The sequence below is a fragment of the Pseudonocardia hydrocarbonoxydans genome (assembly GCF_006539565.1).
GTDB lineage: Bacteria > Actinomycetota > Actinomycetes > Mycobacteriales > Pseudonocardiaceae > Pseudonocardia > Pseudonocardia hydrocarbonoxydans.
Window position 1 is genome coordinate 57,404 of sequence record NZ_BJNG01000034.1, and the last position, 56,231, is coordinate 113,634.

The window sequence follows — 56,231 nt, forward strand, 5'->3', positions numbered from 1 at the left end:
GGTGCAGCGGCCGGGTCTCGTCCACGAGGGCGCTGTCGTCGGTGTCGCGCCACACGACCGCGTAGAACGCCATCAGCGGGCCTCGGTGAGGAACTCGAGCACCATGGCGTTGAACGTCTCGGCCTGCTCCCACTGCGGCCAGTGCCCAGCGTCCTTGATCACCTCGAACCGGGCGTCGGGCATCCTCTCGGCCATCGCCAGCCCGGCCGCGGCCGGCCCGGACGGATCGTCACTGGTCCAGATGACCAGCGCAGGCCCGGTGACCGCCGCGAGCTCCGCGTCGGTGAGCAGGTTGCGCCTGCGGATCTCCGCGTCCTGCAGGCACAGCAGGGCCCGCATGGACGCCGCGAACCCTGGCCGGGCGTAGATCGTGCGCCGGATGTCGACGAGCTCGTCGGTGACCGAGGCGGGGTCGGCCATCAGCCACTCCAGCCGGGTCCGGATCCGCTCCGGGCTCGGGTCGTCGGCCGCGGCCTGGCTCAGGGTGCGGATCCGCTCCATCACCTCGGGGGTGGCCATCGTGCCGCCGGGCGTGTTCAGCACGAGCCGGCCGGTCCGCTCGGGGTACTCCGCGGCGAACTTCACCGCGACCCAGCCGCCGAGGGACTCCCCCGACAGGTGCGCCCGGTCGACGCCCAGGGCGTCGAGCAGCCCGCGCAGGTGCGCCACGTAGTCGGGCAGCTCGAGGTCGGCCTCGGCCAGTGTGGTGTAGCCGTGGCCCGGGTAGTCGTAGGCGATCACGCGGAAGTGTCCGGCCAGCGCCGCGATGTTGCGGGCGTAGGCCTCCAGGTGCCCGATGGTACCCGCCATCAGAACCCCCCAGCCGGCGCGACAGGTACCCGGGCCGGCGCGCGGAGCGGAGATCGTGGCGCTGCTGCACGAGGTGACGCGCGAGTCCGGCGCCACCCTGCTGGCGAGCCTGCACGACGTGGCGCTGGCCCGGCGCGGCTTCGACCGCATCCTCGGCGTCCGCGCGGGGCGGCTGCGGTTCGACACGACACCCGAGCGGCTGACCTCGACGATGACCGACGCGCTCTACGAGCTGGACCCGCACCCCGAACGGCCGATCCCGCCGCCCCCGCAGCAGCCGACCGGTCACCGGTGCTGATCGAACCCGTCCTGCGCGAGGCGGGCCCCCGACCCGGCGGGGGCTCCCGCACCCGGCGGTGGTGGACGTTCGTCGCCGCGCTGGTCGTGCTCGGTTCCGTCGGCGCCGCCGTCGTGGGCACCCTCGCCCGCGGGGAACCCCTGGCCCGGGCGTCCGGGCTGCGGCAGGTCGGCGAGTTCTTCGCCGCCGCCGCGCGCCCCGAGCTGGGCCTCGACTTCCTCGACCTCACCGCGCGGGCCGCGGCCACGACCCTGTGCTTCGCCGGGCTCGGTACGGCCCTGAGCCTGGTGCTGGGTGTCGGTGGCGGGGTGCTGGCGTCGCAGACCTGGTGGCGGTTGGGCGCGCGCCGCGGCGGCCTGACCCGTCGCGGCCGGTGGTCCTGGGTCGGCGCCCGCGGCGCGCTGGTGCTGCCCCGGGGGATCCACGAGGTGGTCTGGGGGTTGTTCCTGCTCAGCGTGCTGGGCATCGAACCCGTGGTGGCGGTGCTCGCCATCGCGATCCCGTTCGGCGCGATCACCGCCAAGGTCTTCTCCGAGATCCTCGACGACGTCGACCGCCGTCCCGCCGACGCCCTGATCGCCGCCGGTGCGGGCCGGACCGCCGCGTTCGCCTACGGCGTGCTGCCCGCCGCGACCGGCGAGCTGACGTCCTACGCGTTCTACCGGCTGGACTGCGCGATCCGCAGCGCCACCGTCCTCGGCCTGATCGGCGCGGGTGGGCTGGGGTTCCAGCTGCAGCTCAGCTTCAGCGCCCTGCGCTACTCCGAGATCTGGACCCTGATCTACGCGCTGATCCTGCTCAGCCTGCTCGCCGACACCTGGGGCGCGGCCGTGCGGGACCGGATGGCGACCAGGGCGGGCCGGGACCGGTTCGTCGTCGGGTCGGTGGTCCTCGCCCTCGCGGCGCTGCCGGCGGCCGCCTGGTGGGTCGAGCTGGACCTCGCCCCCCTCGTCGACGCCCGGTCCTGGGCGCTGGCCGGGGAGCTGCTGGCGGCCTCCCTGCCGCCGACGCTCGGTTCCGGGACGGCGGGCGCGGGCGGGTCCGGCGCGGGCGGGGTGCTCGGCCTGGTCGGGCTGTCGCTGGAGACGCTGGCGATGTCGGTGCTCGCGATCGTGCTCGCGTTCCTCGGCGGGCTGCTGCTGGCCGGGCCCGCCGCGCGGCCGCCGGGCCGGGCCCCGGCCCGCTCGGTCGTCGCCGCGGTGGTGCGGCTGGCGCTCGTGGTGCTCCGGGCGATCCCGCCGCCGGTGTGGGCGCTGGTGGCGCTGTTCGTGTTCGTGCCCGGCATCCTCCCCGGCGCCGTCGCGCTCGGGATCTACACGGCGGGCGTGCTGGGCCGGCTGATGGCCGAGACGATCGAGAACCTCGACCGGCGCCCGGCCGGCGCGCTGCGGGCGCTGGGCGCGTCCGGCCCGCAGGTGTTCGCCTACGCCGTGCTCCCGGCCGCCGCCCCGCGGTTCGCCGGCTACGGGATCTACCGCTGGGAGGTCACCATCCGCGAGACGGTGATCGTCGGCGTGGTCGGCGGCGGTGGGCTGGGCATGCTGCTGCAGACCCAGCTCGCGCTGTTCGACTACGGCGGCGCGGTCACCACGATCGCGTCGCTGCTGGCGCTGACGGTGCTCGTCGACGTCACCGGGGCCGGGCTGCGCCGCGCCGTGCGCTGATCACCGGGGCGCTGAGTCTGCGGGCTCTGGTCACCGGGCCCGCAGGGCCAGCCAGGTGAACGGCTGCACCGCGTCCCACGGCGTGCGGTGCTCCTCCCGGCGCTGCGCGACGACCTCGAACCCGGCCCCGAACTCGGCGGCCAGGGCCGCGGCCGAGTAGCGGGCCGTCGGCAGCCCCGAGCACGACTCCGGGCCGTCGGCGGCGAACGTCCCGACCACCACCACCGCGCCCGGGTCGAGTGCGGCGGCGAGCAGGTCGCGGTAGCGCCGACGGTCGGCCGGCTCGGTGAGGAAGTGGAAGACCGCCCGGTCGTGCCACAGGCCGAAGCGGCGGTCCGGGGCCCAGTCCAGGACGTCGGAGACGACGCAGCGCAGCCGGGCCGCGTCGGCCCCGAGCCGGGCCCGGGTGTGGGCGAGTCCGTCGTCGGCGACGTCGAGCACCGTGACGTCGACGAAGCCGCGCGCCAGCAGGGCGTCGGCCAGCCGGGAGGCGCCCGCGCCGACGTCGACGGCCGGGAGCGCCGGGTCCGCGCCGCCGGCGTCGATCATCTCCAGCGAGTACGCCGGGTCGGCGGAGAACCAGCTGACCCGGGTGTCGCCGCCCCGGCTGTAGGTGTCGTGCCAGTGCGCCGCCCGCCCGGTGCCCGCCGTGTTCTGCACAGAGGTGATCCTACGATGCTCCAACGATCACTGGAGGACGCGGCGCGGGCGGTGTAATCCCGGTCGCGGGCCTTGACCTTCGAGTCGGGTACCGGGTCTAGCGTCCGGGGCATGGACGATTCGAGCGGCGCGGGGCTGGTGGCGTGGTGGGAGCGCCACCAGATAGCGGTCTACCTGGGCGGGCTGGCCACGGGTGCGGTCGTCGGGGTGCTGCTGCCCGCGCCCGCGGCGTCCTCGGTCGAGGTCGCGATCTACCCGGTGCTCGGGCTGCTGCTCTACGCCACGTTCCTGCAGGTGCCCTTCGCCGCCATCGGCCGGTCGCTGCGCGACGTGCGGTTCGTCACCGCCGCGCTGGTGCTCAGCTTCGTCGTCGTCCCGGCGCTGGTGGCCGCGGTGGTCCTGCCGCTGGGCCTGGAGCAGGCGGCGTTGCTGGGGGTGCTGCTGGTCCTGCTCACCCCGTGCATCGACTACGTCATCGTGTTCTGCGGCCTGGCCGGCGGCGACGCCCGCCGGCTGCTGGCGATCTCCCCGCTGCTGATGGTCGCCCAGATCATCGCGCTGCCCCTGTTCGTGCTCGTCGCGGTGGGCCCGCAGCTCGTCGGCGTGATCGAGCCCGGCCCGTTCCTCGAGGCGTTCGGGCTGCTCATCGTCGCGCCGCTGGCCCTGGCGTGGGCGACCGGGCGGCTCCGTGAGCGTTCCCGCGTCGCCGCCGCGTTCGAGCGCGTCGCCGCAGCGGCGATGGTGCCGCTGATGACCCTGACCCTCGCCGTCGTGGTCATCAGCCAGGTACCCACCCTGTCCGGGCAGCTCGGCGCGGTCCTGCCGGTGCTGCCGATCTACGCGGGGTTCCTGGTGGTCATGGTCCCGGCCGGGATCGCGGTCGCCCGGGTGTTCCGCCTCGACGTCCCGGCCACCCGCGCGCTGGTGTTCAGCGGCGCCACCCGCAACTCGCTGGTCGTGCTCCCCCTCGCGCTGGCCCTGCCGCCGATGTTCGCGGTCACCCCCGCGGTCGTGATCGCCCAGACCCTCGTCGAGCTCGTCGGCATGGTCGTCTACGTCCGGTTCCTGCCCCTCCTGACGCCCCGACGCGACCCGGTCGCCGCCCCCGATCCGGGCCCGGCGGGCGGCGGCGAGGAGTCCCCGTGACCTACGTGATCGCCGAACCCCGGTGGCGGGGCCCGCCTCGGCGCCACCGGCACCGACCATCCCGCCGTCGCCGCCCTCCCCCCGGCCCGCCCCGGTTGCGCCGGGCGTCAGCCGGGTTGCGCGGCCCGGACGATCCCGGCGAGGGCCCGGCGGATGCGCTCGCCCGCGGTGTCGGGGTCGGGCCGGCCCGCGTCGAGCCAGGCGGTGATCGCCGCGACGGTGGTGGCCGGGGCGAGGTGCGCGGCCCAGCCGAGCCAGCCGGGGTCGTCGATCATCGGGGCGAGCTGCTCACGGGCGGTGGCGACCATCTCCGCCCGGAACCGGTCGGCCTCGGCCCGGAACTCCGGCTCGCGGGCGGCGTGGGAGAACAGCAGCCGGAACCCGGCCGGGTCGCGGGCGGCCCCGGCCAGCAGCGCGTCGATGATCTGCTCGGTGTAGTCGGGCGGGCCGACGGCGGCGCCGAGGTTGGCCCGGGCCCGGGCGAGCACCGCGCGGTAGAGGTCGGCCTTGGAGTCGAAGTGCCGGTACAGGATCACGCGGGTCACCCCGGCCTCGACGGCGACGTCCTCCAGGCCGGTCCCGGCGAACCCGCCGCGGGCGAACGCCTCGGTCGCCGCGGCCAGGATCTGCTCGCGGCGCTCCTCCCGTGGCATCCGTGTCCCGTTCACGTTGCGCACTGTAGCCGCGAGCGTGTATACGATAAAGTAAACAAGGGAGGTGGGCCATGCCGACCGAGGTGCAGCGTCAACGGTGGGCGCGGTACTGGGAGCGGGCCGCTCCCCGGACCGACGCGTCGATGCGGTTCATGGACCGGGTGCTGTTCCGCGACAGCCGGGCCTGGGTCTGCGGCCGCGCGGTCGGCGAGGTGCTGGAGATCGCCGTCGGCACCGGGCTGAACCTGCCCCACTACCCGGCCGGCGTCACGGTGCGGGGCATCGACCTCAGCCCGGCGATGGTCGAGCTCACCCGCGCGCGGGCCGCGGAGCTCGGGTGCGACGTCGACCTGCGCGTCGGGGACGCCGAGCACCTCGACCTGCCCGACGGCGCGGTCGACACGGTGGTCTGCACGTTCTCGCTGTGCGGGATCCCCGACCACCGCCGCGCGGTCGGCGAGATGGTCCGGGTGCTGCGCCCGGGCGGGCTCCTGCTGCTGGCCGACCACGTCGCGGCCACCGCCGCGCCGCTGCGGGCCGTGCAGCGCCTCGCCGAGCTGGGCTCGGTGCCGCTGGTGGGCGAGCACTTCCGGCGCCGTCCCGCCGACGAGGTCCGCGCCCGGGGCCTGGAGGTGCTGGAGAGCGAGCGGTTCGCGGGCGGGGTCGTGGAGCGGCTGGTCGCGCGGCGGCCGTCGTGACGGTCACCGTGGACGCGGTCGTCGTCGGCGGCGGCCAGGCCGGGCTCGCGGTCGGCCGCGAGCTCCAGCGGCGCGGCCGGTCGTTCGTCGTCCTGGACCGGGAGACCGAGGTCGGGGCGGTGTGGCGGCGGCGCTGGGACTCGCTGCGGCTGTTCACCCCGGCCGGGTTCACCCACCTGCCGGGCCTGGAGCTGGACGCCCCGCCGGACTCCTCCCCCACCAAGGACGAGATGGCCGATCACCTCGTCGCCTATGTCCGGCGGTTCGCCCTGCCCGTCGAGTCGGCCACGACCGTCGCCGCCGTCGACCGGGACGGCGAGCGGCTCCGGGTCACCGCCGTCGACGGCCGCGGGTGGCGGGCCCGCGACGTCGTGCTCGCGACCGGCTCCCACGGCCGCCCGGACGTGCCCGGGTTCGCCGCCGACCTCGACCCCGCGATCGCCCGGCTGCACTCGCGCGACTACCGCCGCCCCGCGCAGCTGCCCGACGGCGCGGTGCTGGTGGTGGGCGCGGGCAACTCCGGCGCCGAGATCGCCGTCGACCTGGCCCGCGCCGGGCGGGAGGTGTGGCTGTCCGGGCGCGACGTCGGGCACATGCCCCGGCTGGGCAGCCGGACCTACCCGATCCTGCGGGCGCTCGGGCGGCCCGGCGCGGTGCTGGCCCGGCGCCGGCTGCGCGGCGGCGGCGATCCGCTGGGCCGGATCCGGCCCGGGGACCTGGAGTCCGCGGGCGTCCGGCGGGTGCCGCGGACGCTCGGCGCGCGCGACGGCCTCCCGGTGTTCGACGGCGGGTCCACGGCCCGCGTGGCCGCCGTCGTGTGGTGCACCGGCCTGCGGCCCGACCACGGCTTCGTCGCGCTCCCCGTGCACGGGGCCGACGGCCGGCTGCTCCACCGCCGCGGGATCACGACCGTGCCCGGCCTGTACGCCGTCGGCCAGCCCTACCAGTCCTCGATCACCTCGCACCTCGTCGGCGGGGTGGGCACGGACGCCCGCCACGTCGTCGACCACCTGGTGCGCCGCGACATCCGGTGACGGCTACCGTGATCCACGGATCTGTGGAGGATGACGTGGGCGATCGCGCGGCGAAGACCGACCTGCTCGACGAGCTGGCCCGGGTGGGCAAGGCACTGGGCAGCGGCACCCGCCTGGAGCTGCTGGACCTGCTCGCGCAGGGGCCGCGCTCGGTCGCCGACCTCGCCGCGACCGCCGGGCTGGGCCTGACCACCGCGTCGGCCCACCTGCAGGCCCTGCGCCGCGGCGGGCTGGTCACCGGCGACCGGGACGGCACCACCATCCGGTACCGGCTCGCCGGCCCGGACGTCGCCGCCCTGCTCGACCGGCTGCGCGCCGTGGCGACCGCCCACCTGCCCGACGTCGTCGCCGCCCGCGACCGCTACCTCGGCGCGCCGGGCACCGGCGAGGAGGTCGGCCGCGACGAGCTGCTGCGCCGGGCCCGCGCCGGCGAGATCGTCGTGCTCGACGTCCGGCCCGCGCCGGAGTACCGGGCCGGTCACATCCCCGGCGCGGTCTCCATCCCGGTCGACGAGCTCGCCGACCGGCTCGACGAGCTCCCCGCCGGCGTCGACGTGGTCGCCTACTGCCGGGGCGCCTGGTGCCTGTTCGCCCATGACGCCGTGCGGCTGCTCACCGCACGCGGTCGCCGCGGACGCCGGCTCGTCGACGGGATGCTGGAGTGGCGACTCGACGGCAGGCCGGTCGAGGTGTCCGCGGCGTGAGCTCGGACCTCCCCCTGCTGCGGGCCAAGGACCACCGGGCCCCGTCGCTGTTCGAACCGGCCAACCTGCTGCGCGAGGCGCGGCGCCAGAAGGGTCTCCCCGACGTCGACGTGCCGGCGGTGGCCCTGCTCGACCCGGACGGCGACATCGTCCGGCACCTGGTCGCCACCGGCCGCGGACGCCGCCACCCCGGCTGGGCCTGCTACCACACCGACATGTGGACCGTGGACGTCGACGGCATCGAGATCGGTGTCGTCGGGATGGCCGTGGGCGCCCCGTTCGCCGTGCTCGTCGCCGAACAGCTCGCCGTGTCCGGCGCCGAGCTCGTCATCAGCATCACCTCCGCGGGGCAGATCTCCCCGCTCGCCGCCCTGCCCTGCTTCGTGCTCATCGACCGCGCCCTGCGCGACGAGGGCACCAGCGCCCACTACCTGCCACCGGACCGGTGGAGCCGCCTCGACGAGACGCTCGCCGCGAAACTCGACGGCGCCTTCACCGCCCTGCCCGAGCCGGTGCTGACCGGGTCGTCGTGGACCACCGACGCCCCCTACCGCGAGACCGCCACCGCGATCGCCGCCGCCGAGGCCGCCGGGATCGCCTGCGTGGAGATGGAGGCGGCCGCGCTCTACGCCTACGCCACCGCCCGGCAGCGCTCCGTCGTGTGCCTGGCCCACATCACCAACACCATGGCCACCGACGGCGACGACTTCGAGAAGGGCGCCGACAACGGCGCCCACGACGCGCTCGCCGTCGCCGCGGCGGTCGCCACCGCCCTGCGCTGAGCGTCGGTCCCGGCCCTCCGGAGGTCTCACCGGTCCGACGCGCACGCGGCGGGGGCGACCGCGCGCAGGTCGGCGCTCCCGACCGTGACCGTGAGCAGCTGCCCGCGCCGCAGCCCGACCGCGCCGCCCGCCGGGACGAGACAGGCCAGTGGGCTGCCGCCGGACCCGGGGTCGACATCGACGCGGGTGCCGCCACCGAGCGGCACGATGCGGCGGACGGTCCCCCGCGCGCAGACGTCGTCGGGTGGCGCGGGGTCGTCGGGGCGCAGCGGGCGGCAGTGCTCCGGGCGGGCCACGAGCAGCTCGGCCCGTCCCGTGACGGCGGGCGGGAACAGGTTGGTGTAGCCGACCAGCCGGGCGCAGTCGGCGTCGGCGGGATGGTCGAGCACCTGCGCGGTCGGGCCGAGCTGGCGGATCCCGCCGTCGACGAGCAGGGCGGTCCGGTCGGCCAGGGCGAGGGCCTCGTGACGGTCGTGGGTGACGAGCACCACCGCGGTGTCGAGATCGTCGAGCACCGCGCGCAGGTCGGCGAGCAGATCGGTGCGGGTGGTGGCGTCGAGGCCGGAGAAGGGCTCGTCGAGCAGCAGGATCCGGGGGGCCACGGCGAGCGCCCGCGCGAGCGCGACCCGCTGGGCCTCCCCGCCGGACAGGGTGCGGGCGTCCCGGCCGGCCAGGTGCCCGATCCCCAGCGCGTCGAGCCAGGGCGCGGCCCGGTGGGGCGGCGGCGGAGCGGCCGACGCCGCGCAGCCGCAGGCCGGAGGCCGCGTTGGCCGCGACCGTGCCCCGGCGCAGGATGGGGCGCTGCAGCACCGCGGCGACCGCCGTTCGCGTCGCCCGGACGTCGGCGGGGTGCCCGTCGAGCAGCACCTGCCCGCCGGCGCGGGGCCGGCCGATCCGGGCGAGCGCGCGGAGCAGGGTGGACTTCCCGGCGCCGTTGGGCCCGAGCACGGCCAGCGTCGCACCCGCGTCGACGTCGAGGTGCGCCACGTGCAGCAGCTCGCGGCCGCGGACCCTGACCCGCAGGTCGCGGCATCCGATCCGGGGGCTCACGACCGGGCGGGTTCGTACTGCTGGGCGAGGGTCAGCACGAGGTTCACGGCGAACGCGATGAGCAGCAGGATCAACCCGAACGCGATGGCGAGGGAGAACTGGCCGCGGCTGGTGGCGAGGACCGCGGCCGTGGTGAGCACGCGGGTCTCCCCGGCCAGGTTGCCGCCGACCATCTGCGCCGCGCCCACCTCGCTGACCACGGCCCCGAACGCGGCCATCGCGGCGGCGAGCAGCGGGAGCCGGGCCTCACCGAGCAGCGCGAGGAGCGCCCGCGTGCGGGTCGCGCCCAGGCCGTGGCACTGCACGAGGAAGTCCGGGTCCACCTGCTGCAGCGCCGCCGCGGCCAGCGCGACGACGATGGGGGTCGCGATCGCGGTCTGCGCGACGATCATCGCGGTGGGTGTGTAGAGCAGCCCGAACGCCCCGAGCGGGCCGCTGCGCCACAGCAGCACCGTGACGAACAGCCCGATCACCACCGGCGGCAGCCCGAGCCCGGTGTTGGCGGCGGCGAGCACCACCCGACGACCGCGGAAGCGGCCCAGCGCGACCATCGTGCCCAGCGGCACGCCGAGGAGCAACGCGAGCCCGGTGGCGGTCAGCGAGACCCGCAGCGTCAGCCCGGTGATCTCCCAGGTGTCGGCGTCGCCGCCGGCCAGCAGCCGCAGCGCCTCGACGAGCCCGTCGAGCAGGACGTCCATCAGCCGCCGGCCGGGTCCGGCTTGCCGGCGTCGGGCACGAACAGCGGCTGTCCGAACTCCGCGCGTCCGAACTCGCCGATCATCGCCTGGGCGGGGGCACCGAGGATCCAGTCGGCGAAGGCCGCGGCGCCGTCGGGCTGCACCCGGTCGCCGGCGCGGGTCGTCATCTCGATCACGTGGTAGACGTTCAGCAGCCCGGGATCGCCCTCGCCCAGCACCACCAGCGAACCGGGCTGGCTGAGCCAGGTCGCCCGGTCGGACAGGGTGTAGCCGCCGTTCTCGTCGGCGACCCGGAGCGTGGCCCCCATCCCCTGGCCCGTCTCCTGGTACCACGGCCCGCCCGGGGTGATCCCGGACGCCGCCCAGAGCTGGTCCTCGCGGGCGTTGGTGCCGGAGTCGTCGCCGCGGGAGACGAACACCGCACCCGACCCCGCGATGCGCGCCATCGCCTCCGCCGCGCCTGCCCCCCGGACGCCTGCGGGATCGGACTCCGGCCCGACCAGCACGAAGTCGTTGTGCATCACCAGCCGGCGCTGCCCGGCGGTGCCTTCGGCGACGAACTCCTCCTCCGCCGCCGGTGAGTGCACGAGCAGCACGTCGGCCTCGCCGCGGCGGCCCAGCTCGATGGCCTGCCCGCTGCCCACCGCCACCGTCTTCACCTGCCAGCCGGTGTCCGCGGTGAACGCCGGCAGCAGCTCGTCGAGCAGCCCGGAGTCCTGGGTGCTGGTCGTGGTGGCCAGGATCAGCGACCGCTCCGCCGACGGGCCGGCCGCCGGCCCGCCGCACCCCACGAGCAGCAGGAGGACGGCGAGGCCCGTGAGGACTGATCTGTTCTGACCTATCACAGAACGGGAGAATAGGCTGCGCAGCTGTGACGCGATACCGGGAGATCTGCACCGACCTGGCCGGACGGATCGGCACCGGAGAGCTCGCCCCCGGCGCCGAGCTGCCCGCCGTGCGGGAGCTGGCGCACCGGTTCGACACCACGGCGAGCACGGTCGGGCGGGCCCAGCGGGAGCTGGCCGACGCCGGGGTGATCGTCACCGCCGACCGGCGCCGGGCCCGGGTGGCCACCCGGGGGCAGGTGGCGGCCCGCCGGTACCTGCACCCCGACCTGGTGTTCTGCCTCGCGGGCAGCGACGACCCCGCCCTCGACCTCGTCACCCGCACCCTCGGCCGGGCCGTCCGCACCGTCGGCGCCACCGGCAGCTTCGACGGGCTGCGCGCGGTCCGCCAGGGCCGGGCCGACGGCGCCGCGGTGCACCTGCTGCACCACACCGGCGTCTACAACGCCCCCTTCGCGCGCGGCCTCCTGCGCGGCCGGGGCCCCCACCTGATCCACCTGTGGCGGCGCGAGCAGGGCCTCATCGTGCCCCCGGGCAATCCCCGCGGCCTCACCACCGCGGCCGATCTCGCCCCGTTGCGGATCGCGAGACGCCACCACGGCACCGGGACCCGGATCCTGCTCGACCGGCTCCTGCTCGCCGCCGGCCACGACCCCGACACCCTGCGCGGACCGGAGATCGGTTCGCACCTGGAGGTGGCGCTGTCGGTGGCCTCCGGAGCCGTCGACGCGGGCTTCGGCGTCCGGTCGGCGGCCCATGACCTGGACCTGGACTTCGTCCCGCTGGCCACCGAGGACTACGAGATCGTCCTCGGGTCAGCCGCGATCGACGCCGCCGCGCCCCTGATCGCCGCGCTCCACGAGCCGGCCCTGCGGTCCGCCGTCGCCGAGCTCGGCGGCTACGACCTCACCCGCGGCGGAGCGGTCACCGACCTCGACGCCGCCACCTGACGAGCCCCCGGCTCACCGCCGCGCCGGGTCGTTCCCGCCGAACGCGGGCACGCCCCTCCAGACGAGCAGCGCCGCCAGCGCGGCCCCGCAGACGATCGCCACGTCGGCGAGGTTGAACGCGGCGAACCACGAGACGTCGATGTAGTCGACGACCGCTCCGCGCGCGAACCCGGGTGGCCGGAACAACCGGTCGACGAGGTTCCCGGCGGCACCACCGCCGACCAGCCCCGCGACCACCCCCCAGGTCCGGCCCACGATCCGGCGCGCGGACGCGACGATCCACAGCACCACGACCGACGCCACCAGGGTGATCAGCGGGGTCAGACCGGTGCCCATGCTGAAGGCGGCCCCGGTGTTGAACGACAGCTCCAACGTCACCCCCGGCAGGACCGGGATCGGGTCGACGAGTGCCGTCAGCGCCAGGACCTTGCCCGCCTGGTCGACCAGCACGACGGCGGCCGCGGTGGCGGCCAGCACGGGCCAGCCGGGGACCGGGGCGGTCATCGCACCGCCTACCTTTCGGAGTTGTCCCGATCTGGCCAAGATGGGGACGTGCTGGTGGGGCGAGGATGGCTTTCATCCGTACTGCCATTAATGGCTCGAGCGGCCTGGCCCCTCGCCCCACCGTCTCGTTCTGACCGCTGATTAGGAACTGCGAACAATCGCTGCGTAGGGTTATGACGGCGGAGCGGGGCAGCACTCGACAGTCATCCACGAAAAGGAGACCGGAGTGAGCCTGGCCGTAGGAATCGACGTCGCCAAACTGATCCACTGGGTAGCCGCCGTCGACGACGACGGCCATCAAATCCTCAGCCGCCGCTGCGACAACACCCCCGACGACATCACGGCACTGATCGGTGACCTCAAGCATCTGGCCGCCGAGCACGGCCCGGTCACGGTCGCGGTCGACATCCTGGGAGGCATCGCCTCGATGCTGATCACGATGCTGCTCGACGCCGGCCTGGACCTGGTCCACACACCCGGGCTGCTGGTCAACCGCTCGCGGCGCGCGACCCGCGGCGGAGAACGCAAATCCGACCCCGCTGACGCCAAGGTCATCGCCGACCAGGTACGCCTGCGCGCCGCGAACGGGGAGCTGCGTCGCCTCGCCCCGGTCACCGAACCCGACGCCGCACTGCGCCTGCTGGTGTCGCGTCGCGGAGACCTCGTCGTCGACCGGACCCGCCGCCAGGCCCGCCTGCACGACCTGCTGGCCTCGGTAAACCCCGGTCTCGAACGCATTGTCGACCCTACGACCAAGACCGGCCTGTGGCTGCTGACCCGCTTCGTCACCGCCTCCGAGATCCGCGCTGCCGGCCTCGACGGGCTCACCGAGCACATGCGAGAACTGCCCCGACTGCCCCGTCGCACCGTGACCAAGCTGCTCGGCGCAGCCCTGGCCGCTGCAGACGCCCAGCGGGCCCGGGTCGCCGGCGAAACCATCGCGGCCGACATCCTCCGCTAGCTCGCAGGAGAGATCATGACCATCGGCACCCGACTCACCGAGGTCGAAAACCAGATCGCGCAGGCCATCGACGCGCACCCAGACGGGGCGATCGTCCGCAGCCTGCCCGGCATGGGCACCACGCTCGCCGCGGAGTTCCTCGCCGCCGCAGGAGGCCTGGAACGCTTCCCCACGCCGGGCGCGCTGGCCTCCGCCGCCGGCCTGGCACCGGTCCTGCAACAGTCCGGGAAAATGAACTACCAGCGCCGGTCCTACGCCGGCAACCGCGCCCTCAAACGAGTCTTCTATCAATCCTCGTTCTGCGCGCTCCAACACGACGAACTGTCCCGCACCTTCTACGACCGCAAACGGAAAGAAGGGAAACGGCACCACCAAGCGCTCATCGCGCTCGCCCGCCGTCGCATCAACGTCCTGCACGCAATGCTGCGCACCCGAACCGAGTTCCACCGACCCACAACAGGAGCCGCCGCCGCTTGACAACCGCATTAGGAAGCCGCTCCGGCGGTCGCGGCGGGTCGCCGGGCCCGCCACCACAGGAGCAGCAGCGGCAGGACCGCGACCGTGCCGACGGCCCAGACGATCCCGGCCCGGTCCTGCTCGACGGCGAGCTCCGGCACCCACGGCAGGGCCAGGCCGCGGAAGTAGGTCGCGGCGAGCACGTCCGGGCGGGCGAGCAGAACGGCGCCGACGGTCGCGGGCAGGGCCAGCACCACGCCCGTCGCGAGCCACCCGCCGGCCGGGCGGCGGGCCGCCAGTACCGCGGCGACGAGGCATCCCGTCGACAGCAGGAGCAGGTCGACGACCTGACGCCCGCCCTGGGACGGCAGCAGCCGGTCCAGCAGCCCCAGCGGCAGCGCGACCAGCACCGCCGCGAACACCGCGACGGCGGGCAGCGGCCGGCCCAGGACCCGGACGAACGGCCTGCGCCGCACCCACGCGACGCCGCCGCTCCCCCGCGGGCCCAGCGCCCGGCGGGTCAGGTCCAGCGGCGCCCCGGCGACGAGCAGGGCCGGGGCCACGAACGCCAGCAGCACCTGCGCGACCGCGGCCACCGTGAGCATGGCCGCACCGTACCGGCCGAGCCCGGAGGACGTGGCGACGACGATCACGGCGCAGCCCCCGACCCACGCCGCCGTCCGCGGCCACGGCCAGGTCCCGCCGCGCCGCCGGACCCGCCGCAGGCCGGCGGCGTAGCCCAGCAGCAGGCCGGCCGCGAGCAGCACGAACACCAGGTCGAGGCGCCCGGCCAGGAGGAACGCGGGGCCCGGTGCGGTCAGCTCGTAGCCGAGGACCTCCCCGGTCCGCGACGGCAGCGCCTCCTCGGCGGGCTCGGGCGGCGCGGTGCGGCCCAGGCCGACCGCCAGCCCGATCGTGGCGAGCATCAGCACCACCTCGGCCCCGCCGAGGCGCAGCAGGGCACGGCGGTCGCCCCGCGCGGCCGCGGGGACCGTGTGCCGCCGGTGGGCGTACCCGATCGCGCCGAGCAGCACCAGCGCGCCCGCCTTGCCCGCGGCGAGCGCGCCGTAGGGGCTGAGCAGGGCCGCCGGCCCGAGCGGGACCCGGATCGCCAGGTTGGCCGTGCCGGACACCGCCATCAGGGCCCAGCACCCGGCCGCGACCGCGGAGAACCGCGGCAGCGCCACGGCGAGCCGGGCCGACCGGGACAGCGCGAGGGCCAGTACGGCGACCAGCCCCCCGACCCAGACCGCGGCCGCGACCACGTGCAGCATCAGGCTGTCGGTGGCGATGTCGTGGGAACCGCCGACCGCCGAGTGCCCCGAGGCGGCCACGGGCAACAGCCCGGCCACGGCGGCCCCGAGCAGCACCACCGTCGCGCCCCAGCCGAGCACCGCCCGCCCGCCGAGCGCGATCACCGCCGCGACCAGCGCCGCCGCGACCCAGGCGCCCGCCGTGGGCAGCAGCGCGACCGTGGCGAGCAGCGGGCCCGGCGCCAGGACGTCGACGACCGGACGGCCGAGCGCCTCCGCCGCGGTCAACGGCACCATCAGCAGCGCCGCGACGGCCCACACCCCGGCCGCGACCGATGCCGCGCGGACGGCCCGGTAGCCCTCGACGTCGAGGTAGCCGCTCACCTGCGGGGGCACGAGGGCGGCGGAGAGCAGCAGGAACCCGACGGTCAGCGCGGCCGCCACGTCCGCCACCACCCGGACGGCGGGCAGCCCGTACCGGGTGAGCTCGCCGGCGTCGGGCAGGCCCAGCACGTCGGCGATCGATCCGCCGGAGAACGCGACGACCCCCGCGGTCACGAGCAGGCCGGCCGCCGTGCCGGCCACGACGACCGGCAGCACGGTGGACCGCCGAGGTGGTGCGGCGAGACCGACCGGCGCCGTCGACCCGGTCATCCGCCCAGCTCCGTCATCCGCCCAGCCTAGAAGGGAGGGTGGACGGCCCACCCGGGCGGGAGGGCCGAACTTCTACCGCGGTCAGTAGACACCCGCCCGGTCCGACGGAGCGCGCCGCCGCGCGGCTGGTGGCCGCCGCGGTCCGAGCGGTTCGTCCGGGCGCTCGGGGACGACCCGTACGTCGGACCGGAGGCGGCGTCGACCGCGCCGCGGGACACCGGGAGGGGCACGCGGGACACTGGGGGCCGCGGGACACCGAGGGCCGCGGCGCGGAACCGCCCGTCGCCTTCTACAGTTCGTAGACGACCACACCCCGTCCGGTCGAGGAGGGCAGTCGCGGCGATGAGCTCCGCACCGATCGTCGAGCCGGGCCGCCCGGTCGAGCTGACCGTGTCGGGGATGACGTGCGCCGCCTGCGCCGCCCGGGTCGAGCGCCAGCTCAACAAGCTCCCCGGGGTGGTCGCCGGCGTCAACTTCGCCACCGGGCGGGCCACCGTGACCGCGGGCCCGGAGGTCTCCGACCGGGTGCTGGTCGACACCGTCGAGCGGGCCGGCTTCGGCGCGGAGCCGCTCCCCCCGGACGGGTCGGGTGACGCCGCCCCCGGCGACGACGCCGGACGCGCCCGGATGCTGTGGCGCCGGCTGCTCGTGTCGGTGGTGCTGTTCGTCCCGCTCGCCGATCTCTCGATCACCTTCACGGTGCTCCCGGAGTGGCGGTTCCCGGGGTGGCAGTGGCTGCTGCTCGCGCTCGCCGCGCCGGTCGTCGGCTGGGCGGCCTGGCCGTTCCACCGGGCCGCGCTCGCCGGCGCCCGGCGCGGCACGTCGACGATGGACACCCTGGTCTCGCTCGGGGTGCTGGCCGCGACCGGCTGGTCGGTGTACGCGATGTTCCGCTCCGCCGGCCCGCCGCCGGACGTCACCGGGCTGGCCCTGCTGCTGCGCGGCGAGGACGCGATCTACCTGGAGGTCGCGGCCGGGCTCACCGCGTTCGTGCTGGCCGGGCGCTACTTCGAGGCCAAGGCGCAGCGCTCCGCCGGCACCGCGCTGCGCGAGCTCGCCGCGCTGCGGGCCGCTGACGTCGTGCTCGTCGCCGAGGACGGGTCGCACCGCAGCATCCCGATCGGCGCGCTGCGCGTCGGGCAGCGGTTCCTGGTGCGGCCCGGCGCCACGGTGGCCACCGACGGGCGGGTGGAGTCCGGCCGGGCCGCGCTGGACACCGCGGCCATGACCGGCGAGTCGGTGCCGGTCGAGGTGGGCCCCGGGGACGCGGTCGTCGGCGGCACGGTGGCGCGGCAGGGGTCGCTGGTCGTCGAGGCCACCGGCGTCGGGCGCGACACCCAGCTCGGGGCGATGCTCCGGCTCGTCGAGCGGGCGCAGACCGGCCGGGCGTCGGTGCAGCGGCTCGCCGACCGGATCTGCGGCTGGTTCGTGCCCGCGGTCGTCGCGCTGTCGGCGGCGACCTTCGGGGGCTGGCTGCTGCTCGACGGCTCGCCGGCGCGCGCGTTCGCGGCCGCGCTGGCGGTGCTGGTCGTCGCCTGCCCGTGCGCGCTGGGCCTGGCCACCCCGACGGCGCTGATGGTGGCCTCGGGTCGCGGCGCCCGGCTGGGGATCTTCGTCAAGGGGTACCCGGCGCTGGAGGCGACCCGCTCGATCGACACCGTGGTGCTGGACAAGACCGGCACGGTGACCCGGGGCCGGATGGCGCTGGCCGGGCTGGCCTGCGCCGACGGCGTGGGACGCGCCGACGTGCTGCGGGCCGTCGGCGCCCTGGAGCAGGACGCCGAGCACCCGGTGGCCGCGGCGATCGTCACCGCCGCGCGGGCCGAGCTGGGGACGCTCCCCCGGCCCGGGGACTTCCGCAACGAGGCCGGGCTGGGCGCCACCGGCACGGTGGACGGCCGGCGCGTCCGGGCGGGCCGGGCCCGCCTGTTCACCGACCTGGGCATCGCCGTGCCGCCCGCACTGGACGCCCGGCGGACCGCCTGGGAGCGCGACGGCCGCAGCACGGTCGTCGTCTCCGTCGACGACGTCGTGGTCGGGGTGCTCGCGCTCGCCGACGAGGTGAAGCCCTCGGCCCGGCACGCCGTCGCGGCCCTGCACGGGCTGGGGCTCACGACCGTGCTGCTCACCGGCGACAACGCCGCCACCGCCGCGGCCGTGGCCCGCGAGATCGGCGTCGGGTCCGTGGTGGCCGAGGTGCTGCCGGCGGACAAGGCCGAGCAGGTGCGGCGGCTGCAGGCCGGCGGGGCGCGCGTGGCGGTCGTCGGGGACGGGGTCAACGACGCCGCCGCGCTGGCCGTCGCCGACCTGGGCATGGCCGTCGGCACCGGCACCGACATCGCGATCGACGCGGCCGACCTCATCCTGGTCCGCGACGACCTGCGGGTGGTGCCCGACGCGATCCGGCTGTCCCGGGCCACGCTGCGGACCATCCGGGGCAACCTGTTCTGGGCGTTCGGCTACAACGTGGCCGCGATCCCGCTGGCGGCGCTCGGCCTGCTCAACCCGCTCGTCGCCGGGGCGGCGATGGCCCTGTCGTCGCTGTTCGTGGTGTCCAACAGCCTGCGGCTGCGCCGCTTCTCCCCCGACATCGAGGAACGTTGATGCCCGCTCCCCCACCGCCCGCGGTGCTGGCCTGGATGCCGCCCGCCGACCAGCCGCCGCTCACGATCGAGCGGATGCTGACCGCCTGGACGTTCGACCCCGCGATGGTGCTGCCGGTGCTGGTCGCGGCCGGGCTCTACCTGTGGGGCGTGCGGATGCTGCGCCGCCGCGGCGACGCCTGGCCGGTGCTGCGGACCGTCTACTGGTTCGCGGGGCTCACCCTGGTGTTCCTCGCCACCTCGTCGGCCCTGGGGGTCTACGACCGCACGCTGTTCGTGGTGCCCGCGATCCAGCACATGCTGCTGCAGATGATCGCGCCGGTCGGGCTGGCCATGGGCGCCCCGGTCACGCTGGCGATGCGCACGTTCCCGGCCGTGTGGCGGCGCCGGGTGCTCGCCGTCGTGCACAGCCGGCCGATGCGGTTCGTCGGGCACCCGGCCATCGCGTTCGCCCTGTTCGCGATCACCCAGTTCGCGTTCTACTACACCCCGCTCTACGAGCTGTCGCTGCGCAACGTGTGGCTGCACGACCTGTCGCACGTGCACTTCGTGCTGGTCGGGTTCCTGTTCTTCTGGGCGCTGCTGGGTGTCGACCCGGTGCCGCACCGGCCCCCGTTCTTCTTCCGGTTCATGCTGGTGCTGGGCCTGGCCCCGATGCACATCCTGCTCGGCATCCCGATCATGCTGATGAAGGAGCTGCTGGCCGAGGACTTCTACGTCGAGGTGGCCCGGGACTGGGGGCCGACGATGCTGGACGACCAGGCCGTCGGCGGCGGCATCCTGTGGGGTTTCGGCGACGTGTCGGCGGCCGCCCTGATCGGCGCGTTCGTGCTGCAGTGGTACCGCTCCGACGAGCGCGACGCCCGGCGCACCGACCGCGCCCTCGACCGCCGCTACGGCGCCGGGCCGACGATGCCCCCGTGGTGGCTGGAGCCCGAGGAGCAGGCGCACCGCGCGGCCCAGGCCCCGCCGGGGCGGGAGGGTCCCTAGTCGGGCCGGGTGCGGCTGCGGCGCAGCGTGTCCAGCAGGTCGCGGTGGGCGGCCGCGTCCTCGTCGGCCGGGTCGGCGCGGAACTCCGCGAGCTGGTCGTGGCGGTGCCACTGGACCAGCAGCACGACCTGGGCGGTGACCAGCATCAGCTCGCCGAGCACCAGCGACAGCACACCGGCCAGCCGCTGGTCGGCCAGGAGGTCGAGCGACCACGGCAGGCCGAGCGCGGCGTAGTGGGCGGCGGCGACGGCCGTCGGACGGGTGATCAGCAGGATCGCGAACACCACGTGGAACGGCATCACGGCGAACACGACACCGAGGCGACCCAGGTGCGGGAGCCGGCGCGGCGCCGCGTCGGCGCCCACGACGACCCAGCAGAACTGGTAGCCGATCACCAGGACGACGGCGCTCAGCGCCGTCCGGGACCAGTGCTCGGCGATCAGCGTCTCGAACAGGCCGGTGAGGTAGAACAGGTAATAGGAGCCCGCGAACAGCACGGCCGCGAGGCCCGGATGGGCGAGCAGCCGCGCGGGCCGGGAGTCGACCAGCGCCAGCAGCCGCTCGTGCGGCCCGGGCGGCCGCCCCTCGTCCGCCGGGACCAGCGCCCGCAGCGCCAGGGTCACCGGGGCGCCGAGCACCAGGGCCAGCGGGGCGATCATGTTCAGCGCCATGTGGGCGACCATGTGGCTGCTGAACACCGCCGGGCCGTAGACGCCCACCCCGGACGACGTGGCCAGGACGACGACCGCCCAGCCGGCCGCCCAGGCCGCGGTGCGGGCCGCGGGCCACGGCCGTCCGGCCCGGCGCAGCCGGCGCACCCCCGCGGCGTACAGCACCACCGCGACCAGCGCCACGACGCCGAACAGCAGGTCGGGCCGCCAGGTCGCGAGCAGGCCCGGCAGCGTCGGCGCGACCGGCAACGGGTAGCCGATCGCGGCGTCCACCGGGCCGGTGGACGGCCGCGCGGGCGGGACGGCGAGCAGCCCGGCCGTCGCCGCGAGCGTGCCGGCCAGCAACCCGGTCCGGACACCCCGCCCGCCCCACCGGCGCACCGTGACGAGGCCCAGTGCGGCCACCACGACGAGATCGACCAGGACCGGCACCCCGGCGGCGGTGCCGGTCGGCCGCCCGAGCACCCATGCCGCGGCCGCCCCGGACAGCGCGAGCACCGCCCAGCACCCCGCCGCGAGCGGGCGCGGGGCCCCGCCCGGCCGGCGCACCTCGGCCGCGAGCCACACCGAGGCGGCGACGACGTGCAGCAGCAGCGCGTTGCCGGCCAGGTCCAGATCCGGCCCGGACGTCGCCGGCGCCGCGACCACGAGCAGCACGAGTACGGCGAACGCGACGGCGGTCAGCGCGACGGGCACCGGCCACCCGCGCCCCGGGCCGGTCGCCGCAGCGGGCAGTGCCACCGCCCACCGCCTTCCGTCGGGACCACCCAGGTGCCGAACGCGAACTTCTACCGGGCATAGTAGAACCGCCGATGCGACGCCGATCCCGGGGGCCACATGCCACGCACTGACTCGTCCCACATCGTGGGTACACCCCGCGGGGGCGCGTCCGTCGTGGCGGTGACCTGGGCCGCCGCCGCGGCGGCGCACGTGGTCGTCGGGCTCGACGGCACCGGAGCGGGCGCCGCGTTCGCCTTCACCCTCGCCGTGGTCGGGGCGGTGGGTGCGGCCGCGCTGCTCGTCCGGCCCCGACCCGAACTGCTGGTCGCCGCCGCCGTCGCCGGGGTGGTCGGGGTGGGAGCGTTCGCGCTGCCGCTCATCGTGTCCGTCCTCGGCGTCGGCGGTCCCGTCGCCGATCCGGTCGACCCGTGGGGGATCGGCGCCTTCCTGGTCGACGCGCTGACCGTGCGGCTCGCGGTCTTCACCCTGCGGCGGGCGGAGCGGTCGCGGCCCCGGTGAGCGGCCGTACCGCCCGGCGGCACGCGGTGAGCGCGACCCGGACCCCGACGCCCACGCCCACGCAGGCGACCACCACCAGCAGCGGCGGCAGGTACGGCAGCAGCTCGGGGTAGACGGCGTAGTGGGTCAGGTAGATCGCCAGCGACGCCGCGGCGATGGCACCCACCGGCCTCATCAGCACGGTCGGGAGCGCGATCCGCGGTACCAGCAGGAGCACCAGCAACCCGGCGGTGACGACGGCGGCGCGGCCCGGGTCGTCGAAGAAGCCGGGCACGAGAACCAGGATCAGGGCCGCCGCGAGGAGCCGCCGGGGACCGGTCGAGCTGCGCTGCACCACCCAGCCGAGCACGAACAGCCACAGCACCAGGTGGGTGCTCATCAGACGATCGGAGAACTCGTTGCCGGTGTCCGGGAACAGCCGCCCGACCAGCGCGAGCGCCAGCAGCGCCACCGCGAACCCGAACCCCCGGGCCTGCTCGGCGCGGCGCACCGCGGGGATCGCGAACAGCACGGCCAGCAGCAGCGAGATCTGCACCACCACCTCGACGTACCAGTAGCCCCAGGCGCCCGGATCGAGGAACTGGTTGAGCAACAGGGCGTTGACCGGATCGACGTCCTCGTCGGACCGTGCGCGCCAGGCGATCCACAGCATCGAGGGGACGGCGACACCCAGCACCCCGCGCAGGATCGCGCGGCTGGTCCCGCCGCCCGGCCGCCGGGCCAGGACGAACCGGGCGAACGCCCAACCCGTGATCCCCAGCAGCAGGTGCGCCCCGCCCTTCACCTCGAACAGACCCACGTGCGAACCGACGACCAGCACGATCGCGGCGGCCCGCAGCAGCACGCCGGTCTCCGTGGTCGTCCAGAACCGGCGGTGGCGCGGGAGCCGCTCCAGGACTCCGATCGGGACGTCGTCCCAGCCGGGCGGGAGGTGCCCCAGAACGCGCTGCAGCTCGACGGTCATCTGCACGTAGCGCAGCGAATCCCCGCCCAGACCGACGAACGTCGCGTCGTCAGGAGGGTCGGGCAGCGCGAACACCGCACGGAACGCGTCGCGGACGGTCCGGGGCCGCGCCCGTGCGCGCCACCCGCGACGGCGCTCGGGCGGCGCGGCCGCCAGCTCGCGGACGGCACCGTGGTCGATCTTCCCGTTCGGCCGCCGCGGCAGCTCGGGAACCGCGACGACCCGGACCGCGCCCGGCGGCAGCCCGGTTCGGGCGGACACCCACTCCCGGACCTGTCCGGGATCGGCCCCGTCGGCGACCACGACCACCAGCTCGTCGCCGACGCCCGCGCAGGCCGCGGTGCGCCCGTCCCCGGCGAGCAGCCGCTCGAGCTGTTCCAGGTCGATCCGCAGGCCGAACGGCTTGACGATCCGGCTGCGCCGCCCGACGATCTCGTGCAGCCCGTCCGGGCGGACCCGGGCCAGGTCACCGGTGCGCAGCACGTCGAGGTCACGGCCGCGCGCGAGATCGGCCGGGACCCGCGCGTACCCGAGCATCACGTTGGGCCCTCGGTAGAGCAGCTCGCCGACACCGCCGGCGTCGGGCCGCTCGATCTCGAAGGAGCCTCCGGCGATCGGGATCCCGACCGCCGACGGGGCGGTCACGGCCAGCGCGGGCGGCAGGTAGGCCATCCGCGCGGTCGCCTCGGTCTGCCCGTACATCACGAACAGCTCCCACCCCTGGCGGTCCCCGAGCTCCGCGTAGCGGACCACGGTCCGCGGGTCCAGACGTCCTCCCGCCTGGGTCACGTACCGGAGCGCGGGCAGCCGCAGGTCCGCGAAACCGATCCGGTCGAGCAGCTCGAAGGTGTAGGGCACGCCGTGCAGGCTCGTGCCGCCCTGGTCCCGGAACCAGGGGAAGAAGCCCGGGTCGGTCACCGACCGGTCCGGCAGCAGCACGGCGGCCCCCCGCAGCAGGTTGCTGTGCAGCACCGACAGGCCGTAGCAGTAGTGCAGCGGAAGGGTCAGCGCCGCCCGGTCGCTGTCGCGGATGCCGAGGTACCCGGCGATGGCGGCGGCGTTGGACGCGATGTTGGCGTGGGAGAGCCGGACCAGCTTGGGCGAGCCGGTGGACCCCGACGTCGACAGCAGGACGGCCAGGTCGCGGTGCAGCTCGTGGACCGTGGTCCGGCGCCGCTCGTCGAGCACCCACCCGCCGTCCCGCCGCGCCGCGACGACGTCGGGATCGTAGTGCCGGGCCAGCGCCGCGAACCCGTCCCCGGCGCCCGCGAGCAGCACCGGATGACCCGCGCGCAGCGCGGCCAGGTAGGTGACGACCGTGTCGACGTCGTTCGCCGCCTCGAGCAGCACCAGGCGGCGGGCACCGGCGAGCCGGTCGGCCGTCACGTGCACCCGGTCGGCGAGGTCGCGGTGGCTGACCGGTTCCCCGTCCGACGTCACCAGTGCCGTCCGCTCGCCGTGCGCGGACAGCATGGCGGCGAGGGACGGCTCCCCGACGACCGGAAAGGTGCTCACCCTGTCATTGCATAAGGTCAGCCTCACCTTGTCTATCCGCCAAGACGGGCCGCTTCCGCGCTTAGACTCGTCTACACTGCCTCGACATGGTGTCTATCCGCGGTGCGAGCCCCGACTCCGACCGCGACGCGGGTCGCCCCGGCGGCCCGCTCACCGTCACCGCCGCGCGGGCCCGCGGGCGGATGCTGTTCTTCGGCCCGGCGATCGTCGCCGCCATCGCCTACGTCGACCCGGGCAACTTCGCCACCAACTTCTCCGCGGGCGCCGAGTTCGGGTACCTGCTGCTGTGGGTGATCATCGGGGCCAACCTGCTCGCCATGCTCATCCAGACCCTGTCCGCGAAGCTCGGGCTGGCCACCGGGAGGAGCCTGCCCGAGCTGTGCCGCGACCGGTTCCCGCGCCCGGTGTCGCGGGGGATGTGGGTACAGGCCGAGTTCGTCGCGATCGCCACCGACCTGGCCGAGGTGATCGGCGGCGCGATCGCGCTGAACCTGCTGTTCGGGATCCCGCTGTTCACCGGCGGGCTCATCACGGGGATCGTCGCGTTCGCGCTGCTGGCCCTGCAGAGCCGGGGGTTCCGGCCGTTCGAGCTGGCCATCGCCGGCCTGTTCGGCGTCATCCTGCTCGGGTTCCTGAGCACGGTCGTGCGGATCGACATCGACCCGGGCGACGCGGCGGCCGGGCTGATCCCGGCGTTCGACGGGACCGACAGCCTGCTGCTGGCGACCGGCATCATAGGCGCCACCGTCATGCCGCACGTGGTCTACCTGCACTCGGCGCTCACCCAGGGCCGGATCCGGGCCGACACGGTGGCCGAGCGCCGGTTCCTGCTCCGCCGCCAGCAGGCCGACGTCGCGGTGGGCATGGGGCTGGCCGGGCTGGTCAACGCGGCGATGCTGGTCATCGCGGCCACGCTCTTCTTCGGCTCCGGCGTCCCGGACACCGACACCCTGGAGGGCGTGCACGCGGGGCTCGGGCGGGTGCTCGACCAGCCCGCCGCCTTCGCCTTCGCCGTCGCCCTGCTGGCCTCGGGCTTCGCCTCGTCCGGCGTCGGGACCTACGCCGGTCAGGTCGTCATGCAGGGGTTCATCCGGCGCAGCATCCCGCTGCTGGTGCGCCGGTTGCTGACGCTGAGCCCGGCGCTGGTCGTGCTCGGCATCGGCGTGGACCCCACCCGCGCCCTGGTGCTCTCCCAGGTGGTGCTGTCGTTCGGCATCCCGTTCGCGCTGGTGCCGCTCGTGCTCCTGACCCGCCGCCGGGACCTGATGGCCGAGCTGGTCAACCACCGGCTGACCACCGCCGTCGCCGGGCTGGCCGCCCTGGTGATCATCGGGCTCAACGGCTTCCTGATCTGGCGGACGGTCACCGGCGCCTGACCGGGCGGCGACCCGCAGGCCGGGACGTCGCGGCTACCCGCCGGCCGGGACGTCGCTGTGGACCTGGACCTCGTCGCCGACCTGGAGGTAGTCGAAGAACGCGATCGCGTTGTCCCGGGTCAGCCGCACACATCCCGCGGAGCTGGTCTGCAGGCTGCCCTCGTGGAAGGCGATCCCGCCCGGGGCGAAGAACACCGAGTAGGGCATGGGGCTGCCGTACTCGCGGCTCACCCAGTCCTTGGCCTTCCACTCCACCTGATACCGGCCGGGAGGTGTGGGGTCGTACTCGTCGCCGATGCTGACCGGAACCGGGCCGCGCAGGATCCGGCCGTCCTGCACCAGCCACGCCTTCAGCGCGATCAGGTCGACGCAGGCGCGGGCGGTCACGGTGCACGGCGTTCCCGGCACGAGCGGGGCGGCGGGTGGCGCCGGCGCCGCCACGGCGGCCACCACCCCGGCGGAGAGCATCAGCGCCATGACGCCGCCGATCACCCCGAGCCGCCGGACCTGACGGGTACCCCTGGATCGCGCGCGCATCGAACTCCTCACTCCGTGTGTTGTCGATACAACGCTGCGCAGCCGCCGAGGTGACGGCCACCCGTACGGGTAGGGTCCGCGCGTGCCCGACTGGCTCACCCCGGCCCGACCGGCGTCCCCCACCGTCGTCGACGACCCGCGGCGCCGCCGGCTGATCGTCGTCGAGATCCTGGTCGTCCTCACGGTCACCACCGGGCTGTCCGCGGCCCGCAGCGCGCTGAGCCTGGTCGACGCCCTGCTCGATCCCCTGCCGCTGGCCCAGCAGCAGGTCGTGCTCAACGCGCCCGCCGCCCGCGCCGAGCTCGTCGACCTGGCGTTGCAGCTGGTCCGGGTGCTGCAGCTGGTCGGCTGGGGGGCGCTCGGCGCCTACCTGCTGCTGCGCGCCGGGTTCGCCCTGCGGTCCGTCGGCCTGGACGCCACCCGCCCCGGCCGCGACGCCGCGGGGGCGGTGGGGCTCGCGGCACTCATCGGGATCCCCGGGCTCGGCCTCTACCTGCTCGCCAGGGCGGCCGGCGTCAGCACCACGATCGCCCCCACCACCCTCGGCGACACCTGGTGGGAGCTGCCCGTCCTGGTCCTCTCGTCCGCCGCGAACGCCTGGGCCGAGGAGGTCGTCGAGATCGGCTACCTGCTGACCCGGCTCCGCCAGCTCGGCTGGTCGGAGAACCGCGCGGCACTGGCCTCGGCCACCCTGCGCGCCTGCTACCACCTCTACCAGGGCGCGAGCGGCTTCGTCGGCAACCTGGTGATGGGCCTGGTCTTCGCCCGCTGGTGGCAGCGCACCAACCGGCTGTGGACGCTGATCGGCGCGCACACGCTCATCAACGTCGTCGCGTTCACCGGCTACGCGCTCCTGGCCGGCCGGGTCCCCTGGCTGTGATCCGTTCCCGCCCCGTCGGCTGAACACCGGTGGGCCACGGCGCGCCGAACCCCCCATCCGGTACTTCCCGGGCCATAGTGCGCGTCGACGGTCGGCCCACCGGTGGCCCGGCCCCGACGGTGGAGGACCCGGTGCGCAGGACTGCGGTGATCGTCGTCGCGCTGTTGATCGCCCTGCTGGCGACCACGGCCCCGGCGAGCGCGCAACCCCCGCCCCCTCCCCCCAACCCGTCCGACGGGCAGCTCGGGGCCAGCCGGGAAGCGGTGCTCGCCCGGGCGGCCGAGCTGGGCAGGCTGTCCGGGATCGCCGCCGAGCTGGACGCGCAGGCCGCCGAGGCCCGCGCCGCGCTCGACCAACGGCGGGAGGAGGCGTTCCAGCGGTTGCTCGAACAGCGGGCCGCCCAGGACGCCGCGGACGCGGCCACGGCGCGCGTGGACGCGGCCCGCGTCGAGTCGGCGGCCGCGGTGTCGGCGATCGACGTCGCGCAGGCCCGGCTCGACGCCTTCGCCACCTCCACCTACCAGCAGACCCTCGATCTCGGGCCGCTGGGCCTGCTGACCAGCGCGGAGAACCCCGCGGACCTGGTCGAGCGGGCCGAGCTCACCGCCCTCGTCGCCGGGGAGCAGCTCCGGGCGCTGGACGCGTTGCAGCGGGCCCGGATCGGTCGGGCCAACGCCGAGTCCACGGCGCGGGCCGCCGAGGAGGACGCCCAGGCCCGCCGGGCGGAGGCGGAGCGCAGCAGCGCGGCGGCGGAGCAGGCGGTCGCGTCGGCGACCGCGGCCGCCGACGAGCAGCAGGCCCGCCTGCAGGAGCTCGACGGCCGGCGGGCCCAGGTCGAGGTGGAGCTCGCCGGGCTCCGCACCGCCGACCAGGGACTGCGCGAGCAGCGCGGGCAGTACGAGGCCTACCAGCAGCGGGTCGCCCGCGAGGCCGAGGAGGCCCGGCGGCGGGCCGCGCAGGCGGCCGCCGCCGATCCACCGCCGACCGACGCCCCGCGCGCGGGGCCCGGGGTCGCCGCCCTCGGCCCGCAGTACACCTGCCGGGCGGGGGTGCCCAGGTGGGGGCCGGTGAAGCCGTGGGTCTCCGAGGCGGGCCAGCTGCTGCGGTGCCGTTTCGGCATCGGCAGCGTCGGCGGTGTCGGGCCCCGGCCCAACGTGTCCGACCATCCGGTCGGCCTGGCCCTGGACTTCTTCGTCGACCGGCCCACCGGGGACGCCATGGCCGACTGCGCGCTGCGCAACCGCGGCGTCCTGGCGATCAAGTACGTGATCTTCCGGCAGCGGATCAACAGCGGCTCGGGCTGGCGGCAGATGGAGGACCGCGGGTCACTCGTCGCCAACCACATGGAGCACGTGCACATCTCCTTCGAGGACCGCCCGGGAGGCTCGCTCGCCTCGGTCGCCTGCTGACCGGACGGGCCGGCTAGGAGTGGCGACGTCGTATTGTGAGACACGTCTAACTGCGATGACATGCCTCGGCTACCATCTCGGTTTGTGCACCTCGACTGCTGTTCCCGTCCGCACACCGACGCCGTCGAGGACTACCTCAAGGCGGTCTTCGACCTCTCGGCCCTGCACGGGGCCGCGACGACCTCGTCCCTCGCCGCGCTGCTCGACGTCGCGGCGCCGTCGGTGTCGGCCATGCTCAACCGGCTGGCCGCCGACGACCTGGTCGCCCGACCGGCCGCCCACCGGGTCGAGCTGACCGCCCACGGTCGGCGGCACGCCGTCGCCGTCGTCCGCAGGCAGCGGATCATCGAGGAGTTCCTCGTGCGCGCCCTGGACGTGCCGTGGGAGGACGTCCGCGCTGAGGCGGAACGCCTCGGCCACGCCGTCAGCGGGCGGCTGCTGGAGCGGATCGACGCCCATCTCGGGCACCCCACGCACGACCCGCACGGCGACCCGATCCCCCCGGCCGACGGCGAGCACGACGAGGACCGGCCCCCGCCGCTGTCCGCGGCCCGGCCGGGCACCCACGTCGTCGTGAGCCGCGTGTCCGACCGCGACGGCGACGCGTTGCGCCACCTGGGCGGGCTCGGGATCCGGCCCGGGGTCGGCCTGGACGTCCTCGAACGGGCCCCGTTCGACGGGCCGCTGTGGGTGGCCGTCGACGGGCGCCGCATCCCGCTGGGCAGCCGGCTCACCGAGCTCGTCTTCGGAGGAACCCCGTGACGACCCGACGACGCTTCCTCACCGGTGCCGGCGGGGCCGCCCTCGTCGCCCTGCCCCTGCCCGCCGGGGTGGCGGCGGCCACGCCCCCGCCGGCCGCTCCCCCGGCGAACGGCCCCGACGGACACGGCACGGGCCACGCGATGGGCGGCGCGAACGGCGCGACGTTCCGCGGCGGGCAGGGGGTCGACCACGCGGCGAACGGGTTCGACCCGCGCACCCTGCTGCGCGACTTCGACTACGGCACGGTGACCGTGGAGGACGGGCGGACCGTCCGCACCTGGGAGATCCTCGCCGAGGACCGCGAGATCGAGGTCGCGCCCGGGGTCCGGTTCCCGGCCTGGACGTTCAACGGGCGCGTCCCCGGCCCGACCCTGCGCTGCACCCAGGGCGACCTGCTGCGGGTCCGGTTCGTCAACGGCTCCGAGCACCCGCACACCATGCACTTCCACGGGGTGCACCCGGCCGACATGGACGGCGTGCCGTTGGTCGGGCGCGGGATCATCTCCCCCGGCGAGGAGTTCACCTACGTCTTCGACGCCGAGCCGTTCGGGCTGCACCTCTACCACTGCCACGTCGGCCCGCTCGCCGAGCACATCGCCCGCGGCATGTACGGGTGGCTGTGGACCGTTCGCCGGCAGACCACGACCTCACCGGGAGGGCTGGTCGACAAGGGGACGAAGGGCAAGCGCGCTCGGCTCGTGCCGATCATCGCCGAGGTTCGACCGATGCTCGAGGTCCGGCTCGCGGAGGCGGCCGAGCGGCCGAGCGGGCGCGTCTTCGTCGGGCCGCGAGGCGGCCGGGTCAGCACGGCGGTTCTTCGGGACGCGACCCATTGGGACGAGGTGGTCAGCTCGCTGGGCTTCGAGCGACTCCGTCGCCACGATCTCCGACACACCGGCCTGACCTGGATGGCCGACGCGGGCGTTCCCGTCCACCATCTGCGCAAGATCGCCGGTCACGGCTCGCTGACGACCACCCAGCGCTACCTGCACCCCGACCGGCAGGCGATGACGGACGCGGGGCTGCTGCTCTCGGCCCACCTGATCGCGACAGCCGGATCTGCACAGCTCCGAGCCGTACCGAGCTCGTCGACCCGGAGCTGGTTCCCGCCATCCTCATGATCCCGGTCCGACCTGCGGGGAGGGCCCGCCGACCGGTCCTCTCGCCGCACGTGCGGCCGGCACCCGGTCGTGCAGCTCGGCCACCTCGGGCACGTCGTGCGGACCAGTCAGGCGTCGTCCAGCTTCGTCACGCGCCACCCGTTCGAGGGAACCAGGCGACCAGAGTCCGCGCGGCCGGGTCGGAGATCTGCCCGCCGGCCGATCTCGTGACCTCGGGCGAGGAGAGCCCTGAAGTGGGCCCGACGCCACTCGCGATGGCGCTGTTCCAGCGCAGGCGGTCGCTCGCCCCGACGAGTCGGCGGTCGGCCGCGCGAGATCGCGGACGCTACCGAGCCTCATTGGTTACAGTGCGTGGCCATGCCCGTGAAGTACCCCCGGAACGTAGACGACGCCTGGCAGCGGCTGCGGTCTCTCCGCCACAGCCCACCCGGCTTCGCCGCCCGAGGCGAACGCAAGGACACCTTCTCCGCGGCGCTGGAGCAGTCGGAGCAGTTCTTCCGGGCTTCTGACTCGGTGGGCTACGAGAGCAAGCCTGTGATGCTGTACTACGGACTCAGCCAGGCGTCCCAGGCGATCCTTGCAGCCAAGCAGGACCCGCGCGTCACCAAGCAGGCCGCCACCGGCCACGGCACCGACTGTCCGAACCGCGGCCAGATCACCGACGTTGGCGATCTCAAGGTCTGCGACGCGCGGACCAGGAGCGGCGCACCGCCGAAGGGCGGAGCGTTCCAGCTCCTCGGAAGCGTGCTCGACTCACCAACCCTGCCTGCCGGCGTTCCACTGCGGCAGCTCTGGATCAGCCTGCCCGAAGGCGTCAAGCTACCCCCGACGAAGGCGGGCAACCTGTTCGGAGCTGCGCTGCTCGAACGACATGACGGGCACGACTACGGCAAGGCGTTCCAGGCAACGACCGGTCGCGTCGGAACGCTCGCGCACCTCCCGTACGACCTCATGCCGCTCGACGTCGCCGAGGTCGAGCGGCAGATCATCGAGCGCTACCCGTCGCTGCGGAACTTCCGCGTGATGCCCAACTGGCAGGGCTGCCCCGATGTCGCGCACTGGGTGTTACTGCTCGACCCGCAGGGACTCCGGGCATCCCTGTCGTTCGACCGCGGGGACCGGCCGATGGAGCACCGCGAGATGTTCGGAATGGTCGACCTGGGACCACGGGTCTACGGCGACGGCACGACCAAGTGCATCTGGATACTGCCGACTCTGGCCGGCAACACGGCCCCGCTGCATCCCCTCGCGACCTGATACGCGGTCTTGTTCGGACTGTCCGAACTCGCCCGCTACCAGCCGACCACCTGGGCCAGGGCCATCAACATCAACACCTCGGCCGACGCCACCGCGCTAGAACACATCATGGGTACCGCGCACCTGGCGTGCGTGAACCTCGTCGCCGAGCTGTTCGAGATCCGCCACCCACCGCATGACAATCCGCCAGAGGGATGGCGCCGGCACACCGAGCGAGTCCTGACCTGGCAGCGGCAGCAGATCGCCATCAGCGAGCCGTGACGGACGCCGGGCATCTGCTCTCGGCCCCCTGAACGTCATACCCTGTTCTGCACAGCTCCGCGGCGGATGGGCGCCTCCGGTCCCAGATGGGTCCCAAGCAGTCCCGAGTCCCGTAGACGGTCATCGTTCTGGGGCCGTTCCGGATCCGTCCCACGAGGATCGATGTCTACGACGTCCGCCCTGTTCAGGAGCACGAAACGGGCGGCTCCCCGTCGAGAGGAACCGCCCGTTCCGACCGTCGGGACGACAGGATTTGAACCTGCGACCCCTTGACCCCCAGTCAAGTGCGCTACCAAGCTGCGCCACGTCCCGGCCGCCCCCGAAGAGGCTCGATCAGCCTACCCCACCGCTGAACCCGGGCCTCGCCCGGCCGGTCGTGGCTCCCCCCATCACCGGGTCGCCGCACCTGCTGGACGCCGATCCCGGTTCCCCGGCATCCGCGACCCCGCCATCCTGCGCGCAGCCGGTGCCGGCCACCACCGCCTTCGGTCGCCCGGCGGGGGCGACCTTGGTGGGTACCGGCCGGTAACTACGCGTGCGCGGGCGCGTGCTCGAGCGGGAACCGGGCCGACACCGCGAACCCGCCGTCGGGCCGTGGGCCCGCGGTGAGCCGGCCCCCGGCGGCGCCGACCCGCTCGGCGAGCCCGGCCAGCCCGGCACCGCCGCGACCGACGACGTCACGGGGCTCGTCGGGGGCGGTGTTGTCGATCCGCACCGTCAGCTCGTCGGCGGCGCACCCGACCTCGACGCGGACGGCCGCGCCGGGGGCGTGGCGCGCCGCGTTGGTCAGTGACTCCTGCACCACGTGGTAGGCCGCCCGCCCGAGCTGGGGGCACAGCCCCGCGGCCCGGTGGTCGTCGACCAGCTCGACGGACAGGCCCGCGTCGCGCCACTGGGCCACCAGTGCGTCCACCTCGGCGAGGGTGTCGGCGGGATCGGCGGGCGTTGGGAGCGGACCGCCGGCCAGCCCGAGCGCCCCCCGGACCTCGGCGAGCGAGCGCTTGGCCAGCACCCGCAGCTCGTCGGCGGCGCGGCGGGTGTCGTCCTCGCGGGTCGATGCGGCGAGCGCGGCCGCGGTGACCGCGATGAGCGTGATGTGGTGCCCGACGGCGTCGTGGATCTCCCGCCCGATCCGGTCCCGCTCCTCGGCCCGCGCGGCGTCCGCGCGGGCGGCCAGTGCGGTGTCGCGCGCCCGGGCCAGCTCGGCCAGGCTCTCGACCAGCCTGGCCCGGGTGCCCACCAGCATCCCGACCACGGTGGCCGCCCCGGCGTTCACCACCACGTAGCCGACGACCAGCACGCCCTGGTTCCACCGCAGGTCCTGGGTGGCGAACACCGGCGCCACCGCCGCGACGACGGGCAGGACCAGCCACGCCGCCAGCACGGGGCCCGACCGGTGGTGGCGCCCGAGCCGGTAGAGCGCGACGAGCGCGGGCGGCCATCCCAGGCCACCGGCCAGCCCGGCGAGCGTGCCGAGCACCGCCACCGGCGGCCACAGGTGCCGAAGCGGCAACAGGGCGCACCCCACCAGCGCCGCGGGCACCGACCAGGAGAACGCCGGCTCCCCCAGCACCGCCACCCCGGCGGGCACCAGCACCGCGAGCGACTCCCGGCCGACGATCCGCGCCCACCGCATCCGCTACATCCCCCACCCCTGCGCCAGCAGCGCCGCCTGCACCCGGTTCTCCGCACCCAGCTTCACCAGCAGCGCCGAGACGTACTTCTTGACGGTCGCGGGGGCGAGACCCAGCCGCGCCCCGATGGCGGCGTTGGGCTCCCCCGCCGCCAGGCCGCGCAGCACCTGCTGCTCGCGCAGCGTCAGCTCCGTGGGCGGCCGGGCCGGAGGCCGCCCGTCCAGCCGCGGCAGCAGGCGCGCGGTGATCCTCGGGTCCAGCACGGCGCCGCCCGCGGCGAGATCGAGCACCGCGCGGACCAGCGCGTCGGGCTCGGCGTCCTTGAGCAGGAAGCCCTGGACGCCGATGCGCAGCGCCTCGGTGACGTACTCATCCAGGTCGAACGTCGTGAGCACCGCGGACGGCGGCGCGTCCGGCCGCGCGCACAGCGTCCGGAGCGCGGCCAGGCCCCCGCCGCCGGGCATCTGGACGTCGACGAGCACGACGTCGGGGCGGTGGCGGTCGACCTGGGCGAGCAGCGCGTCGCCGTCGTCGGCCTCGCCCACGACGCGCACGCTGCGACCGACCTCCAGCACCGTGCGCAGCCCGGCCCGCATCAGCGGCTCGTCGTCGGCCAGCACGACGCGCACGGCCGCGTGTTCCCCCCGGTTCACCCGGCCGAGCGTAGTGGGGCTACTTCCGGGCGCGCTTCTCCCGCACCCGGATCGACATCCGGATGGGCGACCCGGTGAACCCGAACTCCTCGCGCAGCCGTCGCTCCAGGAACCGCCGGTAGCCCGCCTCCAGGAACCCGCTGGTGAACAGCACGAACGTCGGCGGGCGGGTGGCGGCCTGCGTGGCGAACAGGATCTTGGGCTGCTTGCCGCCGCGGACCGGCGGCGGCGTCGCGGCCACCACCTCGGAGAGCCAGCCGTTGAGCCGCCCGGTGGGCACGCGACGGTCCCAGGACGCGAGGGCGGTGCGCAGCGAGGGCGCGATCTTCGTCACCGAGCGCCCGGTCAGCGCCGAGATGTTGACGCGCTCGGCCCACCGCACGCGCACCAGGTCGCGCTCGAGCTCGCGCTTCATCGCCAGCCGGCGGTCCTCGTCGACGAGGTCCCACTTGTTGAAGACCAGCACCAGCGCGCGTCCGGCCTCCTCGACCATCGTGATCACGCGCTGGTCCTGCTCGGCGATCGGCTCGCCCGCGTCGATCAGCACGACCGCCACCTCGGCCGCCTCGATCGCGGCCTTCGTGCGCAGGCTGGCGTAGTACTCCATGCCGCTCGCGGTGTTGACGCGCTTGCGCAGGCCCGCGGTGTCGACGAAGCGCCAGACCTCGCCGTCGAGCTCCACCAGGGAGTCGACGGGGTCGACCGTGGTGCCCGCGACCTCGTGCACCACCGAGCGGACCTCCCCGGAGACCCGGTTGAGCAGGCTCGACTTGCCGACGTTCGGCTTGCCCACCAGCGCCACGCGGCGCGGCCCGCCCGGGGCGCCGAACCCGAGGTCGCGCGGGCTCTCCGGGAGGATGTCCAGGATCCGGTCGAGCAGGTCGCCCGAGCCACGGCCGTGCAGGCCCGATACCGGGTGCGGCTCGCCGAGCCCGAGACGCCACAGCGCGGCGATGTCGGAGGTGAGCCGGTCGTCGTCGGCCTTGGTGGCGCACAGCATCACCGGCACGTCACCGCGGCGCAGCACGCGCGCGACGGCCTCGTCGGTGGTGGTCGCCCCCACCGAGGCGTCGACGACGAGCAGCACGGCGTCCGCGGTCTGCATCGCCATCTCCGCCTGCGCCGCGACCGAGGCCTGCAGGCCCTTGGCGTCGGGCTCCCACCCGCCGGTGTCGACGAGGGTGAAGCGCCGCCCGTTCCACAGCGCGTCGTAGGCGATGCGGTCGCGGGTGACGCCCGGGATGTCCTGGACGACCGCCTCGCGCCGCCCCAGCAGGCGGTTGACCAGCGTCGACTTGCCGACGTTGGGCCGCCCGACCACCGCGAGCACCGGGGCCGGCACCAGTCCCTCGGGTTCGCCGTCCGCCCCGTCGACCAGGTCGGCGTCGGTGAACTCGGCCGGGTCGAGACCCAGGCGGCCCATCTCGGTGAGGGTGTCCTCGTCGTACTCGCTCATGTGTTGCTCCGTAGGGCATCGAGTTCTCGGACCATCCCGGCCAGCGCGGCCCGGACGGTCTCGGTGGCGGCGGCGAGACCCGCGCGCCCACCACCTGCGGGGAGGTCGAGCGGCTCGCCGACCAGCACGTCCACCCGGGGGCGCAGGCGACGACCGGCACCGGCCGGGCGGCGCGTGCCCCGGCAGACCACCGGCAGCACCACCGCACCGGACGCGCGCGCCAGCCAGGCCGCGCCGTGCTGCGCCGCGGCCATGTCGCCCTCGCCGCGGGTCCCCTCGGGGAACACCCCGACGAGCCCGCCCTCGCGCAACACCGCCACCGCTGCGGTCAACGGTCGCCGGTCGGGCGCCCCGCGGCGCACTCCCAGCTGGCCGATCAGTGGTAGCGCCCGGCCGGCCGGCCCGTCGAACATCTCCTGCTTGACCAGGAACACCGCGCGGCGCCCGACCAGTCCGAACAGCAACGGGCCGTCGACGAACGCGCTGTGGTTGGCGACGAGCACCACCGGACCGGCGGCCGGCAACCGGTCGCCGTGGTGCACCCGCACCCGGTAGAACGGCGTGAACAGCCACGTCCCGACCCACCGGGCGAGGTCGTGGAACCACGGCCACGACCCCTCGGGGAGTTGGGTCCCCTTCACCGCACCAGGCCCCGCTCCCCCACCAGCCTACGCAGCTCGTCGAGCACGGCGTCGACGCTCAGGTGGTCGGTGTCCAGGACGACGGCGTCGGCGGCCGCGGTCAGCGGCGAGACGGTGCGGGTGGTGTCGAGGTGGTCGCGACGCCGGACGGCGGCGAGCACCGTGGCGGCGTCGGCCCCGCGCCCGGCCTTGCGGTCCTGCGCGCCGCGGCGGGCGGCGCGGATCTCGTCGGAGGCGGTGAGGTAGACCTTCAGCGCGGCGTCCGGCGCGACGACGGTGCCGATGTCGCGGCCCTCGACCACCATCCCGCCCTGCGCCGCCACGGCGGAGGCGATCAGCTCGCGCTGCCGCCCGACGATCAGCTCCCGGATCTCCGGGTGCGCCGAGACCGCGCTGACCAGCCCGGTCACCGCGGTGCCCCGGATCTCCGCCTCGACGTCCTCGCCGCAGAGCAGGATCCGCGGCGCCGCCGGGTCGGTGCCCGACTCGATCCTGGCCTGCGCCGCGGCCAGCACGACGTCGCGGGCGGCGCTGTCGGCGTCGAGCCCCGCACGCAGTACCGCCAGCGTCGCCGCCCGGTACATCGCGCCGGTGTCGAGGTAGGGCACCGCGCACTCGCGTGCCAACCGCCTGGCGACGGTGGACTTCCCGGTGCCCGACGGGCCGTCCATCGCGACGACCCCGTGCAACCTGCCCGCCACCGGCCCGACCCCTCATCCGGGGCCCCGCGGCCCCCTGCTCGCCGCATCACGGCCTACGACCCGCGGACGCGGGCCGCCCTCCATCATGCCGTGCGCCGGATCGGGCGACGTCAGCGGCATGGACCTCCCGCCCACCCCACCCGCGAGTCGGGAGGATCGTGCGACCGAGTCCGCTCCGGCGTGCGCGCCCGGGACCCGCACGGAGGCGACGACTCGGTCGCACGGATGTCCCGACTCGCGGGTTACAGGCCGACCGAGGCGTAGAGCGAGCCGATCTCGCTGCGGTTGAGCGGCCGGAACCGGCCGGGCCGCTGGTCGCCGAGCAGGACGTCGCCGACGGCGGTGCGCACCAGGCGCTGCACCGGGAACCCGACCTCGTCGAGCAGGCGGCGCACGACGTGCTTGCGCCCCTCGTGGATCTTCAGCTCCACCATCGACCGCCCCGGGGTGGAGTCGACGAGCTTGAAGGAGTCGACGACGACCGGCCCGTCCTCCAGCTCGACCCCGGCCCGCAGCCGCTTGCCCAGATCGCGCGGCAGCTGGCCCATCACCTCGGCGACGTAGGTCTTCTGCACCTCGTAGGACGGGTGCATCAGCCGGTGGCCGAGCTCGCCGTCGTTCATCAGCAGCAGCAGGCCCTCGGTCTCGGCGTCGAGGCGGCCGACGTGGAACAGCCGGCTGCGCGGCGCGCCGGTGAAGTGCTCCTCCATGATCCCGCGCTCGACGATGAGGTCGCCCACGCTGGGCCGGCCCAGGTCGTCCGACATCGACGACAGCAGCCCGCGCGGCTTGTTCAGCGCGAGGTAGACCATGTCGTCGCTGAGCACGATCCGGGAGCCGTCGACGTGGACGACCGCGGTGTCGGGATCTATCCGGCGGCCCTGCTCCCGCACGACCTCGCCGTCGACGCTGACCCGGCCCTGCGCGATCAGCTCCTCCGACGCGCGCCGCGACGCCACGCCGGCCTGGGCCAGCACCTTCTGCAGTCGCACGCCGTCACGGTCTTGGCTGGTGTTCACGGGTCCTACTTCTCACATGTCGTCGATCGAGTCCACATCGGGCAGCAGCGGGGCCAGCGGGGGCAGGTCCTCCACGGAGGACAGCCCCAGGCGCTCCAGGAACAGCTCGGTGGTGCGGAACAGGGTGCCCTGCGTCGCGCCGTCGATACCGGCCTCCTGCACCAGCCCGCGGGACACCAGCGTACGCAGCACCCCGTCGCAGTTGACGCCGCGCACCGCCGAGACCCGTGCGCGGGTCACCGGCTGCCGGTAGGCGATCACCGCGAGGGTCTCCAGTGCGGCCCGGGTGAGCTTCGCGCGCTGCCCGTCCAGCAGCAGCCGCTCGACGTAGGGCGCGTAGGTCTCGCGCGTGTAGAACCGCCAGCCGCCGCCGACGTGGCGCAGGTCGATGCCCCGCCCGGCCTCGGTGTACTCGCGCGACAGGCGCACCAGCGACGACCGCACCCTGGCGACGGGCTGGTCCAGCGCCAGCGCGAGCGCGTCGGCCTCGGTCGGGGCGTCGACGACCAGCAGCAGCGCCTCCAGCGCCCCGTCGAGCTCGGGGTCGGCGAACAGCGCCAGCTCCTCCTCTAGGGCGTCCATCGCACCGTCAGCTCCCCGAACGGTTCGGGCTGGTCGAGCTCCACGACGGCGCCGCGGAACAGGTCGAGCACGGCGAGGAAGCGGGCGACGACCTCGATCGGCGCGACGCAGTCGGCCGTGAGCGTCGCGAACGTGGCGACGCCCAGCTCGGCCAGGCGCGCCCGCAGCAGCTCCGCGTGCTCGGCCACCGACACCTCGTGCTGGTGCAGGTGGGCCAGGCCGGGACCCTCCGGCGGCGGCTTGGGTCGGAACACGCTCGCGGCCAGGTCGGCGAACGCGGCCGCGTCGACGCCGAGCAGCACCTCGGGCAGCAGCACCGCGAAGCGCTCCTCCAGCGCCACCGACCGCGGGAACCGGCGCGCCGCCCCCGCCTCCAGCTCGACGAACAGCGACGCCACCTGCTTGTAGGCGCGGTACTGCAGCAGCCGCGCGAACAGCAGGTCGCGGGCCTCCAGCAGCGCCAGGTCCTCGGCGTCCTCCACCTCGGCGTCGGGCAGCAGCCGGGCGGCCTTGAGGTCGAGCAGGGTGGCCGCGATGACGAGGAACTCGGTGGTCTCGTCGAGGTCGGCGTCCTCGCCCAGGAACCTCAGGTGCGCGATGAAGTCGTCGGTGACGCGGTGCAGCGCCATCTCGGTGATGTCGAGCTCGTGCTTGCCGATCAGCTGCAGCAGCAGGTCGAACGGGCCCTCGAAGTTGTGCAGGCGCACGGTGAACCGCTGCGGGCCCGCCGGTTCCGGGGCGGCGGCCGCGGTGTCGTCGAGCAGCGTCACCGCGCGATGACCTCGCGGGCCAGCAGGCGGTACGCCTCCGCCCCGTTGGACTGCGGGGCCCAGGTGGTGATCGGCTCCCCGGCCACGGTGGTCTCCGGGAAGCGCACGGTGCGGTTGATCGTGGCCTCGAACACCAGGTCGCCGAACGCCTCGATGACGCGCTGGCGCACCTCGCGGGTGTGCAGGGTGCGGGGGTCGAACATCGTGGCCAGTATCCCGAGGATCGTCAGGTCCGGGTTGAGGCGGTCCTGCACCTTCTCGATGGTGTCCATCAGCAGCGCCACGCCGCGCAGCGAGAAGAACTCGCACGCCAGCGGGATCAGGATCTGGTCGGCGCAGGCCAGCGCGTTGATCGTGAGCAGGCCCAGCGACGGCTGGCAGTCGATGAGGACCACGTCGTAGCGGTCGAGCACGGGCTTGATCGCGCGGCCGAGCGCCTGCTCGCGGCCGACCTCGGTGACGAGCTGCACCTCCGCCGCGGACAGGTCGATGTTGCTGGGCAGCAGGTCCAGCCCGGCCACACCGGTCTTCTTGATCACGTCGTCGACCTCGACGCCGCGCTCCATCAGCAGGTTGTAGACCGTCGTGTCGAGCTCGTGGGCCTGCACGCCCAGGCCGATCGACAGGGCGCCCTGCGGGTCGAAGTCGACGAGCAGCACCCGCCGTCCGTACTCGGCGAGCGCGGCCCCCAGGTTGATCGTCGACGTCGTCTTGCCGACGCCGCCCTTCTGGTTGGCCACGGCGATGATCCGCGCCGGACCGTGCTCGGTCAGCGGCGCAGGTTCGGGCACCATCAGGCGGTGTCTCCCCCCCGAGCCGGTCGGGTGGACGGGCTCGTCGTGTTCGCCGTCGAGGTCGGCTCGGTCGTCGTGGTCGGCTCGGTCGAGCGGTTCCGGGACGGGGACGTAGGGCCGCGGCATGTCCATGCGGGGCTCCGGTCTGTGGCTCGGACGGCCCGACGGGCCGTTCCGGGCAGACTAGGAGTCGCCGCCGACGAGCGGCAACGCGCCCCGCCGTGTCGCGGCCGCCTTCTTGGTGTCACCGTCGGCCGGAGCGGGCCGACGGGAGCCGAACGTTACCGCCCGGTCGCGGCCGGGTGCGGTCGGGGGTGCTCACGTCCGGGCGCCCGATCGTGTGAGGGCGCCGCGCCACGGTCGTCACGGAGCGGTCACCCGGGCGTCTCCCCGGGCTTGTTGACTCCCTCGCAGCCCGCCGACGGGACCCGAGAGGCCTCCCCCATACCTGATCTGTTCACCCCCTTACACGCTCAAGGGCGTGACCCTGCGCAACCGCATCGCGATGTCGCCGATGACGATGTACCGCTCGGTCGACGGCCGGATGGACGACTTCCACCTCATGTACCTGGGCGCCCGGGCCGCGGGCGGCTTCGGGCTGATCTTCCCCGAACAGGTGGCCATCGCCCCCGAGGGCCGCACCACCCCGCACTGCGCCGGGATCTACGACGACGCCCAGATCGAGGGCCACGCCCGCGTGACGTCGATGATCAAGAACATGGGCGGGGTGGCGGGCATCCAGCTCGGGCACACCGGCCGCAACGGCAGCGAGCTCAAGCCGTGGGTCGCCGGGGACCTCGGCCGACAGCTGCCCCCTGACCACCCGGAGGGCTGGCAGGTCGTCGGCCCGTCGGACCTGCCCTACGGCTTCGGCAAGCGCCCCTACCCGGTGCACGCGCTGACCGTCGAGGAGATCAAGGCCATCCACGTGCGGTACGCCGAGGCCGCCGTGCGCGCGCTGGAGGCGGGCTACGAGTGGCTGGAGATGCACTTCGCGCACGGCTACCTCGCCGCCAGCTTCTACTCGCCGCTCGCCAACAGGCGCACCGACGCCTACGGCGGCAGCAAGGAGAACCGGGCCCGGTTCCTGATCGAGGCGATGGACGCCGTCCGCGCGGTGTGGCCGGAGCACCTGCCGCTCACCTTCCGCCTCGGCGCCGACGACTACCACCCCGACGGCGTGCGCTGGGAGGACTCGGTCGAGGTCGTCGGCTGGCTCGTCGAGCACGGCGCGGACATGGCCGACCTGTCCTTCGGCGGCAACACCGACGACATGCGCGACCCGTTCTTCGGCGACGTCAGCGCGTGGGTCGAGCGCGGCGCGCAGGTCCGGCGGGAGATCGGCGTCCCGGTCACCGTCAGCTGGAACCTGGGCGTGCCGCAGAACGCCGACCGGGCGATCCGCGAGGAGAAGATCGACCTGGTGCTGCTCGGGCGCCCGGCCCTGGCCAACCCGCACTGGCCGGTGTGGGCCGCCCGCGAGCTGGGCCACCCGGCCCCGTTCGAGCTGGTGCCCGAGGACTGGGGCTGGTGGCTGCAGAACTTCCGCGGCCACGACCCGAGCATCGGCTGGCCCGCGGTGCCCGCGACCCCGGACGGCCTCGACGAGGTCGCGTGACCCACCCCCGGCGGGTTCTCCCACCCCACCCGGCGAGTTCGCCGCCCACGCACGGCGAGTTCGCCGATCCCGTGCACCCCGCGCGTACGTGACCGGCCGACACACCGAACGTCTGCGGCAGACCCGCCGGGGGTGGTCAGTGGGTGAGTGCCAGCTTCCCGAGGAACCCGGTGACGATCGTGGTGAGGTCCCCGGGCCGCTCGATGTGCAGCCCGTGGCTCGACCCGGGCCCGGTGACGAGCTCGTAGTGCGCGCCCGGGATCGCGTCGGCCACCTTCTTCGCCTGCCACGGCGGGGTCAGCAGGTCCTGCTCCCCCACCACGACCAGCGTCGGGGCGGTGATCCCGCCGAGCCGGTCGAGCGTGTCGTGCGCCAGGTCGGCGTCCCACTGCTCGACGGTGACCTGCATCTGCTCCTCGTTCTGCGGGAACGCCGGCAGCATCGGCTCCAGCATCTGCGCGAAGTCCGGGTGGTCGAGCAGCTGCGGGGAGAACGCGAGGCCCGCCGTGGCGAACGCCGACTCCATGTCGCGGTGCACGTAGGGCAGGCGCAGGGCGCTGAGCACCGACCGCTGGAAGCCGTCGGCCCGGCCCCACGTCGCGTAGAGCAGCGCGGACGCGACCTGGTCGGGATGGGCGAGCGCCAGCTCCTGCCCGATCGCCGAGCCGAGCGACCAGCCCAGCACGTGCGCGCGCGGCACCTCCAGCGCCTCCAGCAACGCGGAGGCGTCCTCGGCGAGCGAGGCGACGGTGATCGGGCCGGTGCCGCGGTCGCTCCCGCCCAGGCCACGGTTGTCGTAGGCGATGACCTGGTGGGTCTCGCTCAGGCGCGTGATCATCTCGCCCCACAGGGGGATCGCGCCGGACGTGCCCATCACCAGCAGCAACGGGTCGCCGGTGCCGGTGATCTCGTAGTTGAGGGTGACTCCGGTGCGGACGGGGATCTGCGGCACGGATCTGCTCCTTCGAGGGTCGGCGGTAGGAGGCTCAGCGGTAGGAGAGGCCGTCGTCGACGTCGGCCTCCGGGAGTGCGGTGCGGTCGTGCGCGTACTCCTGCATGTGGGTCCAGGGCTCGCGGTCGCCCTGCTTGAACATCCGGTCCTGGGAGCGCAGCACGTAGTTGGGGTTGAAGTTCTCGGGGTCCGACCACTCCCGCAGCTCCATGTCGGCGTCCTGCGGCCGCAGCTCCGGCACGACGGTCCGCGCGCCCCGCTCCCCCATGCGCTCGACGATCCGGGCGACGACGTCGTTGACGAGGTCGACGCGCAGGGTCCAGCTGTGCCGGAAGTAGCCGAAGGCGTAGGCCATGTTCGGGACGCCGCTGATCATCATCCCGTGCCAGGTGACCCGCTGCGAGAAGTCGACCGGCTCGCCGTCGACCGCGAACGGGATGTCCCCGAACACCGACAGGTCGAACCCCGTCGCGGTCACGACGACGTCGGCCTCCAGCACCTCGCCCGAGGAGACCCGCACGCCCTCCTCGGTGAACTCGGTGATCGTGTCGGTGACGACCGAGGCCCGGCCGTCGCGCATGGCCTCGAACAGGTCGCCGTCGGGGACGATCGCGATCCGCTGCTGCCACGGCCGGTAGCGCGGGGTGAAGTGCTTCTCGATGTCGGTGCCCTCGGGCAGCAGCGGGGTGATCGCGTCCATCAGGAACGTGTGCAGCTGGTCGGGGTCCTCGTGCCCGACGGCGGCCAGCCAGTCGAGCTGCTGGGTGTACTGGCGGCGCAGGATCTCGTGGGTCCAGTCCGGCGGGAGCTGCAGCGGCTCGAGCATCGTCGCAAGCTCGTGGACCTTCGGCGACGGGAACCAGTACGACGGCGAGCGCTGCAGCATCGTCACGTGGTCGGCCGACTTGGCCAGGGCCGGGACGAGCGTCGCCGCCGTCGCCCCCGACCCGATGACGAGCACCCGCCGCCCGGTGTGGTCGAGGTCGGCCGGCCAGGCCTGCGGGTGGACGATCGTGCCCGCGTAGCGATCGGTGCCGGGCCACTCGGGGGTGTAGGGCTCGTCGTGGTTGTAGTAGCCCTGGCACATCCACAGGAACGACGCGGTGAGGGTGACCCGCTCGTCGGTGTCGGTGCGGGTGACCTCGGCGGTCCACCGGTGCTCCTCCGACGACCAGGACAGCGCGGTGACGCGGTGGTGGTAGCGGATGTGCCCGGCCAGGTCGTCCTCCTCGATGACCTCGTCGAGGTAGTCGAGGATGGCCCCGCCCGCGGCGATCGACGGCCCGACCCAGGGCTTGTGGCGGTAGCCGTAGGTGAACAGGTCGCTGTCGGAGCGCGCGCCCGGGAACCGGTGGGTCCACCAGGTGCCCCCGCGGGCGTCCTGCGCCTCCAGGATCGCGAAGGTGCGGTCCGGGAACCGCGCCCGCAGGTGGTGCGCGGCGCCGATGCCGGACACCCCGGCCCCGACGATCAGGACGTCGAGGTGCTCGCGGTCGGTGCGTGTCATGGGCGGGACTCCCTGCGTCGACGGTGACGGCGTCCGACGCTAGGTCGGGTGCCGGGACCCGACGTGTCCGAACTTCGGACGGTTCCGACCTTGACCCCGTGACGCATGATGTGAGCAAGGCGACAGAGAGGTGCCGCGGCATGGGGGACGTGCTGGCTCGACGCAGGCTGCTCACCTCCGCGCTGGCCCGGCTGCACGACCGCCCCGACGTCGACCTGCCCGGCGTCCCCGGGCACGTGGTCGCGTCGTGGCGGCGGAGCCTGGCCCGCGGCGTCGATCCGGCGGCGGTGTCGAACCGGCACCACCCGGACCTGGACCTGGACTCCCGGCTGGTGCGCTGCGCCCGCCCGGTGATCGACCAGCTGGCCGAGCAGATCGCCGACGCCCCGGTCTGCGTGGTGCTCACCGACGACCGGGCGCGCCTGCTCGTGCGGCTCGACACGACCGTCGCGATCGGGCGGGCCGCCGACGACAACCGCTTCGCCGAGGGCTTCGGCTACGACGAGGGGGCGGTCGGCACCAACGGGGTGGGCACGGTGTTGGAGTCGGGCCGGTCGGTGCACGTGGTGGGCGCCGAGCACTTCGTCGAACCGCTGCAGTCCTACGCGTGCGCGGGCGCCCCGGTGCGCGACCCGGTCACCGGGCGGATCGAGGGCGTGCTCGACGTCAGCTGCCGGGTCGAGCACTCCTCACCGATCCTGCACTCCCTGGTCACGTCCGCGGCCGCGCGGATCCAGGACGCGCTGCTGCACGACCGCGACGCGGGCCAGCAGGCGGTGTTCGACCTCTACACCCGGGTCGACGCCCGGTCCCGGCGTCCGGTGCTCGCCGTCGGGCGGCGGATGGCGCTGGCCAACACCGCGCTGCAGACGCTGCTGGACCCGGGAGATCTCGCCGCGCTGACCGACCACGCGCGGTTCCGCATGGTCCGCGGCCCCGCCGTCGACGACCGGCTCGACCTGCCCTCGGGGGTCCGTGTCCGGGTGCGGGGCACGGCGGTGACGGCCGGCAGCGCGGTCGCCGGCCTGGTCGCGGTGGTCTCGGTGCTGCGTGAGGCCGCGGTCGGCCGGGCCGTGGCGGTACCGCAGCCCCGCCCCGCGCCGGACCCGCGGCCGGAGCCGGAGCCGACGACCGCGGGCACCGGGCCCGCCTGGCGCGCGGCCTGGACGGCGGCGGCCGAGGCACTGCGGGCCGGCACCCCGCTGCTGGTCACCGGGGAGCCGGGCAGCGGCCGGCGCCGGCTGCTCGCCGACCTGGACGGCGCGGTGCACGGGCCGGGCCGCGTGGTGGAGATCGGACCGGCCGACGACCCCGTGGCCCGCGTCCGGGACGCCGGTCCGTCCCCGCTGGTCGTGCTGGCCGACCTCGACCGCTGGCCCGGTGTCCCGGCCGGGCTGCCCGGCGCGCTGCGCGGGGCCCGGCTCGCCGCCACCGCCGCCGACGGCGCCCGGTCCGGGCCCGGGCTGCTCGCCGCGTTCCGCCGGACGGTGACGGTGCCGCCGCTGCGGAACCGGTCCGCGGACCTGCCGGCCCTGGTCACTGCAGTGCTGGCCGAGCTGGCCCCCGGCCGGGACGTCCGGCTGTCCGCCGACGCGCAGCGCACGCTGGCCCGCCACGGCTGGCCGGGCAACGTGGCGGAGCTGCGCGACGCGCTGGACGCGGCCCTGCGCCGGCGGCCGGTGGGCGTGCTGCAGGTCGGCGACCTGCCCGCGTCGTGCCAGAGCGCGCCACCGGGGTCGTTGCGCCGTGTCGACCGGGCCGAGCGCGACGCGATCGTCGCCGCCCTGCGCGAGACCGACGGGAACCGGGCCGCCGCGGCGGCGGTGCTCGGGGTGGCCCGGTCCACGCTCTACCGCAAGATCGCGCAGTACCGCATCACGGCGTGAGCCTCAGCCCAGCGCGCGGGGGTGGGTGGTCGCGTAGACCTCGCGCAGGGCGTCGACGGTGACGTGGGTGTAGACCTGGGTCGTGGTCACCGAGGCGTGGCCCAGCAGCTCCTGGACGGTGCGCACGTCGGCGCCGCCGGCGAGCAGGTGCGTGGCGAAGCAGTGCCGCAGCGTGTGCGGGGAGACCTCCGCCGTCAGCCCGGCCACCTCGGCGGCACCGCGCAGGACGTGCCAGGCGCTCTGCCGCGACAGCCGCGCACCGCGCGCGTTGAGCAGCAGGGCGGGGGTGCCCCGGCCCTTCGCGGCCAGGGCCGGGCGGGCCCGCACCAGGTAGGCGTCGACGGCGGCCAGCGCGGGCCGTCCCACCGGCACGATCCGCTGCCTGCCGCCCTTGCCGCGCAGCAGGACCGTGCGCCCGTCGACGTCGAGGTCGTCGCGGTCGATCCCGACGGCCTCGGAGATCCGGGCGCCGGTGGAGTAGAGCAGCTCCAGCAGGGCGCGGTCGCGCAGCGCCACCGCGCCGTCGCCGATGCAGCCGGCGAGGAGCTGGTCCACCTCGTCGACGGCGAGCGCCCGCGGCAGCCGCGCGGCCACCGCGGGCGGGGTGACGGCGCGGGCGACGTCCTCGGGCACCAGGCCGTCGCGCGCGGCGAACCGGTGCAGACCGCGCACCGCGGCCAGCGCCCGCCCCGCCGACGACGCGGCCAGCGGGCTCGGACCGCTGCGCAGCGCCACCACGAACGCGCCGACGTCGGCCTCGCGGACCGCGGCGAGGTCGTCGATCCCCAGCCCGGCCAGGTGCGCGACGTAGCGGCGCAGGTCGGCGGTGTAGGAGGCCACGGTGTTGGCGGCGCTGCCCCGCTCGACGGTCAGGTGGTGCAGGAACGCCTCCACCGCCGACTCGACACCCACGCGACCATCATGCCGCCGGCCCGCACCCGCCCCGTGCAGCCGGGCGGGCGTGTCCTCAGGCCAGTGCCGGGATCACCTCGCGCTCGAACAGCTCGATGCCCGAGCGGTCGTAGGCGGCCTCGGCGAAGTTGAGGATGGCGTAGGTCATGCCCGCCTCCTTGAGCTTCGTGAGGTTCTCGATGATCTGGTCGGGGGTGCCGCATGCCGGCAGGCCGCGGACGGCGCCGAGCGAGCCCTCGGCCTTCTCCTCGCCGACGTGGGGCACCAGGCGGGCCTTGGCGTCCTGCATCCGCTGCTCGACCTCGGCCTGGTCCTTCCCGATGGCCACGTTGTAGTTGGCCGAGCGGGTGATCGCCTCGAAGTCGGTGCCGACGGTCTCGCAGTGCCCCTTCAGCAGCTCGGACTTGCGGGTGAAGCCCTCGAGCGTGCCGTCGAAGTTGGTGTAGCGGGCGTACTTCGCCGCGATCTTCAGCGTCACCTTCTCGCCACCGCCGGCGATCCAGAGCGGGATGCCGCCCTCCTGCAGCGGGCGGGGCTGCACGATGGCGCCGTCGACCTGGTAGTGCTTCCCGTCGAGGGTGGCGCTGCCGGTCTCCCAGGCCTGCTTCATGATCTGCACGCCCTCGTCGAGCAGCTGCAGGCGCTCGGGCCCGGACGGGAAGCCGTAGCCGTAGGCGCGCCACTCGTGCTCGTACCAGCCGGCGCCGATGCCCATCTCGACCCGGCCGCCGGAGATGATGTCGGCGGTGGCGGCCACCTTGGCCAGGTAGGCGGGGTTGCGGTAGCCCATGCACGTGCACATCTGGCCGAGCCGCACCCGCTCGGTCACGGCGCCGAACGCCGACATCAGCGACCAGGCCTCGTGCGTGGCCTGGTCGGTGGGGGCGGGCACGGTGTGGAAGTGGTCGTAGACCCACACCGACTCCCAGGGGCCCTCGTCGGCGTGCTGGGCGAGCCCCTTCATCGTCGCCCACTGGTCCTTCGGGTCGATGCCGACGAGGTCGTGTCGCCAGCCCTGGGGAACGAACAGTCCGAATCGCATACCGGTCACGAACCCCGAGCGTAGTCCCCGGCGGCGGTACCGTCGCAGGCGTGAACACGCCGGAGCCGCGGCGCATCCGCGTCGGCCACGCCGAGCGCGAGTGGGCCGTCACCGAGCTGGGCGAGCACCTGTCCGCGGGCCGTCTCGACCCCGACGAGTACGCCGACCGCACCGCATCCGCCTACGCCGCGCGCACCTCCGACGAGCTGGAGGCGCTGTTCACCGACCTGCCCCGGCCCGCCGCCGCGCTCCCCGTCGCCTTCCCGGCGCCCTACCCGGCGCTGCCACCGCACGCGCCGCACGGGATCGACCCGCACTCCGGGATGCCGTTCTCCGACCGGTCCCGGGTGGCGGCCGGGGTCCTGCAGCTGGTGTTCCCGTTCGGCGTCGGCCGCCTCTACAGCGGCCACCACGGCATCGCGGTGGCCCAGCTGCTGCTCTCGTTCGTCGTCGTCGGCGTGGTCTGGGCGTTCGTCGACGGCATCGTCATCCTCGCCGGGCGGCCCACCGACCCCTACGGCCGCCCGCTGCGGCCGTAGGTCAGTCCGCGCGGGCGGCGAACCGGGACGGCCGGTCCTGCCACGGCGCGTCCGGTGGCCGGGCCGCCGTCGGCGCCCCGGCCAGCACGTGAGCGGCCAGCACGGCCGCGACGGTGACGGCGTTGACGATCGTGCCCGCCAGCACCATCCGCACGGCGACGGGCATCGAGACCCACTTGACCGTCAGGTCGGCCTCCTCGTTGTCGCCCTCGTCGGGGCCGTCGGGGGCCGGCCTGCCCACCTCGGAGATCCCGCGTGCGAGGTAGACCCGCACCGACTCGTCGGAGAACCCCGGCGACGGCACGACGTCGATCAGCACCGACCACTCCGTCGCGGCCAGCCCGGACTCCTCGGCCAGCTCACGCTGTGCGGTGAGCACCGGGTCCTCCCCCGCGACGTCGAGCAGCCCGGCCGGGAGCTCCCACAGCCGTCGCCGCACGGCGTGCCGGTACTGGTGGATCATCATGACGCGGTCGTCGGCGTCGAGTGCGACGACCGCGACGGCCCCGGGGTGCTCCACGATCTCGCGCGTCGCGACCCGCCCACCGGGCATCACCACACGGTCCGAGCGCAGCGCCATGACCCGCCCGGAGTAGATCTCCGAGCTGCCCTCGACGGGGAAGTCGTGCCTCACGTGCCCGCCCCGTTCACCGACGCGTGCTCGCGCTCGGCCTCGTCGAACGGGAGCAGCACCTCGCCCTGATAGCGCAGCGCCGCGCGGACGAACGCCGCGAACAGCGGGTGCGGCCGGGTGGGGCGGCTCTTGAGCTCGGGATGGGCCTGCGTGCCGACGTAGAACGGGTGGGTCTCGGCGGGCAGCTCGACGAACTCGACGAGCGAGCCGTCCGGGGACGTGCCCCCGAACACCAGCCCGGCCTCCTCCAGCCGCGACCGGTAGGCGTTGTTGACCTCGTAGCGGTGGCGGTGGCGCTCGGTGACCTCGCGCCCGCCGTAGGCCGCGGCCACGACCGTGCCCGCGCCGAGCGTCGCCGGGTAGGAGCCCAGGCGCATCGTGCCGCCCATGTCGCGCTCGCCCGCGACGACGTCGCGCTGGTCGGCCATCGTGGAGATCACCGGGTGCGGGGTGCGCTCGTCGAACTCGCTGGAGTTGGCGTCGGCGAGCCCGGCCAGGCTGCGGGCGGCCTCGATCACCATGCACTGCAGGCCCAGGCACAGGCCCAGCGTGGGGATGCCGCGCGTACGGGCGTGGGTGAGCGCGCCGAGCTTGCCCTCGATCCCCCGCACGCCGAACCCGCCCGGGACGAGCACGCCGTCCATGCCGTCGAGTGCGGCGGCGGCCCCCGCCGGGGTCGCGCACTCGTCCGACGGCACCCAGACGATCTCGACGCGGGCGCGGTGGGCGAACCCGCCGGCCCGCAGCGCCTCGGTCACCGACAGGTAGGCGTCGGGCAGGTCGACGTACTTGCCGACGAGCGCGATCCGGGCCGTCGCCTCGGGGTGGTGGACGCGCTCGAGCAGGTCGCCCCACACCGTCCAGTCGACGTCGCGGAAGGGCAGGCCCAGCCGCCGCACCACGTACGCGTCGAGGCCCTCGCTGTGCAGCACCTTCGGGATGTCGTAGATCGACGGCGCGTCGGGTGCGGCCGCCACCCCGTCCAGCTCGACGTCGCACATCAGCGAGATCTTGCGCTTCATGCCGTCGGGGATCTCGCGGTCGGCGCGCAGGACCAGCGCGTCGGGCTGGATGCCGATGTTGCGCAGCGCCGCGACGGAGTGCTGGGTGGGCTTGGTCTTGAGCTCGCCGGACGGCGCGAGGAACGGCACCAGCGAGACGTGCAGGAAGAAGCAGTTGTCACGGCCCACCTCGTGGCGGACCTGCCGGGCCGCCTCGACGAACGGCAGCGACTCGATGTCGCCGATCGTGCCGCCCACCTCGGTGATGACGACGTCGGGCGCGACCCCGTCGGCGTCGGGCTCCGCCATCGCGAGGATGCGGTCCTTGATCTCGTTGGTGATGTGCGGGATGACCTGGACGGTGTCGCCGAGGTACTCGCCCCGGCGCTCCTTGGCGATCACCTCGGAGTAGACCTGCCCGGTCGTGACGTTGGCCCGCCCGTGCAGGTCCCGGTCGAGGAACCGCTCGTAGTGGCCGACGTCGAGGTCGGTCTCCGCCCCGTCCTCGGTGACGAACACCTCCCCGTGCTGGAACGGGTTCATGGTGCCCGGGTCCACGTTCAGATACGGGTCGAGCTTCTGCATGATCACCCGCAACCCGCGGGAGGTGAGGAGCTGGCCGAGGCTCGACGCCGTCAGACCCTTACCCAGCGAGGACGCGACCCCACCGGTGACGAACAGATGACGCGTCGCACGAGGCTGCACGGGTTTTCAGCGTACAGCGGCCCCCGCCGCCCGCCCCACCCACCCGCGAGTCCCCCGTTCTACGCGCGAGTCCCCCGATTCCGCTCCGCGAGTCCCCCGATTCGCGCGCCGCCGCTCACGCCGCCGGCGCGGCCCCGTCCGACGCCGTCGCGGCGGTGCCGTAGCGGCCCGCCCGCCCGTCGAGCTGCTCGCGCAGCGCCAGCACCGTCGACACCTGGCCGGGACCGGACTGCACGTCGTCGACGGTCGAGAGGGCCGCGGTCACCGTGGAGTCCGCCCGGGCCACGCCGACCGGCCCGGTGGAGTCCGCCGAGCCGGTGCGACCGGCGAGGACCGCGCCGGCCCCGCGCCGGTCGAGCTCCGCGGCGAGCCGGGCGACGACGGCGGCGGCGTCGGCGGCGTCGACCCCGGTCAGGGCACCACCGGTGAGCACGACGACCAGCGTCGCGGGGGCAGGGGGGTCGCCGGCCTGCACGAACCCGGCGGCGGCGAGACCGTCGAGCACGGCCGCGGCGTCGCCGCCCTCGAGCAGCGCGCCGCCCAGCAGGCCACCGAGCAGGCTGCCCGTGTCGGACGCCGCGGGCAGCTGCGCCCCGGACGGGAGCAGGCCCGCGGTGAGCTCCCGGAGCTGGTCGGCCCGGGCCGGGTCGCCGACGGCGGGGGTCAGCGTCACCTCCCCGGCGACCGCGGCACCGGCCTGCCCGAGCAGCGCGACGAGCCCGTCGCGGTCGGCGACCTCGGCACCGGCGGTGACGATCGTGACGGCCCGGCCGTCGAGCAGCCCCCGGACGGCGGCGGGCCCGACACGGCGGGCGAACTCGTCGGAGGCGCGGGCGGCGGCGGCGAGGTCGTCGCGCTCCCCGGTGAGGGTCTGCACCCGCCCGCCCAGCTCGTCGCGCTCGGTGGAGACGGCGGACAGCAGCCGGTCCGAGACCCCGCTCGCCCCGAGGACGACCCCGAGCGCCAGCGCGAGGAACACCGCGGCGATCGAGACCACGTGGTAGCGCAACGACATCATCCGAACCAGCCCCGCACACCGTCGACGAGACCGCGCCAGCCCTGGGCGATCCAGTTGAGGACCGCGTCCCCGGCGTCGGAGACCAGCAGCGCCGCGACGACGGCCACCAACGCGGCGCCGACCATCAGCAGGATCGCCCCGAGCGACACGCGGCTGCGGTAGAGCGCGGCGATCACCCGCCCGTCCACCAGCGTGCCGCCGAGCTGCAGCCGGGTGAGGAAGGTCGAGGCGTTGCTGCCCGAGCGGCCGCGGTCGAGGAACTCCGCCATGCTCGCCGAGAGCCCGACCGTCACCACCATGGACGCACCGTGGTGGCCCGCGAGCAGCAGTGCGAGATCCTCGGAGTTGGCCGAGCTGGGGAAGGTGACCGCGCCCGTCCCGAGGTCCTGCACGCGGTGCAGGCCGGGCGCGTGGCCGTCGGCGAAGGCCGGGACGACGACGTCGGCACCGCAGGTCAGCGCCTCGTTGGACACCTCGCCGGGATCGCCGACGATCAGCGCGGGCCGGTGCCCGGCGGCGAGCAGCGCGTCCGCCCCCGCCCCGACCCCGATCAGCACCGGCCGGTACTCGGCGATGAAGTTCTTCAGCCGCGCCAGGTCGGCGACGTGGTCGAACCCCGCGGCGACGACGAGCACCTGGCGCCCGGCCAGCTCCACGTCGACGTCGGGCACCCCGGCGCCGTCGAGCAGCAGGGCGCGCTCGCGGCGCATGAACTCGATGGTGTTGGCGGCGAACGCCTCCAGCTGGTGCGTCAGCCCGGAGCGGGCCTCGACCAGCGCGTCGGCGACGGAGTCGGCGTCCTGCTCGACACCCTCGCCGACCCGGAGCTCGCCGAGGTAGAGCACCCCGTCGAGCAGCCGCAGCTTGCTGCCGTCCTTGACGGCGTGCAGCACCTCGGCACCGGCGGAGTCGACGAGCGTGATCCCGGCGGCCACCAGCACCTCGGGGCCGAGGTTCGGGAACCGGCCGGAGATCGACGGCGAGGCGTTGACGACCGCGGCGACCTCGGCGGCGACGAGCGCGTCGGCGGTGGCCCGGTCGAGGTCGATCTGGTCGAGGACCGCGATCTCCCCCGCCTTGACCCGGCGCAGGAGTGCTCCGGTGTGCCGATCGACGCGGGCGACCCCGGACAGGCCGGGCAGCTCAGGGCGGGTGCGGTGCAGCAGGCCGGACAACTTCATGCACGCACTGTGACACTGTCTGCAGCAACGGCCAGGAAGGCACGCCGCACCGTCACCCCGCGTTCATCGTGTCCGTTTCGCTGCGCGCTTCGGCTTCGCCGGGGCCCGGTCGGCCTCGCGGTGCGCCCGCGCCGCGCCGAGCAGCTCCTCGGCGTGGGCACGGCCGGTGTCGGTGTCGTCGAGCCCCGCCAGCATCCGGGCCAGCTCGACGATCCGGTCGCCCTCGGCCAGCGTGCGTACCCGGCTGCGGGCCGGCCCCGATCCGCCCCGGACCGCCTTGTCGACGACCAGGTGCCGGTCGGCGTAGGCCGCCACCTGCGGCAGGTGCGTCACCACGATGACCTGGTGGCGGGCGGCGAGGCGGGCCAGCCGCCGCCCGATCTCCACCGCGGCCCGCCCGCCGACCCCGGCGTCGACCTCGTCGAAGACCATCGTGGGCACCGGGTCGGCCCCGGCGAGCGCCACCTCCAGCGCCAGCATCACGCGCGACAGCTCGCCACCGGAGGCACCCCGGTGCAGGGGCTGCGGCGTCGCGCCGCCGTGGGCGACCAGCCGCAGCTCGACGTCGTCGACGCCGGTGGTGCCGGCGACGAGGTGCCGCCCGCCGTGGCGCAGGGCGTGGGGGGTGTCCGGCCCGGCCTCCCGGGGCCGCACGTCGACGAGCAGGCGGGCGTCGGCCATCGCCAGCCCGCCCAGCTCGGCCGTGGTGCCGGCGGCCAGCCGGGCCGCGGCCTCGGTGCGCGCCGCGGTGACCTCGGCGGCGTGCCCGGCCAGCTCGACGGCCAGCTCGTCGCGGCGGGCGGCCAGTGCGGCGAGGGTCTCCTCGGAGGTGTCGAGCCCGTCGAGCCGGCGGCGGGCGTCGTCGGCCCAGGCCAGCACGCCGTCGACGTCGGCGGCGTACTTGCGGGTGAGCGCCTTGAGATCGGACTGGCGCGACAGCACGGCGGCCAGCCGCTCGGGATCGGCGTCGAGCCGGTCGAGGTAGGCCGTGAGCTCGGCGCCCACGTCGCCGAGCAGGGCCAGCGCCTCGGCCAGCCGGGCGTCGAGCGCGGTGAGCTCCTCGTCGCCCGCGCCGGTGAGCCGGTGGCGGGCGTCGCCGATCAGCGCGAGCGCGGCCGGGGCGTCGGGGTCGCCCTCCTCGGCCCCCACCAGCGCCGTGCGGGCCGCCGTGGCGACCTCGCGCAGGTCGTCGGCCGCCACCAGCCGCCGCGACTGCGCGAGCAGGTCGGCGTCCTCCCCCGGCTGCGGATCGACCGCGCCGATCTCGGAGAGGCCGTGACGCAGCAGGTCGGCCTCCTGCGCCATCCTCCGGGCGCCGTCGCGCCGCTCGGTGAGCTCGGTGGCCACCTTCAGCCACTCGGTGCGCACCGACCGGTAGCGGTCGAGCGGGCCGCCGACGGCGTCGCCGGCGAACCGGTCGAGCAGGGCGCGCTGCTCGACCGGGCGCAGCAGCCGCAGCTGGTCGTTCTGCCCGTGCACCGCCAGGGTGGCCTCGGCGAGCCTGCCCAGCACCCCGACCGGCACCGACCGCCCGCCCAGGTGCGCGCGCGACCGCCCGTCGGCCCCGACCGTGCGCACCGCGATCAACGTGCCGTCGTCGTCGGCGTCGGCCCCCACCTCGTCGGCGACGGCCAGCGCCGCGGCCCCCGCGGCGAACCGGCCCTCCACGACCGCGCGTTTCGCCCCCGCCGCCACCCGGGACGCGTCCGCGCGCCCGCCACCGAGCAGCGACAGGCCGGTGACCACCATCGTCTTGCCCGCCCCGGTCTCCCCCGTGAGGACGGTGAGCCCGGGATCGAGCTCGAGGGTGGCGTCGTCGATCACGCCCAGCCCCTGGATCCGCATCTCGGCCAGCATGGTCCGGAGGGTACGGCGGCACCCCGACAACTACGGTTTCGGTGCCCCGCGCCAGCCCCGGATCGGCAGGTCGAACTTGCGTACCAGGCGGTCGGCGAAGGGCCGCCCGTCCAGGCGCACCATCCGCACCGGCGCCTCGCCGCGCGAGAGCTCCACGCGCGCGCCGGGGGGCAGCGCGACGGTCCGCCTGCCGTCGCAGTCGAGCACCGCGGGCGGGCCGTCCGCGTCGACCTCGATCGCCACCTGCGAGTCCGGGGAGATCACCATGGGGCGCGCGAAGAGCGCGTGGGCGTTGCTCGGCACCAGCAGCAGGGCCTCGACCTGCGGCCACACCAGCGGCCCACCCGCGGAGAAGGCGTAGGCGGTGGACCCGGTCGGCGTCGCGCACAGCACGCCGTCGCAGCCGAAGGCCGACACCGGCCGCCCGTCGACCTCCAGCACCACCTCCAGGATCCGCTCGCGGGTCGCCTTCTCCACCGCGGCCTCGTTGAGCGCCCAGGTCCGGGCCAGCACGTCGCCGTTGCGGCGGGCGACGGCGTCGAGCGTCATCCGCTCCTCGACGTCGTAGCCGCCCGCGACGATCGCGTCGAGGGCGTCGCCCAGCGAGTCCTGCTCGGTCTCGGCGAGGAACCCGACCCGGCCCAGGTTGACGCCCAGCAGCGGCACCCCCACCGGACGCGCCATCTCCGCGGCGCGCAGCAGCGTGCCGTCGCCCCCCAGCACGAGGACGACCTCGGCGCCCTCCGCGCAGCCGGGCCGCCCGTCGACGACGCGGGGCCGCAGTGCCGCGGGCAGCTCCCCGACGTCGGACCACTCCTCGGCCAGCACGCGCAGCCGGATCCCGTCGGCCGCCAGCCGGGCCGCCACCGCCGACGCCGTGCTCCGGTTGGTCTCCCGGCCGGTGTGCAGGACGAGCAGGACCTCGCGCCCGGTCACGCCGGGCCCTGCTCGACGGCGGTGGCCAGCACCGCGTCGCCCACGTCGTCGCCGGTGCGGGCGAGCAGCAGGAAGAACTCGACGTTGCCCGACGGTCCCGGCAACGGGCTCGCCACCGCCCCGCGCAGCACCAGCCCGAGCGCGCGCGCGGCCGCCGCGACGTCGACGAGCGCCCCGAGGCGCAGCCCGGGGTCGCGCACCACGCCACCGGAGCCCAGCCGTTCGCGCCCCACCTCGAACTGCGGCTTCACCATCGGCACCAGCACCCCGTCGGTGCAGGCGGCGAGGGCGGGCAGCACCGTGCGCAGCGAGATGAACGACAGGTCGGCGACGGTCACCGCGACCGGCCCGCCGATGTCGCCGGGGGTGAGCGCGCGGACGTTGGTGCGGTCGTGCACCTGCACCCGCTCGTCGCTGCGCAGCCGCCACACCAGCTGGCCGTAGCCGACGTCGACCGCGACGACCTGGGCCGCGCCCCGGTCGAGCAGCACGTCGGTGAAGCCCCCGGTCGACGCGCCCGCGTCGAGGCAGCGCGCACCGGTGACGTCCAGCCCGAACGCGTCGAGCGCGCCGAGGAGCTTGTGCGCCCCGCGGGAGGCCCACTCGCGCTCCCCGGTCTCGCGGACGACCACCGGGGTGTCGCGGTCGACGACCGTGGCCGGCTTCCCCGCCACCACCCCGTGGACGGCGACGAGCCCCTGCTCGATCAGCTCCGCCGCCTGCTGACGGGACCGGGCCAGGCCGCGGCGCACCAGCTCGGCGTCCAACCGGGCCCGGGTGACCACCCG

54 protein-coding genes, 1 tRNA gene and 2 pseudogenes (1 of these 57 cut by a window edge) are annotated in these 56,231 nt (G+C 75.0%); 23 read left to right on the plus strand and 34 right to left on the minus strand.

The features are described from left to right. Nucleotides 1–73, minus strand: the start of a protein-coding gene (locus PHY01_RS18215) for a YciI family protein (RefSeq protein ID WP_141280219.1). 179 nt of this gene lie to the left of the window's left edge; only the first 73 of its 252 coding nucleotides appear in the window; the start codon lies at nt 71–73; its stop codon lies beyond the left edge, outside the window. Continuing rightward, nucleotides 73–810: an alpha/beta fold hydrolase gene (locus PHY01_RS18220; protein ID WP_246085989.1), complete on the minus strand. Its 738-nt coding sequence runs from the start codon at nt 808–810 to the stop codon at nt 73–75. Before PHY01_RS18220 ends, PHY01_RS18215 begins: the two co-directional genes overlap by 1 nt. A 55-nt stretch (nt 811–865) precedes the next feature. Here PHY01_RS18220 and PHY01_RS18225 point away from each other — a divergent pair, with 55 nt between their 5' ends. Together PHY01_RS18225 and PHY01_RS18230 are read left to right on the plus strand one after the other, a co-directional pair. Then, a complete protein-coding gene (locus PHY01_RS18225) occupies nt 866–1,108 on the plus strand; it encodes a P-loop NTPase family protein (RefSeq protein WP_170183871.1) in 243 nt (80 codons plus the stop codon). Continuing rightward, nucleotides 1,102–2,772 (plus strand): PhnE/PtxC family ABC transporter permease, encoded by a 1,671-nt coding sequence (locus PHY01_RS18230; protein ID WP_218030214.1) that lies wholly within the window; start codon nt 1,102–1,104, stop codon nt 2,770–2,772. Before PHY01_RS18225 ends, PHY01_RS18230 begins: the two co-directional genes overlap by 7 nt. A 30-nt stretch (nt 2,773–2,802) precedes the next feature. Here the strand turns inward: PHY01_RS18230 and PHY01_RS18235 are convergent, their stop codons facing one another. Continuing rightward, nucleotides 2,803–3,432, minus strand: a complete 630-nt coding sequence (locus PHY01_RS18235; protein WP_218030215.1) for a class I SAM-dependent methyltransferase — start codon at nt 3,430–3,432, stop codon at nt 2,803–2,805. A 111-nt stretch (nt 3,433–3,543) separates the two neighbouring features. Here PHY01_RS18235 and PHY01_RS18240 point away from each other — a divergent pair, with 111 nt between their 5' ends. Then, nucleotides 3,544–4,578, plus strand: coding sequence for an arsenic resistance protein (locus tag PHY01_RS18240; protein WP_141280222.1), 1,035 nt, complete (start codon nt 3,544–3,546; stop codon nt 4,576–4,578). 107 nt (nt 4,579–4,685) lie between these two features. Here the strand turns inward: PHY01_RS18240 and PHY01_RS18245 are convergent, their stop codons facing one another. Beyond that, nucleotides 4,686–5,246, minus strand: coding sequence for a TetR/AcrR family transcriptional regulator (locus PHY01_RS18245; RefSeq protein ID WP_246085990.1), 561 nt, complete (start codon nt 5,244–5,246; stop codon nt 4,686–4,688). 56 nt (nt 5,247–5,302) lie between these two features. On the opposite strand from PHY01_RS18245, the gene PHY01_RS18250 reads away from it, so the two are divergent. From PHY01_RS18250 to PHY01_RS18265, 4 genes are read left to right on the plus strand one after another with little or no spacing between them, the layout of a single operon-like run. Further along, on the plus strand, nt 5,303–5,929 hold the full coding sequence (locus tag PHY01_RS18250) for a class I SAM-dependent methyltransferase (protein WP_141280223.1): 627 nt from the start codon (nt 5,303–5,305) through the stop codon (nt 5,927–5,929). After that, nucleotides 5,926–6,963 carry a flavin-containing monooxygenase gene (locus tag PHY01_RS18255; protein ID WP_141280224.1) on the plus strand — a complete coding sequence of 346 codons (1,038 nt, stop codon included), beginning with the start codon at nt 5,926–5,928 and terminating at the stop codon, nt 6,961–6,963. Before PHY01_RS18250 ends, PHY01_RS18255 begins: the two co-directional genes overlap by 4 nt. Before the next feature lie 35 nt (nt 6,964–6,998). Further along, a complete protein-coding gene (locus PHY01_RS18260; protein WP_141280225.1) occupies nt 6,999–7,667 on the plus strand; it encodes an ArsR/SmtB family transcription factor in 669 nt (222 codons plus the stop codon). Beyond that, on the plus strand, nt 7,664–8,449 hold the full coding sequence (locus PHY01_RS18265; protein ID WP_141280226.1) for a nucleoside phosphorylase: 786 nt from the start codon (nt 7,664–7,666) through the stop codon (nt 8,447–8,449). Before PHY01_RS18260 ends, PHY01_RS18265 begins: the two co-directional genes overlap by 4 nt. A 26-nt stretch (nt 8,450–8,475) precedes the next feature. Here the strand turns inward: PHY01_RS18265 and PHY01_RS27165 are convergent. From PHY01_RS27165 to PHY01_RS18285, 4 genes and pseudogenes are all read right to left on the minus strand, one after another. Then, nucleotides 8,476–9,150 (minus strand): annotated as a pseudogene (locus tag PHY01_RS27165) (ATP-binding cassette domain-containing protein); the annotation flags it as partial. A gap of 76 nt (nt 9,151–9,226) precedes the next feature. Beyond that, nucleotides 9,227–9,499 (minus strand): annotated as a pseudogene (locus PHY01_RS28015) (ATP-binding cassette domain-containing protein); the annotation flags it as partial. Next, nucleotides 9,496–10,197, minus strand: coding sequence for an ABC transporter permease (locus tag PHY01_RS18280; RefSeq protein WP_141280228.1), 702 nt, complete (start codon nt 10,195–10,197; stop codon nt 9,496–9,498). The gene PHY01_RS18280 and the pseudogene PHY01_RS28015, both read right to left, overlap by 4 nt. After that, nucleotides 10,197–11,042, minus strand: coding sequence for an ABC transporter substrate-binding protein (locus tag PHY01_RS18285; protein WP_218030216.1), 846 nt, complete (start codon nt 11,040–11,042; stop codon nt 10,197–10,199). The genes PHY01_RS18280 and PHY01_RS18285 overlap by 1 nt, the downstream gene beginning before the upstream one ends. 26 nt (nt 11,043–11,068) lie before the next feature. Here PHY01_RS18285 and PHY01_RS18290 point away from each other — a divergent pair, with 26 nt between their 5' ends. After that, nucleotides 11,069–11,992 carry a GntR family transcriptional regulator gene (locus tag PHY01_RS18290; protein ID WP_141280229.1) on the plus strand — a complete coding sequence of 308 codons (924 nt, stop codon included), beginning with the start codon at nt 11,069–11,071 and terminating at the stop codon, nt 11,990–11,992. A gap of 12 nt (nt 11,993–12,004) precedes the next feature. Here the strand turns inward: PHY01_RS18290 and PHY01_RS18295 are convergent, their stop codons facing one another. After that, a complete protein-coding gene (locus tag PHY01_RS18295) occupies nt 12,005–12,496 on the minus strand; it encodes a signal peptidase II (RefSeq protein WP_141280230.1) in 492 nt (163 codons plus the stop codon). A gap of 226 nt (nt 12,497–12,722) precedes the next feature. Between PHY01_RS18295 and PHY01_RS27175 the strand changes: the two genes are divergently transcribed. Continuing rightward, complete coding sequence (locus tag PHY01_RS27175; protein WP_218030217.1) at nt 12,723–13,457, plus strand: IS110 family transposase; 735 nt, start codon at nt 12,723–12,725, stop codon at nt 13,455–13,457. Between the two features lie 15 nt (nt 13,458–13,472). Beyond that, the gene (locus PHY01_RS27180; RefSeq protein WP_218030218.1) at nt 13,473–13,934 is read left to right on the plus strand and encodes a transposase; all 462 of its coding nucleotides are present in this window, start codon (nt 13,473–13,475) and stop codon (nt 13,932–13,934) included. Nucleotides 13,935–13,942: 8 nt separating this feature from the next. On the opposite strand, the gene PHY01_RS18305 is transcribed toward PHY01_RS27180, so the two are convergent. Further along, nucleotides 13,943–15,820 (minus strand): cytochrome c oxidase assembly protein, encoded by a 1,878-nt coding sequence (locus PHY01_RS18305; RefSeq protein WP_141280231.1) that lies wholly within the window; start codon nt 15,818–15,820, stop codon nt 13,943–13,945. A gap of 342 nt (nt 15,821–16,162) precedes the next feature. Between PHY01_RS18305 and PHY01_RS18310 the strand changes: the two genes are divergently transcribed. Both PHY01_RS18310 and PHY01_RS18315 read left to right on the plus strand, forming a co-directional pair. Continuing rightward, the gene (locus PHY01_RS18310) at nt 16,163–18,424 is read left to right on the plus strand and encodes a heavy metal translocating P-type ATPase (protein ID WP_141280232.1); all 2,262 of its coding nucleotides are present in this window, start codon (nt 16,163–16,165) and stop codon (nt 18,422–18,424) included. Beyond that, a complete protein-coding gene (locus tag PHY01_RS18315) occupies nt 18,424–19,413 on the plus strand; it encodes a cytochrome c oxidase assembly protein (RefSeq protein ID WP_141280233.1) in 990 nt (329 codons plus the stop codon). Before PHY01_RS18310 ends, PHY01_RS18315 begins: the two co-directional genes overlap by 1 nt. Here the strand turns inward: PHY01_RS18315 and PHY01_RS18320 are convergent. Further along, complete coding sequence (locus PHY01_RS18320; protein WP_170183875.1) at nt 19,410–20,825, minus strand: cytochrome c oxidase assembly protein; 1,416 nt, start codon at nt 20,823–20,825, stop codon at nt 19,410–19,412. The genes PHY01_RS18315 and PHY01_RS18320 overlap by 4 nt on opposite strands. A 159-nt stretch (nt 20,826–20,984) precedes the next feature. Between PHY01_RS18320 and PHY01_RS18325 the strand changes: the two genes are divergently transcribed. After that, nucleotides 20,985–21,323 (plus strand): hypothetical protein, encoded by a 339-nt coding sequence (locus tag PHY01_RS18325; RefSeq protein ID WP_141280235.1) that lies wholly within the window; start codon nt 20,985–20,987, stop codon nt 21,321–21,323. Here the strand turns inward: PHY01_RS18325 and PHY01_RS18330 are convergent. Continuing rightward, complete coding sequence (locus PHY01_RS18330; protein WP_218030219.1) at nt 21,286–23,802, minus strand: AMP-binding protein; 2,517 nt, start codon at nt 23,800–23,802, stop codon at nt 21,286–21,288. The genes PHY01_RS18325 and PHY01_RS18330 overlap by 38 nt on opposite strands. 86 nt (nt 23,803–23,888) lie before the next feature. On the opposite strand from PHY01_RS18330, the gene PHY01_RS18335 reads away from it, so the two are divergent. Further along, nucleotides 23,889–25,178: an Nramp family divalent metal transporter gene (locus PHY01_RS18335; protein WP_141280236.1), complete on the plus strand. Its 1,290-nt coding sequence runs from the start codon at nt 23,889–23,891 to the stop codon at nt 25,176–25,178. Nucleotides 25,179–25,211: 33 nt separating this feature from the next. Here PHY01_RS18335 and PHY01_RS18340 read toward each other — a convergent pair whose 3' ends face one another. Further along, on the minus strand, nt 25,212–25,715 hold the full coding sequence (locus PHY01_RS18340; RefSeq protein WP_170183876.1) for a L,D-transpeptidase: 504 nt from the start codon (nt 25,713–25,715) through the stop codon (nt 25,212–25,214). A gap of 82 nt (nt 25,716–25,797) precedes the next feature. Here PHY01_RS18340 and PHY01_RS18345 point away from each other — a divergent pair, with 82 nt between their 5' ends. The 6 genes from PHY01_RS18345 to PHY01_RS18370 all read left to right on the plus strand — a co-directional run bounded on the left by PHY01_RS18345 (nt 25,798) and on the right by PHY01_RS18370 (nt 31,405). Then, on the plus strand, nt 25,798–26,595 hold the full coding sequence (locus PHY01_RS18345) for a CPBP family intramembrane glutamic endopeptidase (protein WP_141280237.1): 798 nt from the start codon (nt 25,798–25,800) through the stop codon (nt 26,593–26,595). Between the two features lie 131 nt (nt 26,596–26,726). Further along, nucleotides 26,727–28,004, plus strand: a complete 1,278-nt coding sequence (locus PHY01_RS27710) for a coiled-coil domain-containing protein (protein WP_246085991.1) — start codon at nt 26,727–26,729, stop codon at nt 28,002–28,004. An 84-nt stretch (nt 28,005–28,088) separates the two neighbouring features. Beyond that, the gene (locus tag PHY01_RS18355) at nt 28,089–28,766 is read left to right on the plus strand and encodes a metal-dependent transcriptional regulator (RefSeq protein WP_218030220.1); all 678 of its coding nucleotides are present in this window, start codon (nt 28,089–28,091) and stop codon (nt 28,764–28,766) included. Further along, a complete protein-coding gene (locus tag PHY01_RS18360; protein ID WP_246085992.1) occupies nt 28,763–29,887 on the plus strand; it encodes a multicopper oxidase domain-containing protein in 1,125 nt (374 codons plus the stop codon). The genes PHY01_RS18355 and PHY01_RS18360 overlap by 4 nt, the downstream gene beginning before the upstream one ends. A 357-nt stretch (nt 29,888–30,244) precedes the next feature. Continuing rightward, a complete protein-coding gene (locus PHY01_RS18365; RefSeq protein WP_141280239.1) occupies nt 30,245–31,144 on the plus strand; it encodes a YaaC family protein in 900 nt (299 codons plus the stop codon). Nucleotides 31,145–31,153: 9 nt separating this feature from the next. Further along, complete coding sequence (locus PHY01_RS18370; protein WP_141280240.1) at nt 31,154–31,405, plus strand: YaaC family protein; 252 nt, start codon at nt 31,154–31,156, stop codon at nt 31,403–31,405. A 238-nt stretch (nt 31,406–31,643) separates the two neighbouring features. Here PHY01_RS18370 and PHY01_RS18375 read toward each other — a convergent pair. From PHY01_RS18375 to PHY01_RS18420, 10 genes are all read right to left on the minus strand, one after another. Next, a tRNA-Pro gene (locus tag PHY01_RS18375) sits at nt 31,644–31,717 on the minus strand. A 217-nt stretch (nt 31,718–31,934) separates the two neighbouring features. Beyond that, entirely contained in the window at nt 31,935–33,041 is a 1,107-nt protein-coding gene (locus tag PHY01_RS18380; RefSeq protein WP_141280241.1) for a sensor histidine kinase, read from the minus strand. Nucleotides 33,042–33,044: 3 nt separating this feature from the next. Next, on the minus strand, nt 33,045–33,692 hold the full coding sequence (locus PHY01_RS18385) for a response regulator (protein ID WP_141280242.1): 648 nt from the start codon (nt 33,690–33,692) through the stop codon (nt 33,045–33,047). A 19-nt stretch (nt 33,693–33,711) separates the two neighbouring features. Next, the gene (gene der / locus PHY01_RS18390; protein ID WP_141280243.1) at nt 33,712–35,148 is read right to left on the minus strand and encodes a ribosome biogenesis GTPase Der; all 1,437 of its coding nucleotides are present in this window, start codon (nt 35,146–35,148) and stop codon (nt 33,712–33,714) included. After that, nucleotides 35,145–35,789, minus strand: a complete 645-nt coding sequence (locus PHY01_RS18395; protein ID WP_141280244.1) for a lysophospholipid acyltransferase family protein — start codon at nt 35,787–35,789, stop codon at nt 35,145–35,147. Before PHY01_RS18395 ends, der begins: the two co-directional genes overlap by 4 nt. Further along, complete coding sequence (cmk, locus tag PHY01_RS18400) at nt 35,786–36,460, minus strand: (d)CMP kinase (RefSeq protein ID WP_141280274.1); 675 nt, start codon at nt 36,458–36,460, stop codon at nt 35,786–35,788. Before cmk ends, PHY01_RS18395 begins: the two co-directional genes overlap by 4 nt. 272 nt (nt 36,461–36,732) lie before the next feature. Beyond that, on the minus strand, nt 36,733–37,482 hold the full coding sequence (locus PHY01_RS18405) for a pseudouridine synthase (protein WP_218030221.1): 750 nt from the start codon (nt 37,480–37,482) through the stop codon (nt 36,733–36,735). Nucleotides 37,483–37,521: 39 nt separating this feature from the next. After that, complete coding sequence (gene scpB, locus PHY01_RS18410) at nt 37,522–38,091, minus strand: SMC-Scp complex subunit ScpB (protein ID WP_141280246.1); 570 nt, start codon at nt 38,089–38,091, stop codon at nt 37,522–37,524. Beyond that, nucleotides 38,079–38,861: a segregation and condensation protein A gene (locus PHY01_RS18415; protein ID WP_141280247.1), complete on the minus strand. Its 783-nt coding sequence runs from the start codon at nt 38,859–38,861 to the stop codon at nt 38,079–38,081. The genes scpB and PHY01_RS18415 overlap by 13 nt, the downstream gene beginning before the upstream one ends. After that, nucleotides 38,858–39,787: a ParA family protein gene (locus PHY01_RS18420; protein WP_141280248.1), complete on the minus strand. Its 930-nt coding sequence runs from the start codon at nt 39,785–39,787 to the stop codon at nt 38,858–38,860. The genes PHY01_RS18415 and PHY01_RS18420 overlap by 4 nt, the downstream gene beginning before the upstream one ends. Before the next feature lie 319 nt (nt 39,788–40,106). Here PHY01_RS18420 and PHY01_RS18425 point away from each other — a divergent pair, with 319 nt between their 5' ends. Then, a complete protein-coding gene (locus tag PHY01_RS18425) occupies nt 40,107–41,273 on the plus strand; it encodes an NADH:flavin oxidoreductase/NADH oxidase (protein ID WP_281283667.1) in 1,167 nt (388 codons plus the stop codon). A gap of 136 nt (nt 41,274–41,409) precedes the next feature. On the opposite strand, the gene PHY01_RS18430 is transcribed toward PHY01_RS18425, so the two are convergent. Continuing rightward, a complete protein-coding gene (locus PHY01_RS18430) occupies nt 41,410–42,225 on the minus strand; it encodes an alpha/beta fold hydrolase (RefSeq protein WP_141280249.1) in 816 nt (271 codons plus the stop codon). Nucleotides 42,226–42,259: 34 nt separating this feature from the next. Beyond that, nucleotides 42,260–43,732, minus strand: a complete 1,473-nt coding sequence (locus PHY01_RS18435; RefSeq protein WP_141280250.1) for a flavin-containing monooxygenase — start codon at nt 43,730–43,732, stop codon at nt 42,260–42,262. A 140-nt stretch (nt 43,733–43,872) separates the two neighbouring features. Between PHY01_RS18435 and PHY01_RS18440 the strand changes: the two genes are divergently transcribed. After that, a complete protein-coding gene (locus tag PHY01_RS18440; protein WP_141280251.1) occupies nt 43,873–45,618 on the plus strand; it encodes a sigma-54-dependent Fis family transcriptional regulator in 1,746 nt (581 codons plus the stop codon). A 3-nt stretch (nt 45,619–45,621) separates the two neighbouring features. Here PHY01_RS18440 and PHY01_RS18445 read toward each other — a convergent pair whose 3' ends face one another. Next, complete coding sequence (locus PHY01_RS18445) at nt 45,622–46,530, minus strand: site-specific tyrosine recombinase XerD (protein WP_141280252.1); 909 nt, start codon at nt 46,528–46,530, stop codon at nt 45,622–45,624. A gap of 55 nt (nt 46,531–46,585) precedes the next feature. Continuing rightward, entirely contained in the window at nt 46,586–47,572 is a 987-nt protein-coding gene (locus PHY01_RS18450) for an LLM class F420-dependent oxidoreductase (RefSeq protein WP_141280276.1), read from the minus strand. Between the two features lie 50 nt (nt 47,573–47,622). Between PHY01_RS18450 and PHY01_RS18455 the strand changes: the two genes are divergently transcribed. After that, complete coding sequence (locus PHY01_RS18455; RefSeq protein WP_246085994.1) at nt 47,623–48,111, plus strand: DUF1707 domain-containing protein; 489 nt, start codon at nt 47,623–47,625, stop codon at nt 48,109–48,111. Between the two features lies 1 nt (nt 48,112). On the opposite strand, the gene PHY01_RS18460 is transcribed toward PHY01_RS18455, so the two are convergent. The 7 genes from PHY01_RS18460 to PHY01_RS18490 all read right to left on the minus strand — a co-directional run bounded on the left by PHY01_RS18460 (nt 48,113) and on the right by PHY01_RS18490 (nt 56,228). Continuing rightward, on the minus strand, nt 48,113–48,691 hold the full coding sequence (locus tag PHY01_RS18460) for an NUDIX domain-containing protein (RefSeq protein WP_141280278.1): 579 nt from the start codon (nt 48,689–48,691) through the stop codon (nt 48,113–48,115). 50 nt (nt 48,692–48,741) lie between these two features. After that, on the minus strand, nt 48,742–50,451 hold the full coding sequence (gene pyrG, locus PHY01_RS18465) for a CTP synthase (RefSeq protein ID WP_246085995.1): 1,710 nt from the start codon (nt 50,449–50,451) through the stop codon (nt 48,742–48,744). A 115-nt stretch (nt 50,452–50,566) separates the two neighbouring features. After that, a complete protein-coding gene (locus tag PHY01_RS18470) occupies nt 50,567–51,469 on the minus strand; it encodes a copper transporter (protein WP_141280253.1) in 903 nt (300 codons plus the stop codon). After that, on the minus strand, nt 51,466–52,650 hold the full coding sequence (steA, locus tag PHY01_RS18475; RefSeq protein ID WP_141280254.1) for a putative cytokinetic ring protein SteA: 1,185 nt from the start codon (nt 52,648–52,650) through the stop codon (nt 51,466–51,468). Before steA ends, PHY01_RS18470 begins: the two co-directional genes overlap by 4 nt. Nucleotides 52,651–52,713: 63 nt before the next feature. Beyond that, nucleotides 52,714–54,507 (minus strand): DNA repair protein RecN, encoded by a 1,794-nt coding sequence (gene recN, locus PHY01_RS18480; protein WP_141280255.1) that lies wholly within the window; start codon nt 54,505–54,507, stop codon nt 52,714–52,716. 30 nt (nt 54,508–54,537) lie between these two features. Further along, nucleotides 54,538–55,443, minus strand: coding sequence for an NAD kinase (locus PHY01_RS18485; RefSeq protein WP_141280256.1), 906 nt, complete (start codon nt 55,441–55,443; stop codon nt 54,538–54,540). Next, entirely contained in the window at nt 55,440–56,228 is a 789-nt protein-coding gene (locus tag PHY01_RS18490) for a TlyA family RNA methyltransferase (protein WP_141280279.1), read from the minus strand. Before PHY01_RS18490 ends, PHY01_RS18485 begins: the two co-directional genes overlap by 4 nt. Between the last annotated feature and the right edge of the window lie 3 nt (nt 56,229–56,231).

Excerpts from the sequence above, each read along its gene's own strand:
- PHY01_RS18220 (WP_246085989.1), bottom strand. The coding sequence starts at position 810 with ATGGCGGGTACCATCGGGCACCTGGAGGCCTACGCCCGCAACATCGCG.
- PHY01_RS18240 (WP_141280222.1), top strand. The coding sequence starts at position 3,544 with ATGGACGATTCGAGCGGCGCGGGGCTGGTGGCGTGGTGGGAGCGCCAC.
- PHY01_RS18250 (WP_141280223.1), top strand. The coding sequence starts at position 5,303 with ATGCCGACCGAGGTGCAGCGTCAACGGTGGGCGCGGTACTGGGAGCGG.
- PHY01_RS18280 (WP_141280228.1), bottom strand. The coding sequence starts at position 10,197 with ATGGACGTCCTGCTCGACGGGCTCGTCGAGGCGCTGCGGCTGCTGGCC.
- PHY01_RS18295 (WP_141280230.1), bottom strand. The coding sequence starts at position 12,496 with ATGACCGCCCCGGTCCCCGGCTGGCCCGTGCTGGCCGCCACCGCGGCC.
- PHY01_RS27180 (WP_218030218.1), top strand. The coding sequence starts at position 13,473 with ATGACCATCGGCACCCGACTCACCGAGGTCGAAAACCAGATCGCGCAG.
- PHY01_RS18305 (WP_141280231.1), bottom strand. The coding sequence starts at position 15,820 with ATGACCGGGTCGACGGCGCCGGTCGGTCTCGCCGCACCACCTCGGCGG.
- PHY01_RS18310 (WP_141280232.1), top strand. The coding sequence starts at position 16,163 with ATGAGCTCCGCACCGATCGTCGAGCCGGGCCGCCCGGTCGAGCTGACC.
- PHY01_RS18315 (WP_141280233.1), top strand. The coding sequence starts at position 18,424 with ATGCCCGCTCCCCCACCGCCCGCGGTGCTGGCCTGGATGCCGCCCGCC.
- PHY01_RS18335 (WP_141280236.1), top strand. The coding sequence starts at position 23,889 with ATGGTGTCTATCCGCGGTGCGAGCCCCGACTCCGACCGCGACGCGGGT.
- PHY01_RS18340 (WP_170183876.1), bottom strand. The coding sequence starts at position 25,715 with ATGCGCGCGCGATCCAGGGGTACCCGTCAGGTCCGGCGGCTCGGGGTG.
- PHY01_RS18365 (WP_141280239.1), top strand. The coding sequence starts at position 30,245 with ATGCCCGTGAAGTACCCCCGGAACGTAGACGACGCCTGGCAGCGGCTG.
- PHY01_RS18380 (WP_141280241.1), bottom strand. The coding sequence starts at position 33,041 with ATGCGGTGGGCGCGGATCGTCGGCCGGGAGTCGCTCGCGGTGCTGGTG.
- der (WP_141280243.1), bottom strand. The coding sequence starts at position 35,148 with ATGAGCGAGTACGACGAGGACACCCTCACCGAGATGGGCCGCCTGGGT.
- cmk (WP_141280274.1), bottom strand. The coding sequence starts at position 36,460 with ATGGACGGCCCGTCGGGCACCGGGAAGTCCACCGTCGCCAGGCGGTTG.
- scpB (WP_141280246.1), bottom strand. The coding sequence starts at position 38,091 with ATGGACGCCCTAGAGGAGGAGCTGGCGCTGTTCGCCGACCCCGAGCTC.
- PHY01_RS18420 (WP_141280248.1), bottom strand. The coding sequence starts at position 39,787 with ATGGACATGCCGCGGCCCTACGTCCCCGTCCCGGAACCGCTCGACCGA.
- PHY01_RS18435 (WP_141280250.1), bottom strand. The coding sequence starts at position 43,732 with ATGACACGCACCGACCGCGAGCACCTCGACGTCCTGATCGTCGGGGCC.
- PHY01_RS18440 (WP_141280251.1), top strand. The coding sequence starts at position 43,873 with ATGGGGGACGTGCTGGCTCGACGCAGGCTGCTCACCTCCGCGCTGGCC.
- PHY01_RS18450 (WP_141280276.1), bottom strand. The coding sequence starts at position 47,572 with ATGCGATTCGGACTGTTCGTTCCCCAGGGCTGGCGACACGACCTCGTC.
- PHY01_RS18460 (WP_141280278.1), bottom strand. The coding sequence starts at position 48,691 with ATGGCGCTGCGCTCGGACCGTGTGGTGATGCCCGGTGGGCGGGTCGCG.
- PHY01_RS18470 (WP_141280253.1), bottom strand. The coding sequence starts at position 51,469 with ATGATGTCGTTGCGCTACCACGTGGTCTCGATCGCCGCGGTGTTCCTC.
- steA (WP_141280254.1), bottom strand. The coding sequence starts at position 52,650 with ATGAAGTTGTCCGGCCTGCTGCACCGCACCCGCCCTGAGCTGCCCGGC.
- recN (WP_141280255.1), bottom strand. The coding sequence starts at position 54,507 with ATGCTGGCCGAGATGCGGATCCAGGGGCTGGGCGTGATCGACGACGCC.